Consider the following 57,238-nt stretch of genomic DNA (forward strand, 5'->3'; position numbering starts at 1 on the left):
GGGTTCTTCGCGGCATTGATCTCGTTTATCGTATTGGTTGCAATCGCACAAGTGATTTCAAAACGTGGCAAAGTACCTGCTGAACTTCGCGCAGAGCGTGAGGCTTAATAGATGAAAATGACTTCCATCGGTTGATGGAAGTCATTTTTTATGTGCGGTCGTCACTGTATAAGTGAGACGGTCGAGCAGTCTACCGAGAATAAACCAGAAGGAAACTGTCATGATATACAGTGAGAACTGTGGCAAAGAAGTTGGGTGGATGATGTGTGAGGAAAACCAGGGTGTCTCGAGCAGCCAGAACGGAGGCGAGCTCAAGAATAATAGGATGTTCTTGTCATCAAATCCAACAATATTAAGGGTGCAGATTGCAATAGCAAATAGGGTGAGTCAAAGTGTCCAACTCTTCATAAGTTGAAGCCCCTTTCATGACAGAAAAACATCCTTGAACCGTATCGGTATCAAGGATGTTTTATTATTATTTGACGTCAAGCCACTTGAAGCTTGCATCGGCACCGAACGGGTGACGGTACATGTTCTCGATGTTTGAACGCTCTAAGTATGCTTCACCTTTTTGGTAAATTGGAGCGATTGCGAAGTCTTCTTCAAGAAGGATACGTTCAGCTTCTTGCATTGTTTCCCAACGCTTCATCTGATCGGCTTCTTTCTTCGCAGATTGAATCAACTGATCATACTCGTCGTTTGAATACTCCATACGGTTGAATGGTCCGTCTGTAACCCACATATCAAGGTATGTCATTGGATCTTGATAGTCAGGGCCCCAACCAGCGGCAGAAACGTCATATTCACCTTTTCCTTCGAGATCAAGGAAGTTTTTGAACGGTTGCTGTTTGATGTTGAGCGTCAAACCAGGCAAGTTCTTCTCGAGTTCACCTTTGATGAACTCATTGACTTTCTTGAAGGCTTCTTCGTCACGCGAGAGGAACTCGAGCTCGATTGTTTCGACGCCTAGCTCTTCAAGTCCTTTTTCCCAAGCAGCTTTCGCTTCATCGACATTGTAGCTGAGAAGGTCTGGGTGTTTCTCACGGAAATCAGCGCCGTCTTCCGTGAACGTGAAGTCTTTCGCCACGATATAGTTTGCTGGTTGTGAACCGTCTGTCAAGATGACATCAGTCACACTTTGCTTATCAAAACCTTTTGCGAGTGCTTCACGGATGTTGACGTTTTGAAGCGCTTCGTTCTTTTGGTTGAAGCGGAGGAAGTTGATTCGTGCATCGGCACGTGTCTTGAACTCATCGCTATCTTCAAATTGTGGAACGAACTCAGAAGAGAGGAGTGTATAGTCTGCTTCACCAGACTCGAACAAGTTGACACCTGTCGACACGTCTTTTACGACTTTTACGTTGATCGTATCCATCTTCACGTTTTCGGCATCCCAATACTCTGGGTTTTTCTTATAAACCCAACCTGCATTGTCTTGCCATTCGCTTAACACATAAGGACCGTTATAGAGCGTCTTGTCGACCGAAGTTGCGAATTCTTCGCCCTGTTCTTCAACGTACTCTTGCTTTTGTGGCATGTATGTTGGGAAACCAGTCAATCCTAAGAAATATGGTGCTGGTGCTTCCAACTGAACTTCAAGTGTCTTCTCGTCGATTGCTTTCGCACCGAGATCGTCAAGAGACGCTTCGCCTGCAAGGATTTTGTTTGCATTTTTTAAGTCTTGAAGGATATACGCATACTCTGCACCTGTTTCTGGATTGAGTGCGCGTTTCCAAGAGTAGACAAAGTCTTCAGCTGTGATAGGTGAGCCGTCTGACCAGTTCGCGTCACGTAGCTTGAACGTGTATGTAAGTCCATCCTCGGATACTTCGACATCTTCAGCGATTCCTGGTGTCGGTTGGTTGTTCTCGTCTAGACGATATAACCCTTCGAACACGTTGTTCGTCACGATGATCGATGTCGAGTCTGTCGTAAGAGTCGGATCGAGCTGTGGCAAATCTGTCGCCGATACCATTGTAATTTCTTTTTTAGCATCGCCAGAAGATGAATCCTCCGAACTCGATGAGTCGTCCCCTGTACTACAAGCTGCCGTCGCCAATAATGCGACCCCCGATAAAGCTAGCCATTTCTTGTTACGCATGTTTCAACCTCCCGAAAATTCTGATAATTTAGAATATGTTGTAATTAAACTACATCTCGGATGAATATGCAATGGAATTTTTCAAATTATTCGAAAATATAAACTTATTTAGAATACCTATCCATCAATCCTTTTAGGAAGTAGAATAGAAAAATCAACGAATGATTATACAGTATCTTTGTATAGTTATTCGGAAAGGTTATAGAGTAGTGGAGGCGTTAATTTGAAACAACATTCAGCCGGAATCGGCTTTTTCGGTCTCGCGGCCATGGTCGTCGGGACAATGATTGGCGGAGGTGCCTTTAATCTTCCAGGTGCCATGGCGCAAGGCGCAGGAGTAGGACCTGTTTTAATTGGGTGGGGGATTACGGGCATCGGCATGATCATGCTTGCCTTCGTCTTTCAGTTTTTAGCGGACACGCGTCCGGAATTAGAAGGCGGTATTTACGCCTATGCGCGTGAGGGGTTCGGCAAATTTGTCGGGTTCAACAGTGGATGGGGTTACTGGATGTCGGCTTGGATTGGCACGGTGGCAAACATCACGTTGATTTTTAGCACGTTGGCGTATTTTTTTCCAATATTCTCGGCAGAACACCGATTGTTCCGATTGTTCGTCAGTGCCATCTTGGTATGGGGATTATTTTGGCTTATTTCCCGCGGAATGAGAGAAGCGGCCTTGTTGAATATCGTCACGACGATTGCGAAGCTCGTTCCGATTTTTTTGTTCATCGTTCTCATCCTCTTTGCGTTTCAGATTGACACGTTCCGAGTCGACTTTTGGGGCGAGTCGGGATTTGTCTGGGCAGATGTTTTTCCACAAGTGAAATCCACGATGCTCGTAACACTTTGGGCATTCGTGGGAATCGAAGGCGCAGTCGTCTTATCCTCGCGCGCACGAGAGAAAAAAGATGTGGGTCGAGCGACAGTGATTGGTTTAATCGGTACGTTGTTGATTTATATGATGATTTCGATTTTCTCGTTCGGTGTCCTAACGCAAGAACAGCTTGCGGCGTTACCAGAACCGTCGATGGCATACGTGTTAGAAGCAGTCGTCGGACCGTTCGGTGCCACGTTGATCAATATCGGCTTACTCGTCTCATTGACAGGTGCATTGCTAGGATGGACAATCTTGGCGACAGAAATCTCTTATGTCGCTAGCCGTGATGGTGTCTTTCCAAAAATGTTCAATCGGCTGAATGCCAACGACACCCCAGTGAACGCGCTATTCATCACACAAGTGTTTACGCAAGTCGTCACAGCTGTTGCCTTGTTCTCGGAGCAGACGTATCTCGTCTTGTCGAGTATCGCAGGGATCGCGGCACTCGTTCCTTATCTATTCTCGGCGCTATATGGATGGATGGAGGCAAAACGGACGGCATCGTTGCGAATGATGGTTGTCTCCGCGATTGCTTCGCTATATGCGACATGGCTGTTGTATGCATCGGGAATCGAATATGTTTTGATTGCGATGATTCTTTACGCACCTGGTGTGTTCGTCTTCCTTCTAGCCGAAAGAGAACAGGGACGACCGTTCTTGACGCGCACACAGTCGATGATTGCCGTCATCATTTTGTTATGTGCCACGTATGGCATATATGGTCTTTGGACATCATCGATTGCATTATGAGAAAAACTCACCGACGCGTTATGCGTTCGGTGAGTTTTTTGATGATCGCAGTAATTGTTCAATCGTCTCTGGAGAACCCGGTCTTGCGTATAGGTAACCTTGGAATGAATCACATTCGGTGGACTTTAAATGATGGAGCATTTCTTCGTCCTCGACGCCTTCGGCCACGACGTGAAGGTTCAAACTCTTCCCAAGATGAACGATGACGTCGAGTAAGTGAGATTTGGATGCCATCCAGTCATCGAGAAATACTTTATCAATCTTGAGTTCATCGACTGGGAACGATTTTAAATACTGTAAGGACGAGAATCCTGTTCCAAAATCGTCAATCGACAGTCGATAGTTCAGGCGCTTAATTTGCTCCATCCGTTCAATGATTTCATCGGTCTGTTGCATGACCAAGCTTTCCGTAATTTCTAGAATGACATCTGATGTGTCGAGTTGGAGTTGTTGCTTAATATTTCGGAGTGTATTCAAAAAGCTGTCGCTCCGGAACTGATTTGGTGAAATATTGATTGCCATCGATAGGGGCTGGTCAAATTCAGCTTTCCACGCCTTCAATTGTTTCGTCGCCTCTAAAATGACCCAGTTGTTGATGGGGACGATGAGCGCCATCTCTTCTGCGAGCGGAATGAATTCAGAAGGTGGGATTTGTCCCAATTCTTCGTGATGCCAGCGAAGGAGTGCTTCGAAGCCGATGAGGCGATCTGTCGCAAGTTCGTACTTTGGCTGATACTCGAGATAAAAATGCTTTTCTTCGAGTGCGCGGTATAAAGCTTTCTCAATATGAATTTGTCTTGAGAAGGCAGCATCCATATCTTTTGTCACGAATTGTATCGTGCCGACCCCAATCTGTTTCCCTTTGAAGAGTGCACTTTCAGCACGTGTATACAGTTCCTCGAGTGAACTTGCCGAAGACGGGTAAAACACACAGCCGACTGAAATCGAGACCATGATCGAGTGATGGTAGATTCGGAATGGTCGTTGCAACTCATGTTGAAGATGGCGAAGTGATTGAAACACTTCTTCTTTTGACTCTTCAAAGAACATGACGCCGAACAGTCCGCCCGTCGGGTGGAACAATAAAGCGGATTCCGGGATGAGGTGAAGTGCGCGCTCTTTGATTTGAATGAGGAGCTCATTCCCGACGCGAGACCCGAATGATTCGTTAATGATTTTGAAGCGGTCGATATCGAATAAGGCGATGTGAAGGAGTCCTTCCCGCTCATCAATTTGTTGAAGAATCGAACCGTATTGACGTAAAAACCCTTTCTTATTGAAGAGGCCTGTCAACTCATTTTGATAAGCAAGGAATCGGACTTCTCTTTCAAGACGCTTCTTCTCTGAGACATCAAACCCGAATGCCGTATACTGAATCACATCGCAATTGTCACTGATAATCGGAACAACGGTCAAATTGAGCCAGCACGGTTCCTGGTCATGCTCTTTACAAGAGATTGCCATTTCCCCGTTCCAGATATGATTCGTCGCCAAGGACTTTAAGACATCACGTGAAATATTGTATTGGTCGTTTGAGTCATGAATGAGCTCGAACCAGTTTCGTCCGATTAGTTGCTGCTCCGTTGCATCGAGTAAACGACACAATGATGGATTAATATCGACGATTTCTCCTTTTGCGTTCGTCGCTAAGTAATGGGTCGATTGCTTGATCATTTCTTGAAAATGATGAAGCAAGTTGAACTGCTCTGTGCTGATGAGCGGTCCAAACCCTTTTGGAAGGAAGGCGAGGAAATAACCATTAATCCCTTCGAGTGAAAAAGATTGCAAGTATGCGGTCGCATAGATTACGGATCCATCTTTATGTTGAAACGGCGTCATCGCCGTCGTTGAAAATGGATATTGAAGGAGGAGCGGTGTCCATGTCTCTAGAGCATGTTCCAACTGCCGAACGACAGGAAGCGGTTGATGGAGGACTTCTTCACGTTCCCAGCCGAACAATACTTCGGCATGTGTATTCCACAACAGCACCGTACCATCTTGGGAAATATAACAACACGGTACAGACAATGCATCGATGAATTGGTCTACCTTTAAATCACGCAATGAAGCCACATCATTTCCTCCAATCTGTCATGCTAAATGAATATTCTAATGTCAGTGTACCTGATTTTGCCAATTCAAGGAATGCTTAAGTTCGCCATTGTCAAAAGAAAGAGGGACATCATATACTGAAAGGGTAAGATAGTTTTGAATAAGGGGGAAGCAATATGTCAAAAACACATGATGTGATTGAGCTGACAGAAAAGTTCGGGGCGCACAACTATCATCCACTACCGATTGTTATTTCGGAGGCGAAGGGGATTTGGGTAACCGATCCTGAGGGGAATCGCTATATGGATATGTTAAGTGCATACTCTGCAGTCAACCAGGGACACTGTCATCCGAAAATCATTCAAGCGCTCAAGGATCAGGCGGATAAGATTACGTTGACGTCACGTGCCTTTTACAACGATCAACTCGGACATTTTTACGACAAAGTGGTAACGCTTACAAAGAAACAAATGGTGTTACCGATGAATACGGGAGCAGAAGCCGTCGAGACAGCTGTTAAAACGGCTCGTCGTTGGGCATATGAAGTGAAAGGGATTCCAGGGCAGGCTGAAATTATCGTCTGCACAGGAAACTTCCATGGACGGACAATGGCTGCTGTGTCGATGTCGACCGAAGCAGAATATCAGCGAGGATTCGGACCGCTCTTGCCAGGATTCAAAGTCGTCCCATATGGCGATATCGATGCATTCGAAGCGGCAATCACAGAGAATACTGCAGCGTTTATCGTAGAACCGATTCAAGGGGAGGCAGGAATCATCATTCCGCCAGAAGGTTACTTGAAACGTGCATCGGAACTTTGTAAACAACATAACGTCCTGTTCGTAGCGGATGAGATTCAGTCAGGGCTTGGACGCTCCGGAAAATGGTTTGCGATCGAGTGGGAAGATGTCACACCGGATATGTACATTCTCGGAAAAGCGCTTGGAGGCGGTGTCTTCCCGATTTCATGCGTTGCCGCGGATCAAGAGATTCTTTCCGTATTCAACCCAGGATCGCACGGCTCAACGTTTGGTGGAAACCCGCTCGCTTCCGCGGTCTCGGTCGCGGCGCTCGAAGTGTTAGAAGAAGAGAAACTTGTTGAGCGTTCGTTAGAGTTAGGGACGTATTTCATGGAACGTTTGAAATCAATCGACAATCCGATGATTCGTGATGTCCGTGGTCGTGGATTATTCATCGGCATCGAATTGACAGAAGCGGCTCGTCCTTATTGTGAGGCATTGAAAGAGCGTGGACTTCTATGCAAAGAAACGCATGAGACGGTGATTCGATTGGCACCACCACTCGTGATCACGAAAGAAGAACTTGACCAAGCGTTTGAAGCAATCGAAGCGGTTCTTGCTCCGGCAGCTATTTCGTAAACAGCGTCAGCTTGGTATAATAGCCTCAGTTGAATCGACACCTGCATGTTGCAGGTGTCTTTTTCGTGGAGGAGGAATTTGGATGCTGTACGTATACGTTGGATTAGCAGGTGCAGTTGGAGCATTGGCACGTTACGGACTTGGATTACTCGTCGATTCATTCGGGACGAGCCCGTTTCCCGTCGCGACACTGCTCATCAATTTAATTGGAAGCTTTCTATTAGGGTGGATGACGCATCGATTTCTTCAAACGGGAAAATTTTCTCCCCAACTCGTCACGATTGTCGGAACCGGAATGATCGGGTCATTTACCACGTTTTCCACGTTTAGTGTAGAGACGATTCAATTAGTTGAAAATGGTTATGTACTGCTCGCTATTTCATACGTGTTCCTCAGCATCACATTTGGTTTATCAAGTTCATGGCTTGGCTATCGGATCGGAACAAAAGCAACAAGAGGTGAAGTGGAATGACGTTCGTTTGGATTGCGACCGGCGCCTTCATTGGTGCAATTCTCCGCTTCACAATTGGTCAGGTCATGAAAACGTGGTCTGATTCCACTTTTCCATGGGCAACGTTGTTTGTGAATGTGACAGGATCTTTTGGTTTAGGCTATTTATATGCGCACACCGATCAGCAATCACTCATCCTTTTCTTAGGAGTCGGATTTTTCGGATCGTTTACGACCTTCTCAACCTTAAAACTTGAATTGATGCGGTTTGCAACAAAAGATTGGATCCGATTCGGTCTCTATTTACTAACGACTTATCTGTTCGGCCTAATTGCAGCCTACATCGGTTTGACGATGTAAACAAAACACCCCTTCAGCCGAAGGGGTGTTGTCTTATTCTGCGAGTTGAAGCTTTTCTGTACATGAAGCACAAGTCGTTTCGTATGACTCGCACTGTTCGTCCATATGTTTCCCGCACTCCTGACATGTCTTATCCGGTAATTTTTGATAAAACTCGACAGATGATTCGAGTCGACTTGCCCATTCATTCATATGAAAATGCCTCCTTCGGTAAATTGTCTGACAGTTTTGGTTGTTGTATTGATTGTATTATAACAGAGGTGATTTAGTCAACTATAATATATAACAGATATCTTTATGAATTTTTGCTACACTATACACATAAAAAGACGAGGTGAAGAATATGAAAGTACCCCAATGTGAGACGATTGGGATTCAATCAGAAGATGTACCGACACTGCAAACCGCATTGGCGCAATTAGACGCTCCACGTGTCAGTCGTCTGTTTAAAGCGTTCGCTGACCCGACTCGTTTGAAAGTACTGTATGTCTTGACGCTTGAACATGAACTTTGTGTTTGTGATGTTGCCGCCGTCATCGGTCATTCGAATGCGACCGCATCCCACCATCTTCGGACGTTACTCGAACAAGGGCTAGTGAAGTATCGTAAAGATGGGAAGGTTGTCTATTATTCTTTAGATGATGAACACGTCAGACAGCTTGTTGAAATTGCGCTGGCACATAGTGAAGAACAGAAAGACGTTTGAATCTCATGACCGATCCTATAAGGGGTCGGTCATTTTTACCTATTGTCATGTATTTCATTTCGCGTTACTATATATTCAAATGAACATTTGAATGTTAGGGGTGACAAGATGAAAAACCGAGATGTATTACCTGTATCTGGAATCACCTGCACGAACTGTGCAGCTAAAATCGAAAGGGATGTCACGAAGCGTGAAGAAGTGGCCTCTTGTCAAATTGATTTTGCGACGAGTCGAATGGTGATTGAATGGATCGATGTTTCTGAGCGTGAAACGATGCTCGAGTCAATCGAACAGACGATGAAACGAATCGAGCCGGGTGCGAAGTTTATCAAAGCAGAAGATGACCCAGCTGAAAAACGGGACTTTATCCTTTGGCGATTCCTTGCGGCGGCCTTTATCTTTTCGATTGCTCTTTGGGTGGATTCCATCCCGGGTTATATTGTGGCGTACGGGTTGGCCGGATACGATGTCGTTTATGGGGCCATACGAAATGTATGGAACCGAGAGTGGTTTGATGAAAAATTCTTAATGACGATTGCGACCATCGGGGCATTTGCGATTGCCGAATATCCGGAAGCCGTAGCGGTCATGTTGTTTTATCAACTTGGAGAATACGTGCAAGGACGGGCGGTACGTGCCTCTCGAAAATCGATTCAATCTTTGTTGAATATGAGACCGACGCTCGCTCGGGTACTAGATGGTGAGGAAGAAGTAGAGCGATTGCCGGAAGACGTGTCGGTCGGGTCACATTTAATCGTCCGCGCCGGAGAATTGGTTCCGATGGATGGTGTCGTGTTAAGTGGTGCGAGTTCGCTCGATACCGCTTCGTTGACGGGAGAGGCAGTTCCTCGTCAAGTGAGAGCGGGTGAAGAAGTATTGGCGGGGATGGTCAACTTAGAGGGACGACTCGTCATCCAAACGACGAAGCTCGCCGCCGAGTCGAGCCTACAAAAGATGATTACCCTCGTAGAAGAAGCGAATGGGAAAAAGGCAAAGACAGAACAGATGATCACTCGATTGGCGAAAGTCTATACGCCTTTCGTTGTCGTCATGGCGGCACTCGTAGCATTTGTTCCTCCGTTGTTTGTCGGTGACTTGTCAGAATGGGTATATCGTGCCCTCATTTTCCTCGTCATTAGTTGCCCGTGTGCGCTCGTGATCTCGATTCCATTGGGCTATTTCGGTGGGATTGGAGCGGGTTCCAAACAAGGGATTCTTGTAAAAGGTGGAGAATACTTAGACACGTTAACTGAAGTGGACACTGTTGTCTTCGATAAGACAGGAACATTGACGACAGGACGCTTTGAAGTGACGAACGTCGTGACGACAGAAGGGGTACATGCCGAAGAACTGTTGCACCTTGCGGCCCGTGTGGAACGGGCATCCAATCATCCGCTCGCACAAGCTATTGTCAATCGAGTCGGAGACGTTCAGGCGTTCGAATCGATTCAAGAAGAGCCGGGGTATGGTCTCCATGCTTGTGACGGGAATGATCATATTTATGTCGGAAGCGCCCGTTATATGAAGCAGTTAGGTCAAGCGATTGATGATTCGTCGATTGGTACGAGTGTTCATGTGATGAAGAACAATCGTTGGCTAGGGCGAATCGAATTGATGGATACGGTGAAGTCAGATGCGTATGATGCGATTCAAGCATTGAAAGAAGCTGGATATCGGACGGTAATGTTATCGGGAGACAGACGAGCGGTCGCTACAACAATCGGTGAACGACTTGGACTAGATGAAGTGCGAGGCGAATTGCTTCCGCACGAAAAAGTAGAAGCGATTGAACAGATGACCGCTTCCCGTAAAGTTGCATTTGTCGGAGATGGGATGAACGATGCGGCAGCGTTAGCGAGGGCTGATGTCGGTCTTGTCATGGGCGGAGTCGGAAGCGATACGGCGGTCACGGCAGCGGATGTGGTGTTGATGCATGATGACCCGAACGATGTTGTCCGAGCAATCAAGCTCGGACAACAGACGAAACGTGTCGTCTGGCAAAATATCTTCTTTGCGTTTGGGACGAAGGCGCTTGTCTTGGTTTTAGGGTTATTCGGGATCGCCACGATGTGGGAAGCTGTCTTCGCTGACGTCGGTGTGGCATTACTTGCCATTGCGAATGCGACAAGGTTACTACGATTGAATTCATGATGAAAAAGGAGTGTTTCAGCATAATCTGAGACACTCCTTTTTCCTATTCGATCGTTTCCTGTTGGGGTTTGATACGTGCCAACAAAAAAGTCAGGATGACGATGATCGCAATCAATAAAAACGTGATGGTAAACAGTACTTGAGTTAAGAAAGAAACTTGATTTTCTGCTGCAATCAGCTCTTTCTGGATATCTTTATATTGCATCTGCTTGAGCGATCGTAAATCTTCTAAAATGGTTTGACGTTGCTGTGTCATCGTCTCAGCCACCGCAGTTGCTTGGATGAGATCTCCTTCTTCATAGATGACGAGTACGCGATCGGCTTCTTTTTCCCATATGGCATCTCTCTCGAGTAAATCGATAACGGAACTCGGTGTGTCGGGGTCATCGATGACCGATTGTTTGAGCGCCTTGGCCTGCCGAGACATGCTATAGTACATCTCTAAAAAGTGTCGATCTTCATAGGCTAGTAAACCACGGATAGCGTTTGCTCGTTCGACATTATAATACATGATATCCTCAATTGCCTCGTAAGAGCCGAATTGTTCATCTTGTATGGTTGCTAGACGTTCATTCGTCTCTTTCAATTGAAAAATAAAAATACCAATAATCGAGATGGACAGAATGGATAGACTGATCCATAGTAGAATCCACTTTCGTTGTGACATCGTGACCCTCCTTTCTATTCCATCGTACATGATTTCAGAAAAATCGACAGAAAATATTTTTTTGAAAAAGGAAAAAACGGGTAAATGTATAATCAATTAGTGTAAGAACTTTATCCACCAGAAGACCATTAGATGCATAAGGAGAGTCAATATGTCAGAGAATTCATCGTTACACAAGTTATACCAGGTGTTACAAGATCAACGCACACACCTTACCTACGAGATTCCAAGTTTATGGAATCGCATGCGTTTTTCTTCCGAACCGATTCGTGACGGGGTCGAGCGTGTGAATCCGTACGATTTTTTAATCGAAACGATTGAAAAAGCCATTCTTCCATATGCAGTGGAAAATCGAGAATATCGTACTTCCATCGCCAGTGCCGATGGTCATTTACAGACAGGTGGCGATTGGATTAAGCGTGCCTCTGTCTATTCGATGCAGGTTCGTACATCTACTTCCTGGGATCATGACGGATCAGGTTATGTGGAGATGGAGAACTCATTTGGAATGAAAGACACGGGCACATTTGTGAAAACGCTTGCACTCATTCCACATCTTCTTTATATGGGAATTGATACATTATTCCTATTACCAATTTCGCAACATAGTCATAAAAATAAGAAAGGTGAATTCGGATCTCCTTATGCCGTTCAAGATTTCTTCGCCATTGATGAAGAATTAAAGGAAACGTTAACCGGTGATGCGATGACTGTCGAAGAAGAATTTTCAGCATTTGTGGAAGCTTGTCACATGGTAGGGATTCGTGTCGTCATCGATGTCATCCCTCGGACGTGTGCGCGAGACAATCGACTCATCCTTGAAAATCCAGAGTGGTTCTATTGGATTCCGTTAACCGAAGTCGATTATTACCATCCACCATCTGTGCCGGGTATTGGAGAGAATGTGAAGCCTGAATTTGCTTTCTTGCCAATGGTGTACAACTCGGAAGATGTATGGCAACACTTACGGAGATTCTCGATGGCTCCGAACTTGCTGGATGCTGAAAAATGGGAGCGAGTACGTGCTTACTTGATTGAACATCCAGAAGAGAACGTATTGGCAACGATTGAACGAGAGTTTGGATTGACGACAGCTCCTGCCTTTTCGGACTGTATCAACGATCCACAACCGCCTTGGTCGGACGTGACTTATTTCCGTCTCTTTTTAGACCATCCACTTGCGGCGGCACCTTACGTGAACGATGCGAACATCGCGCCTTATATTCTGTTTGATTCAATCAAGTCCAATCAATTCCGAGGAAATATCATCAATGAGCCGCTCTGGGAAATGCTCGCCGATATCATTCCACATTATCAACGTGAATATGGCATCGATGGGGCCCGTATCGATATGGGGCATGCTCTTCCTGTCGATTTGGCACAGCGAATTTTAGCGAAACCACGCTCCCTTGATTCGAACTTCAGCTTCATCGCGGAAGAATTGATTGAAGCAGGAGCTTGGGCGGCGAAAGATGCCGGTTATAACATGATCATCGGATACGGGTTTTATAAAGAACCTCGATTCCAAACACATGAGACGCATCAATTTTTATACGACTCTCGCTTTTTACCACTTCCGGTATTTGCGGCAGGCGAAACAGCAGATACGCGTCGCCTAGCTACGCGAGAAGGCGGACGACAAGCAAGTCGGTTATTGACAGTCTTAAACGGCTTTATGCCAAATGGCGTCCCGATGACAAACTCTGGACTCGAACTATACGAGACACAGCCGATGAATACCGGGCTCGATTGCCGTCCGGAAGAAGCGTACCAACTCTTCCCGACAGACCCATACTTCGGCAAACTCGCATTTTTTGATGCGTATCAGTTCCATTGGGACCACCCGGAGCGAGATGAAATGATTGAAGTGATGCATCAAGTGGCGGAAATTCGTCGTCGTTGGCTCGATGTACTCGTCGACCCGAACCATTTTGAACCACTCATCTTAAATGAACCGTTCGCACCGTTTATCGGATTCGCCTGGTTACGTCCGGAGACGAACGATACGTTGCTCGTTGTAGCGAATACGAATGTGTGGGAACCGTTGCGAGGAGTCATTTCTCTCGATGGGGTACGTCGTCGAAATTGGAACGCGAGTCGTTTCGCAGAGATGGTGTATTCACCGAATTCGTGGCCGTATGCGGAGCACTCGTTCGATGAACAATGGAATCTTCACATCGACCTGAAACCAGGAGAAGTCAAAGTATATGAGATGAAATAAAAAAACGCCTTGGACCGAAATATCATTCGGTCCAGGGCGTTGTGTGTTTCATGTAATAAATGATGAACTCATCAAGTGGCATCGGTTTTGCATAACGATACCCTTGCATGGAGTCACATCCGATTTTACGGAGGAACGTCTCTTGGTATTCGGTTTCCACACCTTCAGCGACGAGCGCCATGCCAAGTTGTCTTGCCATCGCGACGATGGTCGTCGTGACCATTTGATATTCACGGTTCTCTTCGAGTTGCATCGTGAATTCACGAGGGATTTTCAGTTCGTCGATTGGATAGCGGACGAGATAAGCGAGTGAACTATATCCTGTCCCAAAGTCGTCAATCGAGAGTTTGATGCCGAGTGATTTTAATTCTAAGATCCGATTCAAAACACGGTCTGAATGATGGGCAGCGACCGTTTCGGTCAATTCAAAATTGAGTCGTGACGGATCGATCGGGAATCGTTCGAACAACGTATTCAAGTAATCGATTAAATGTTCATCGAATAACTGACGAACGGACAAGTTGACCGAGAGCTTCGGTAAATGAATGTCTCCTTGCTCAAACACATGAAGCAACTGGAATGTCTCATGAATCATCCAACGACCTAAATCATGAATATGACCAGTTTCTTCAGCAATCGGAATGAATTGACTTGGCGGGATGAACGTCCCGTTATGTTGCCAACGCATGAGGGCCTCTGCTCCGATGACTGCCTTCGTAGACGCATCGACTTGAGGTTGAAGGAAAAGTGAGATTTCTCCTTTTTCAAGTGCGGTATCGAGCCCTTCCATCAACACTTTTCGTTCCTCCTTGTCTTCCCGTAACTCCGGTTCGAACATGACGGTCTCGTCCCGACCATTATCTTTCGCGCGATACATCGCCAAGTCGGCATTCGAGAGCAAGTGTTTTAATTTTTTTCCATGCTCCGGGAAACGGACGATTCCAATCGAGGCATGCACTTCAACGAGCGTTCCGGCCATGTAATAAGGCGGGCGATAGACGAGACGTCGCAAGCGTTCTGTCAGCATTTCATCGTCACCATGTTCAGCGACGACGATGAATTCATCACCACCTAGACGTCCGGCATACTCGTTTGGAAGGAGTGCGGTCCGTAGGCGCTTTCCGATATGTTGCAAAAGCTCGTCTCCCATGTGGTGACCGAACTGGTCGTTGATTTCTTTAAACCCGTCCAAGTCAGAGAACATGAGCGTGAACGTGCGACCTTCCTCAATCAATCGTTCGATTTGTTCTTGTAGCGCATAGCGGTTGTGAAGTCCTGTCAAACTATCGAATTTTGCCTGATACAAGATTTGTTCTTGTTGTTCAATCATCTGCGTGATGTCTTTCGCGATGGCGTAGATCCCTTCGACTTCTCCATCGATAATCATTGGGACGTTGACGAGTTGCCAGACACGTGTCTCGCCTTCTTCGGTCATGATGCGCACATCGATTGTTCTCGGTCGACCGTTCGTTAATTCTTGAAGAATGATTGTATACGGTGCACGGTCTTTTGATTCGATGATATCGAGGATATTTGATCCGAGTAACTTGTCCGTTGTCAATCCGAGAATCGAACTGCCGGCCTCGTTGACCGATAATACTTCGCCATGTAAGTCGAATAAAAAGATTGGTTCTGAGTGGTAGGCGAAGAGTGAACGATATTGCTGCTCACGAATTTCAAGTTCGTGTGCTTTCGTCGATACGGCGACTTCTAAATCTGTGTTGACCGTATGGAGGCGATGACTGATGAGTGCGTTCTGTTTTGAAACGACAAACTGGCGAATGAGCAATAGAAGTACGGCATTCGCAATCATCGAGTCGAATACAGACGTACCAAGAAGACGATCTGAAGCGAGCAAGAATAGCATCACGACCACGCTATACAAAACGTAATCCAAAATGGAATCATAGGCGAGGGCGTCTTCGGAAACATCGTCGACCCAATAACTGATTGAAATCATGAGAATACTACTCACTTGAATGAGATGGATCAGTTCATGTGTGATGCCCGAAAACACGAAGAGCGTGTTCGCGATCGAGGCAATCGTGAAGGCTAAAATTCCGACGAGTACAAGAATTCGGAATTGTTGACCGGCCGAGACGACCCGATTCAAGTATAAGAATGAAAGCATCATGTAGAGACTAATCAGTAGCATTTGTTCTTCAAAACCACTCAACTGAGACACGAGTGATACATCTTGTGTGGCGTAGAACCAAATATGTAGTGCACCGATTGCAAGGAAACTAAATAAAGCAAACAGGTCGAACGTGCGTAGTTTCAACGTTCGAATCTCAATCGATTGGGTGATGACAATTAAAGCCATGATTAAGTAAAAGAAATTTTGCAGGAACAACAGCGATTGTGTATTGGCACCTGTCGAATCGTAATGCATCAGTAAATACAGGGCGAAGCATACATTTCCCGCACTGATCAAAACGTGGATAAACCGTCGCATCCCTTTATGTTTAAAAATCGCCACTCCGCTCAGTAGGATTGCAGCTCCTGAAATGACGAGGTGATAGATGAGTAACGTGATGTTTCGCAGATCATGAGGGGTCAAAAATAAAAATAAAAGTCCGGTAGAAAAAGTTCCGATGAGAATCGCCGGAACGTATTGGCGCAACGAGTAAACAGACAACTCATGCACCTCCTTCTTTATATATATGGGTCTCTTATTTATTATCGGAACAGGTGACCGAAGATTACACAAAAAATCGACAACAATACGAGATTGTTGTCGAATATGTTGAAATTATAGTGTATACGAGTGCTCTTTGAAGTTCCCGACGATGGAATCAATTTCTGACACGGTGACAAATGCCTCAGAATCAATTTCAGAAACGATTTGACGAAGGCGTGGAATTTCATTATTTTGGACGACGACGTATAGCATTTTTTTCGAGTCGTTCGAGTACCCGCCTGTCGCATCCATAATCGTGACCCCACGTTTTAAATTCTGTTTAATGACCAAGTTGATTTCATCCGCTTTTTGACAAATGATAAAACATTGTTTTTGAGCGGAGAAGAACTTGTGAATCGTGAGTAACGTTCGTGAACGGACAAAACTTAATACAAGTGCATACATAACAGCTTTAATGTCGAAGACGATGAAGACTAATACATAAACAATGATATCTTGTGTTAAAAAGATTTTCGGTAGTGATAAATTTCGATTATTCATATAGATGACTTTTCCTAAAATATCGAGTCCCCCGGTAGAAGCGCCTGCGAACAGGAGAAGTGCGAGTCCGAGCCCCGAGACGATTCCGCTGAATACCGAAGCGACGAGCGGATCATCAAGTGGAGTCGGTGGAATGAGAACCGGTAAACTATCAATCAAAATGGAAGAGAGCACGACGACGATTCCTGTCATCAAAATAAAACGTCTCCCTAAATATTTCAACCCCAATATAAAGAGTGGGATATTGAGCACGAGTTGCGTCATCCCAATTGGCGTTCCGAATAGCTCGTTCGTAATCAACGTGATTCCGACGATTCCCCCGGAACCAATCTCATTCGGTTTGAGCAGTAAACTGACAAAGACAGACTGAAGGATTGTCCCGGCAATGATGAACAGTACCGTTTCAAGGGCAACCCGTTTTCGAGATTTAGCATACATAGATAATGGCTAGGCCTTACGCCTCCTTTTGGTAAGTCTTCTGCTAGCGTACTGCTACTCGTGTATCATTTCAAGTCACAATTCGTTATGGAATCGGTCGATGTCACTCGCTAATTGTTCATGCACGTAGTCGATGACTTGAGCGTCATCAAAAAGTCCGAGCGGCACGTCATCTGGAATCGCATCGAACGGTGAAACGAAGTACAGAATGGCTGCAACGAGCTCTTCTTGTTTGTCAGGTTGCATTTCAAATTGATCGTTATACAGGGCACGCAACATATTCAACATTTGTTTCATCTGGAAGTAGAGTGTCAGTTCTTCTTCGCGTTCGATGTTGCTGATTTCATTTGATGCCACGTCCACGGTTACTTTTGCGAGCGCGCGCTCACCTTGGACGAGTAAGTCACCGAGTTGTTCTCGATCATGAATGTCTTCTTTCGCTTGTTTTAAAAAGTGTGTGTACGTTGATTTCCAATCTGCCATAGTAAATTCCTCCTTCATTCTTCATCTACTAATATGCCCGTTTTTGCGCATCGGTTGCAACTTTTCCTGAAATTTAAGAAAATAAAGATAACTGAAAAGGAGGAACGATACATATGTCTATGATTTCTATGCCGACAGAGGCAGATTTCGCACGCTATGCAGAGCTAGCTGTGAAAAAGGGTGTCAATATTCAACCGGGGCAACAGCTAGAAGTACGTGCCGATATTAGCCAGGCACCACTTGTCCGTCATGTGGTGAAAGCTGCGTATGCGGCTGGTGCGAAGCAGGTGTTTGTCAATTGGAGCGATGAGGAGACATCGAAAATTCGATATTTTGATGCACCAGCAGACTCATTCAAAGAATTTCCGGATTGGTTGAAAGCTCGTTTTGAGCAATTGGCTGAAGAAAAAACAGCTTTCTTGTCAATCGTCAGTGATGATCCGGATGCCTTGAACGGTGTTGAATCGTCGCGCATCTCGGATGCGAACCGTGCAGCCGGACAAGCGCTAGCGAAGTGGCGTCAATATGTGATGAGTGACAACGTGAGTTGGTCAATCGTCGCAGGTGCGTCAGAGGCGTGGGCTGAAAAAGTATTCCCGGGGCGTGAAGATGCGGTCGCCGCGTTGTGGCAAGCGATTTTCGCAGCTACACGTATGGACCAAGAAGATGTGGTCGCGGCGTGGGATACACATGATCAATCACTTCGTAGCCGTGCGAAGCTGTTGACTGAGAAAAAGTATGCGAAGTTGCACTACAGCGCACCAGGCACTGAACTGACAATCGGACTTCCGAAGAAGCACGTCTTCCTTGGCGGTGGCGGTCCAAACGTCGATGGCATCGACTTTATCGCCAACATGCCGACAGAAGAAGTATTCACGCTCGCAGATAAAGATTCTGTGGAAGGTCACGTGTCGAGCACGAAGCCGCTCAGCTACAGCGGAAACTTGATTGACGAGTTCACGCTTTGGTTTGAAGGTGGGAAAGTCGTCAAAGCGGAAGCGAAAAAAGGACAAGCGGCTCTGGATGAATTGTTGAACATGGATGAGGGGGCTCGCCGTATCGGTGAAGTCGCACTTGTTCCAGATGATTCTCCAATCTCGAACTCAGGTCTTCTCTTCTATAACACGTTATTTGATGAGAATGCATCGTGTCACTTGGCATTAGGTCGTGCATACTCGACATGTCTCGAAGGTGGCCCTTCGATGTCACAAGAGGAACTCGCGGCGAACGGTGCGAATGACTCGATGACACACGTTGACTTCATGATCGGGTCAGCAGAAATGAATATCGATGGCGAACGAGAAGACGGCACGCGTGAAGCAATCATGCGTGACGGGAACTGGGTCATCTAAGTAAAAGAACAAAAGAGCGAATTCCGAAACCGGAATTCGCTCTTTTTCATGTGACGTCGTATAAATAACGAAGGACGTGGGGCAAACGGCGGCGCCAAGCTAACTCGTTATGAACTGCATCCGGCTCGACTTCGTAACGGAAGGCAATGCCTTTTTGCGCAATCACTTCGACGAGTTTGGCATTCGTAAACAAATAATCTTTCGATGTGATCGGTCCGCTCTCTTCATTCGTCCCGATATCCATATACAGTTTCCCTGTGAAGTCCACTTGTTGTAACGCCTGGATTAAAGGATCGAGGTTCGCCCAAGCCGCGGTGGAGAGAGAGCCGACTCTTTTGATGGAAGGGTAGGTCGCCATCATATATAAAGAGATGACCCCTCCCATCGAACTCCCCATGACACCGACATCGTCTGGGTCTGTCGCATACTCCTTGTCGATTCGTGGTTTTAACTCCTTCATGAGCCAATCTGTATACATACGACCTTGGCCACCAAGTGTCGGTCGTGTTTTCGCAAGTTCGGGTCCGATACGGCGATATAACATCTCATCTTCCTCGTACGAATACTCGTCATAGCGGTCCAACCAGTTCGGAACGCTCGCAATGGCAACGACCATAAGGGGGAGTCGGAGTGTATCGATGCAACGGTCAATCTCCCAGCCTTCTCCATATGTAGCAGTGCTTCCGGAGAATACGTTTTGCCCGTCATGCATATAAAGGACGGGCAGTGGGGTGTCGGTATCGACCCAGTCTGGCCGAAACACGCGGACAATCCGTTTTTGACCACGCATCTTCTCTGTTGGGATGGACACGTTCAATTGTTCAATCATCTTTTTTCACCTCTTTCATCTTGTATTGTGGAGAATCAAGAAAGAAATGACAATCACCAACATTGACTACCTACCGTTCGTTAGGTAAAGTGGTCGGGAGGAGAGTGAGACTGGTGAATACAAAAGATAAGATTATGCAATCTGCGCGAACGCGGTTTGCCCGTGAAGGATATGAAGGATTGTCACTCGCGGCAGTAGCTGAAGATGTAGGGATTCGTAAAGCTTCTTTATACGCCCATATCGATGGGAAAGAGCAATTGTTTAAACAAGTCGTGACCGATATGGCGAATCGTTACGAAGAGGCTTGGCGACAAACGTGCGAGGATACCGTAAATCGATCCCCTTTAGAACGGATTGATTCGATTGTGCGTACACTCACGTCATTCTTTAGCGATCATGAGACGTGGATGTTGACGAAACGAATGCTACTCGTACCACCTCCAGAATTTCGGGATTATATCGAAGAAGTCATTGGGAAAGTGGAGACGGAGCTAAAAGGATTTGAAAAAGAACAGTTCCGTCTTGCGATGGAGCGTGGAGATTTACCGTCGCAGCCACTCGATGAACTTTATGCTGCATACTATTGTTTTTTAGACGGCGCTTTGCTGTCTTTGTTTACGTTTGAAGATGACAGGGAGATGCGACAACGAGCCGCCTTCCGCATCTTTAAGAAAGGGGTGGGATGGAATGAATAAGGAAAGAGTCGCTTGGATTTCTCTCTTGTTCGCAGGATTGCTAGAAATCATATGGGCTACGACGATGAAGCTATCGGAAGGATTTACGGTGCTTGTTCCGACGCTATGGACGATTGTTCTGTTGATTGTCAGTTTCGGTTTGTTAGCCAAAGCATTCCGGGTTCTCCCAGCAGGTACCGGCTATGCCGTCTTTACGGGAATCGGAGCGGTCGGTACGGTGATTGTCGGTGCTCTTCTTTTTGATGAGGCGCTCAGTGGTTGGAAGCTCTTGCTTGTGACGACGTTGATCATCGGCATCATCGGATTGAAGCAAGTGACAGGAGGGGAAGAAGCATGAGTTGGGTATTTTTGATTGGTGCAGGCATTGCTGAGATGACGGCCGTCTTCTTTATGGGAAAATCAAAAGGATATCAAATTTTAAAATGGTCGGTATTGTCGATTTTTTCGTTCGCGCTTAGTTTCTATTGGTTATCGAAGTCACTTGAAGATATTCCGTTAAGTCTGGCTTATTCCATTTGGGTCGGGATTGGCGCGGCAGGTGGCGTCATTCTAGGTATGCTCTATTTAAATGAATCAAGAAGTCGTTGGCGCATTTTTTATTTGATGATGATTATTGGCAGTGTGATCGGATTAAAAGTTGTATCGTAAAGGATTGAAACAAGCTGAAAACGGGAATTGAATAATTCAGATTATGAGATGGAAGAAAGGGGCGGAAAACGATGCATCTTGTTGAGTTGCAATCCGAACGTTTGCGGTTTGAACCGTACACAATCTCTGATTTCTATTTTGTTAAGTCGCTTCTCCAAGATCCTCGGGTGATGCGCTTCATCAGTCCGGACGGGAGACCGTATACAGACGAACAAACAATCGAATGGTTCGAACGTCAATTGGCCCGGTATGAAACAGGACGCCAGACGGGGCTATTGAAGTTGATGACGTTCGAAAGTGATGAACCGATTGGTCATGCCGGTACACTGCTCCATGATTTAGATGGCAAACTTGAGTTAGAAGTCGGCTATTGGTTGTCACCAAAGCATTGGCACATGGGTTACGGGCGTGAAGCAGCTGCGCGGTTGATGCAGTATGCCTTTACCGAAGGGGAAAAGGAAATCATTTCGCTCATTCATCCAGATAACGTTCCGTCTCAGCGCGTGGCGAAAGCGAACGGTCTTCATTGGGACCGCGACACGTTATACCAGAACATGCTCGTATCTGTTTATGCAGGTGATTTGGAACGCCTCTGCCGGCATATCGACCGCCAACAAATGACGCGTTAAAAAAAGTACAAAAAACTTTTAAAAAGTTGTTGCCAACTTAATAGTTTCTTGATATATTAATAGTGTCCTTAAGAGAGGACACGACCTGATTCTGTAGCTCAGCTGGGAGAGCGCTACCTTGACAGGGTAGAGGTCGCTGGTTCGAGCCCAGTCAGAATCACTTGGGTGCCAAACCCTCGAGAAACCCACCGGAACATGGGTTTCCGCGAAGCCACTTCTTGCGAGAAGTGGCTCTTTTTTTGTATATTGACATGGCGCGAAAGCAATTGGTATATTCCTCTCAATACATAATGAAACGGGGAATGCAAAATGGTGTTAACAGGAACCCTCGTCAATGCCGGACTAATCGTCATCGGGTCATTGTTAGGTCTCTTATTCCACCGCATTCCAGAGCGTATGAAAGAGACGGTGACGGCAGCGATCGGACTTGCGGTCATCTTGCTTGGCATTCAAATGGGGATGAAGAGTGAAAACTTCTTGATTGTCATCGGAAGTCTTGTCGTCGGGTCTGCGCTCGGGGAATGGTGGAAGCTAGATGAAGTATTGAATGAAATCGGCTACCGACTTGAGCGGCGTCTCGGGAGTCAATCGAGTGTAGCGGAAGGATTCGTCACAGCAACGCTCATCTTCGTGATTGGTGCAATGGCCATCATTGGTGCGCTCGATAGTGGGTTACGTGGCGATCATGACGTGTTGTATACGAAAGGGTTGATTGATGGATTTACAGCCCTCGTGTTAAGTTCGACGCTCGGAATCGGGGTCATGTTCTCGGCCGTTCCGGTGTTATTGTATCAAGGTGGAATCGCATTACTCGCCATTCAAATCATGAAATTCATTCCAGAGTCGCTCATGGATAGCTTTATTTTAGAGATGACCGCTACCGGTGGTGTCATGATTGTGGCGATTGGCTTGAATTTGGTCGGAATCACAAAAATTCGTGTGGCGAACTTATTGCCAGGGATTTTAGTAGTGGCACTCATTGTGTCGGTTATACATATGATGACATAAAAAATGGACGGAAGCGTGGCTTCCGTCCATTTTTATGGTTTCTCCATGATTTCATGGTCTTCTTTGGCACTTTCACGTAAGGCTGAAGCCATCACGTCGGCAAGGTTGCGGTCTCGTAACACGCCGACACCACGGTCGGTCGGTCCACCTGGAGCAGCGACGTCAGCAATGAGTTCATTCGTCTCACGTGTTTCATGTGACAGTAACTCTGCAGAGCCTTTCATCGCCTGAGCCACAATTTGACGAGCCGTCGCTTCGTCGTATCCGACATCGGTCAAGACCGGAGTCATCGCCCCAACGATCTCATAAAAGAAGGCCGGGCTACAACCCGCGGCTGCCATGAAGGCAGACATCGTCTTCGCATCCGTGATGGCCGTTCGACCGACACGCTCAAAGAGGGCAGTTGCTTTCGCGCGATCGGCTTCATCTGTTTCAGGACCGAACCATAAGCCTGTCATCCCGCTCCGATATGCGACCGGCGTGTTTGGCATCGCGCATACGGCAGGAAGTCCTGAAGCTTCTTCTAATTGGCTCGGTTCGATATGTGCCGCAACCGATACAAGTAGTGGGGTCTTCCACTCTTTTGATTCCACGTATGGAATGACGCCGTCCGGTTGCATCGCTAGTACGACGATGTCATAGTCGTTCACGTTTTCTTCTTCGACGGTGTGTACGCCGAGTTCATCTTGCAATGCGAGCAATCGCTCACGGTCACTTCGGTTCGTCATGGTAATTTGTGTCGGTTCGATTCCTGAGTCAATCCACCCTCGAACGAGCGCTTCACTCATTGATCCTGCACCGACCATTAGTAATTGTTTCATCATTCGTCACCTCTTCTATTCGATTCGGTCAATAGTTATGTTGACTATCATAACAAACCTGCTGTCGAATATCGCCCATCTTGCTCATTTGTTAAGAGATGGAAAACGATTTAACATATGGAGCGGTGAACATGACAAACGTTTCAAATCGCGCTATGATGGCACTAATTCAACAGAGTGAGGCGAAATCGCGTGAAACGTGTATTAGTAAAAGGGATTCAAGGTTATCAACGTTTTATTTCACCATTAAAGCCGCCGACATGCCGGTTTTATCCGAGTTGTTCACACTACGGAATCGAAGCGATTGAGAAACATGGAGCCGTCAAAGGCAGTTATTTAACCGCTCGCCGGCTCATCCGTTGTCAACCGTTTCATCCGGGCGGGCTCGATTACGTCCCGGATACATTTGATTGGAAAGCGCCCTTACAACGAGAGAAGCCTGAATCACAGCGAGACGATTAAGTTCGTCTCGCTGTTTGTATACAGATGAAAAGATCCGGAGTTGTTTTAGCACAATACTTTTGCATTGTTCTAAGTATTCTGAAAAAATAGAGGTGTACACTATTTTCGGGGAAAGGGGATACTTTGTATGGGGCAATCATTTAGTGAATGGGTGAGTACGGCATCCAATTTTGTATGGGGACCACCGCTTTTAATTTTGCTTGTGGGGACAGGCATTTACTTGACGGTGCGTCTAGGTGGTATTCAAATTACCAAATTACCGTATGCGTTGAAATTGGCATTTTCGAAAAATCAGGATCAATCCTCAAAAGGGGATATCAGTCACTTCCAGGCGCTCATGACAGCTCTGGCGGCGACCGTCGGTACGGGGAATATCGTCGGGGTGTCGACAGCGGTTGTATTAGGAGGACCGGGGGCCATCGTCTGGATGTGGGTATCGGGATTCTTTGGGATGGCAACGAAATATGCGGAAGCTGTTCTGGCTGTTAAATATCGGGTGACCGATGAGCGCGGTCAAATGGCTGGTGGACCGATGTACTATCTAGAACGAGGATTGAATCAACGTTGGTTAGCGGTGGCGTTTGCTGCATTCGCCTCGATTGCGGCGTTTGGGATTGGGAACGGGGTTCAGACGAACTCTGTCGCGCTCGCGCTCAAAACGACATTCGATGTACCACTCTACATATCAGGAATTCTCATCATGATTTTTACAGGCGCGGTCATCCTTGGGGGCGTACGTTCTATCGGGAAAGTAGTCAGCTACTTCGTCCCGGTCATGATTGCCTTCTACTTAGGTAGCGGTCTCTTGATCATGATCATGAATTACACGCTTATTCCAGATGCGTTCGCACTCATCTTTAGCAGTACGTTCAGTGCGGAAGCCATCGGTGGGGGAGCCATCGGAGCGGCCATTCGATATGGTGTCGCGCGTGGTGTCTTCTCGAACGAGGCAGGTCTCGGTTCTGCTCCGATTGCAGCGGCTGCTGCGAAGACGGATATGCCGGGTCGTCAAGCACTCGTCTCGATGACGCAAGTCTTCTTAGACACGCTTGTCGTCTGTTCGGTGACCGGTTTGACACTCGTCATGGGTGGCCAAATCGGGACCGGGTTAGAAGGGGTTGAATTGACTTCGGCCACATTTGAATTATTCCTCGGTCCGGCGGGTGGTTACATTGTGACAATCGGACTTGTTTTATTCGCCTATTCGACCGTTCTCGGTTGGTCGTATTATGGAGAACGTTCCATCCATTACTTGTTTGGGCAAAAGTCGATTCTGCCATATCGAATTGCCTTCGTGCTTGTCGCTGGACTAGGTGCCATGACGACCAACTTGAACTTAGTATGGGCGTTATCCGACGTCTTCAACGGTTTAATGGCCATCCCGAACTTGATTGGTCTCTTGTTCTTGTCGGGCGTTGTCATTGCAGAGACGAAGCGATTCAATCAACAACTTGAGATTGAAAATCGAAAAGTGTCCTAAACGGATTGACGCCATCCTCATGAATCAGAGGGTGGCGTCTTTTGTTTTGCTTCTAGTTCATCTAGCCGTGCCTTTTGAAGGTGGTCGAACACTTTAGTAACGAATCCGACCACAATGCCGACACCCGTGATCACATAGCCAATCGTGAAAATTTTCCCGATATCGGTCTGAGGGGCAAAATCGCCATAGCCGATGGTCGTTAATGTGATGACACTGAAGTAGAGCGCGTCGAGCCATCGCATCGCCTCAAATTGAGCATAAAAAAGTGTTCCAGATAGGATGGTGAGAAAGGCAAGGCTGAATAAGACTTGGAACTCAGGGTCCCGTAGACCGCGCCAAATTCCACGTACAATCCGGCGTAATGTCAGTAAGAACGGTAACATGTCACTCGCTCCTTTCGATATTAGGTTTGTTCGCCAATAACACGGGAACATCCTTTGTAGTTCGAAAAAAAGAGAAAGGGTGAGTTGGATGGGGAAAGTCATTCCGAAGCAAGAAGGGCTCGACCACAGTGTCGATTTTTTACGGGAAGGTTATTTATTCGTCGCCAATCGACGTAAAAGTTTTCAGTCAGATCTTTTTGAGACTCGTTTGCTTGGGGAACGCGTGATTTGTCTTGGAGGAGAGGACGCCGCTTCGTTGTTTTATGAGGCGGACAAATTTACACGTCAGGATGCTGCACCGAAGCGTCTTCTCAAAACACTATTCGGAGAAGATGGAGTGCAAACATTAGATGGGACGGCGCATACGCACCGGAAACGTATGTTCATGTCATTGATGACGAAAGAAAACATCGATCGTCTGCTCCGGCTGACGGGTCGCGAGTGGAGACGAATCAAACAGACGGAAGAACTTGTTTTATATGATGTGGCCCAACAGGTGTTGATGAAGGCCGTATGTGAATGGGCGGGAGTCCCGCTTGCACGAGAAGAAGTAGAGAAGCGGACCGATGAAATGAGATTGCTATTTGAATCAGGTACGTCTCTTGGTCCAACGTATTTGCAAGGTCGGAAGGCAAGAAGTTCGGCTGAAGCTTGGATTCGACAGATGGTGAAGGAAGTACGGTCGAATCAATTATTGCCGAATGAACAGACGGCGCTTTATGAATTCTCATGGCATCGAGATGAATCAGGTGAGTTGTTGCCTGAAGAAGTGGTGGCTGTCGAAGTGTTAAATATTCTACGCCCGACTGTCGCGATCTCGGTTTATGTTCTGTTCACGGTCCTAGCATTGCATCAATTCCCTGAAGAAGCAGAACAAGTGAAGCAAGGACAGGTCACGAAAACAGCATTTGTCCAAGAAGTGAGACGTTATTATCCATTCTTCCCCGTAGCGGCAGCTCGAGTCAAAACCGATTTTGAATGGGACGGGTATACGTTTACGGAAGGGACACTGACGCTCCTTGACCTCTATGGAACGAATCACGACTCCTCAATTTGGGCAGCACCTGATCAGTTTGAACCTTCTCGATTTATGGACTGGAAGGAGAGTCCGTTCAATTTCATCCCACAAGGAGGTGGGAATGTGGACTTTGGACATCGTTGCGCAGGGGAACATGTGACGATTGCGATTCTCGAGCAAGTGATTGAGTTGTTTACCAAAGAGTTCTCGTATACCGTCCCTCCTCAAGACTTGAGCTATAGCTTTGTCGATATGCCGAGTCTGCCAAAAAGTAAACTGCGATTGACTGATGTGAAATGAGTCTCATAAGAAAACGCCTACTCTTGATTGAGTAGGCGTTTTGTATGGAATGCGGTTCATTTCGCTTGTAGATTAAGACGTTTTGAAATCGGACGGATTGGGACGGACGGATCAATCATCCGATTATCCCGTTTTGGTTCATCCGTGCATTCAATCTGCCAATCGGCGTCATGAAGCTCTTTTAGTCCGACCGCAATGTCGTATAAGGAATAGTTCGCATTTCCGTTTAGCTGATAAATACCAGGTCCGCGTTTTGTCAAAATCTCGAATAAAGCTTCCGCCGTATCTGGTAAAAACGAGCAAGATGGATACCAATGCTCACTCGCTTGAATGACACCTCGTTGTTTCATCTCGTTCGTAAAATAGTCCATCATATTGTTCGATCCGGCTTCATCCCCAATCTGCCATCCAAGACGAACAATCTGAGCTCCCGGGTTGACGCGAACGATGGCTCTTTCGCAGTCACGTTTATACTTTCCGTAGTCATCTTCAGCATCCGGTGCCGTGTCCGGTGAGATGGGTCCAGTCACGTCATCTGAAAAAATCGACACTGTACTCGTAAACAAGAACGGAATTTTCATTTCCCCACATAAACGAGCGAGTGTCTCGGCCCATTCAACCGGCCCCATGCCGATATGTAAAAAATAGTCCGGTCGGATGCTTTCGATAAATTGTCGCATCTCCTGTTCATCCGTCGTGGACACTTGCTCACGATTCCACGCAATCCCCTCAATGCCATGACGTTGTAACGTTTCGGCAACAACCGGTGCTACCGTACCATTCATTCCAGTAATGATTGCTTTCATTTCATTTCGCCCCTTTCTCTCTATATGATGCCACAAAACGGGCGTAAACAAACAATCGATGTGTTGTCCTATGCTAGAGTAGGTGATGGAGGGATCAATGATGAATATTCGACAAGCAACGAAGCAGGATTGTACAAAAATCGCGCCACTCATGTATCAGGCCATACATGAAATCGCATATACGTTGACGGGGTCAACAAATACGGATGAAGTGTTGGAACGATTGGCGATGTGGGTGGAAAAGCCGAAAAATCGATTAAGCCACGAAAACATATGGGTGGCCGAGATTGAAGGGGAAGTAGCAGGAATGATCATTTCGTATCGAGGAGACGAGGCGGAAGAATTGGATCGACCGATTCGGGAATGGTTGACGGCACATGGGAGTAAAGAAGAATTAGATGTTGAGACAGAAGGATTCGTCCAATACATCGACTCGCTCGCTGTATTAGAGGCATATGGTGGCCGTGGCATCGGGACGAAGTTAATCGAACATATCTGTACCGTCGCGACAGAGCGTGGTATCCCAGCGGTCACCTTGAACGTAGACCAAGCGAATCCAGCAGCCCATCGCTTGTATACGCGACTCGGATTTCAAAAAGAAAAAGAAATCAATATTTCAGGAGCTCGATTTGACTATATGAAAAAAGAGACATCTTTGACTCCTTTCTCAGTCTAAAAGCGGATGCACAAACGTCCTTTCTCGACTATACTAAGTGCTTGAGGAAAGATATATGCAAAGGAGATACGTTATGGAGTGGAAGAATATTTGGCGAGGGATGGCCATGGGGACGAGTGACTTGATTCCTGGTGTAAGTGGCGGTACCATCGCAGTTATTTTAGGCATCTATGATCAATTGATTGAAGCAATTAGCGGTGTATTCAGCCGATATTGGAAAAAGTATATTGGTTTTTTAATTCCACTAGCAATCGGGATGGGCACAGCCATCATCGCCTTAAGTCGAATAATCGAGTACTTGTTACTTGAGTATTATGCGCCGACACAGTTTTTCTTTATCGGATTGATTTTAGGAATCATTCCTTTACTCTTTGTAGAGTTTAAATCGCGCGCATCGATTCGACCAATCCATGTCATCGCGATGATTGTAGCAACGATTCTCGTGGCGAGTATGGCGTTTCTTAATCCGGTCGATTCATCCATCATCACGGATGTGACCTTTGGGACGGCGCTTCTCTTGTTCTTTTCTGGATGGTTAGGAAGTATGGCGATGCTACTCCCGGGAATCAGCGGATCATTCGTGTTATTGCTGATTGGGGTTTATCCGACGGTTATCAGCGCCATCTCAAATTTCAATTTGCTCATTATTGGAATCGTCGGGGCAGGAGTGGCGGTCGGCTTTATTGTCAGCAGTAAGGTAATTCGCTATTTGCTATCAAATTTCCCAGGAATGACGTTTTCGATCATTATCGGATTGGTAGTTGGTTCACTCGCCGTCGTATTTCCGGGAGTGCCGGCCACTGGTCTCATGTGGGCACTTAGTATCATCGCATTTATCGCGGGGATTGTTGTCGTCCGATTACTTAGTCGTTACTCTGTATAAAACAGCAAGGAGTCCGGGATCCCCGGACTCCTTTTTTAATAGATAAACGGAAATAATCGTTTGCGAGACTTTGCCCATGATACATACGATTGACCGAAGTGGCGGGTCAGCATCCCTTCCTCGATCCGAATCCGATATAGTAACGCAAGAGACGTAAGAACGGTGCCAATCAAAGCGACTGCCCAATGAAGAAAATACAAGGAGAAGCCTAACGTAATCAATAATAATCCTGTGTATAAAGGATGGCGTAAGAAACGATAAGGCCCGGAGCTGACGAGCTCATCTTGCGGACGAACGACGACGTGTCGAGTAAATTGATGACGGAGATGAAAAATCCCCCAGTACCGTAACGACACACCCGCTATGTAAAACGAAAGGGCAAGCAATCGTTGAGTGATTGATGGGCGCGTCTCGACAAAGATTGAATAAATGATCGACAAAGTGAAAATGACGATCATCGTCGTCGCTACGAAATAAAAGCTTTTCCGCTCGACAGAACCATCCGTTGCCTCTTTACGATTACGAAATTTCCAAGTCTCCACAAGCCAAAAACCGGACACGATGATCAGTAAAAGATCCATCCACTCCATAGCACACATCCTTCCTTTTGATTCATCTTTCCTTACCCGACCTTCGATGAAGAAAAACCAAGGGAGGATGGTGTTGGGAAAAAGTTTGTCAAAGGCGAAGAAACAGGTTATCATCTAATGAGAATGATTATCATTTTTAAAATGTAGACATCACGTACATAGAAGGGAAGGATACGACGATGGGTGAGGAACAATTCGACGTGACGATTATCGGTGGAGGTCCGGCAGGGTTATATGCTGCTTTTTATAGCGGGTTGCGAGGCATGAAAACGAAAATAATCGAATTTCAGCCTCACCTGGGTGGAAAACTTCACGTTTATCCAGAAAAAATGGTGTGGGATGTGGGCGGACTCCTTCCGACGACAGGAGCAAACCTGATTGATCAACTCGTACAACAAGGTCTCACTTTTTCGCCGACGGTCATCCTAGGGGAGAAAGTGGAGTCGATTTTAAAACGTCAGGATGGATTATTTGGTATCGACACGTCGAATGGTCATCACGTATCCAAAACCGTCATCGTCGCGACCGGGAGCGGTATTTTGAAACCTCACAAAATCGAAGTGAGTGGGGCCGAACGCTTTGAATTGTCAAACCTTCACTATACGGTCAAATCACTTGAACGGTTCAAAGGGAAGCGGATCTTGATTTCGGGTGGCGGAAATAGCGCTGTCGATTGGGCCAATGCACTCGAACCGATTGCAGAGAACGTTCTATTGGTTTACCGAAAAGAAGAGCTCGGAGGCCATGAGGCACAAGTCGAAAAAATTAAACAAAGCCGAGTCGATTGTTGTCCGCAGTCGAAAGTCACGGACTTGATTTCTCACGATGGACAATCGATTCAGCAAGTGCTGTTAACGCAGATCGACACGGGAGAAACAAGTGTGGTCGATATCGATGAGGTCGTGATCAATCATGGGTACGAACAAGATGCAGAACTTCTTCGAAACAGTGAATTAAACGTAGAGATGGTTAATGGATTTTACGTGAAAGGAAATGCAGGTAGCGAGTCATCCGTTCCTGGCTTATATGCTGCTGGTGATATTCTGACGCATGAAGGGAAGGTCCATTTGATTGCGGGGGCATTCCAAGATGCGGCGAACGCGGTGAATCGGGCCAAAACGTATATTGACCCGAACGCGACCGCTACAGCGATGGTGTCTTCTCATAACGAGCGATTAAAAGAGAAGAACCGTCAAATCATAGAAGAAACTTTGTTGAAGCAGTAAGGGGACCTCTCTCACTGCTTTTGCATAGGATAATCACAGAGCTCAGTGATGACACCACCTGAATGACGTGGATCCATATAAATCAATCGTCGACCTTTTGCGGTAGTACGCAAGGTATCTTCTAAAAATGTAATGCCATTCTGTTTGTGAGCGGCAATGGCTTGGTCTAAATCGTCGACACGGTATGCAATGTGATGGACGCCTTTCCCTCGAGCTTTCATGAAACGAGCGATTGGACTCGTGTTACTCGTCGGTCGTAATAATTCAATGACATCCTCCCCGATATGAATGACGGCCAGCTCGGTTTCAACCCCGATGGCCGTATTTGTGTAACGGTCAATCAGTTTTCCGCCAAGCACCGTTGTATAAAATGTGATCGCTTCGTCTAAATCGCGGACGGCGATTCCAGTATGATCGATTTGCATGAACATTCCTCCTCAACCTTCAGTTTGCCTAAAGTTGAACAAAATGTCACTTCACAACGTTTCAACCACATCCGATATAATAAGAGAGGGAGGGACAGCGAAATGAACGGAAAAATCACGATGGGATTGGTGGGCACGTTCGCCCTAGTATCATTTGTGTTTGGACTCTCGCTTGCGACGTTTGTCGATTATCGCATCAATGAAGAGCAAGTTGTGCTCGAACGGTTAACCACCCATAAACAGATTGGTCCGACGGAGTTGCTGTCTACTGAGGTCGATTTTCATTTGAATGGATCGAATTATGCGATTCGTTTCAAGGATGAGCCGAACATCACGTATTGGTTCAATGTCGTCGATCGTCAAATCAAATTTGATCGGATTGAATCGCTCGATTTGAGAGACACGGGACTGCGGACAGAACTGTTTAAGGAAATGCCGCCTTTGGCGATGGAATCGACAACTGCTGCAGAATAAAAGACGTCGAATGAACAACTTTTTCCTGCGAGAATGAGTTGATGCAATCGACGTCTTTTTCATTTATGAGTAGAGTGGGGTTGGTAGTACTTGTTGCGTAAGTGTACACGTACCACCGGACGATACTTGAGCCCCTTGCTTTCGAAGTGCAAAATTCAAGTCAGATTGCAGATTAGTCGTAGAAATATGAGCCTCGTCGATATATCTGAACGTATCGAAAAACTTTTGTTGCAGGAAGGAAAGAGCTTCTCGTATCAGCGACTCGTCACAATCCAACTGAATTTCTTGGACGCAAACGTGATACATATGTAATCGAACTTTCATGATTCCAATTGGTCGGTGACACCAGCTTATCGTGTAAAACAATGTTTGATGACGGATTTCTTGCGCAAATTGTTCATCTGTCATCGGAATGGCTCCAGGTAAGACATGACAGTGTGCATTACGAAATGTAAGCCAATCCGTTCTTCTTGAATAATCCAGCAATTTGAGTGTCCAATACGTATGCGATGCTTTCTCGCACGGAATGAATGGCAGGTGATACGTATTTGTCTGATGGAACACTTGAAACCCAGATGCCTCATATATTCGAAGCTTATCTTGATTATGGAAGTCCTCTTCGTGAAGATAGTACGTAATCGGATATGTGGTTTCTCGACTTCGTTCGTACATGATCCGATCGAGTAATCCTCTAAACACATGACGATCGTGATATGTCGCCTTTGAGAGTTGAATGATTTGAAACGCTTCTAAATGCTCGTCATTCGCCACGAAAGCAGCTAACGGATTATTTTTGTTTAAAGCGATGTACACGTGCTGATGAGGAGGTAAGGAAAGGAGCGGGGGTGTCTTTGATAAGGGGTATAACGACTGAATGGAGATGCGTTCCTGCATAGCTAATTGCCTACATTCTACAAAGCGTAGCGCTCGTTTCAAGGAGAATCCTTCTTTCTGAATGAGATAATAAGTACATTTAAATTGTAAGCGCTATCTTACTTAAAGTTGTATGGCATTCTCATGAAACCTGATTGATGAAAATAATCAACAACTTTTATAAAAACATGAAATAAAATAGATTGTAAGCATGCGATTCAGAAAAACTGATTAGTTACGCTGATGGATCTGTGAGTTTCGTCAAATGTCAGACGTGACGTGCGTCGAAGACATGATATACTTAATCACAATGAAACCAATCAATTAGGAGTTTATGATGAAATATATTTATCAACTGATTCTCGTATCTATGTTGTTCATGATCGGTGCGCCCACGACGGTTATGGCCGAAACAGAACCAGTAGTTATTCATGAGAACATCATTGTCGAAGAAGAGGTAGAGATTCACGAAGGATTTCAATCACCCAATGAGATGGTGTATGTCTTCGTATTAATCGTATTATTATCAGTCGTCGGTTTAGGAATTATGAATACGATCGAATAACGTGAAAACGTTCACAAAAATGCAATAAGTCGTTTGGTAACGGTTACAATCGTTACTTTATACTTATATGTGTAGGAAGAAAGTTCTGCACCAACTTTCTGTCCTCCTTTTCAAATGAACACCCCTCGTTCATATCATGTATTGGAGTCAACCGATGTCATCGATTGACTCCCTTTTTTTTGTCTAAAATCGAATTCGTTTTTCTTTTGCTAATCGTTTTAATCGCTTTGTCTCATCCGTATGTCCATGACTTTCCAAGAAATCAACATAGACACGAAATGGTTCGGAACGATGTGAAAAGAACGGGATATACTCCGAAAACAGTTTCTGTTCAGCTTCTTGTAAATTCCCTTCTGCGACAAGGAGGCGAAGTTCTAACATTTTAAGGGCTTGATAGTTTTCGAGTGCGGTATCTTCTGTCTGGGATTTCTCTAACATGCGCTCGCAAAGTTTGAAGATGCGTGCGTGAAGAATTTTTCTCGTGTTGGTTTGACTGTGTTCAATCGGCAAGGTAGACAGCAAGTCGATTCGCGTAGAATCAACATCTTTTGGCACGTGAAGGGCAGTGTATAGGGCGCGGTCAATCCAGACGGTATCAATCGGTGCGTCTAGTTGATAGTAGTGGATGAGTTTTTGAAGCATGGTGACTTGTGAGATTTTTAAAAGACGAAACGGGTCGCTCGTTGAAAAAAGTGGTTCTTCTCCAGCCGACGTCGACAGAAGATAAAACATTTCTTCATACATCGTACGCGCTTCTGTGTATTCTTCGGCATAGTGGGCTAAATCACGAATGATTTTTTTGGCGTGGATATACCAATTTTTCTGATCACGATCTGACATAACTTGATTGGGCCGGATATATAGATGTTCATATGCCGAATCGACAAAGCGTTCAGCTAACGTAATCGTTTGCGAGAGCGAATGACGCTCTTCTGAATGCTTTTTTTCTTTATAACGCGTGAACTGGCTGATCATAAAATCAAAGTCTTGATCGTCAATCACATCTTTAGGAGTATGACGGTACATTTCGACCAATAAATCACGTAGCGTCGCCTCACCATACTGCTCCAACAACATGCGTAATTTTCCGATGCGCATCAGCTCTCCTCCTTTCATTCATACTTATTGCATGCTTCCTTGATTTGGGCAGACACCAATTATTATTCCTTTCCCGGATTTCATCTGAAACAATCATACGGTCTCATGCTTAAGACGGATTTTCAGTAGAAACGTTGTCAGATCAATGTGGGTTCGGGATAATAGAGAAAAATTGAAAAGTTGAGGATTGAAAATATGAAAGATGATCAACGTTTATCGCGTGTAGAACGTAGAAAGCGCGAACTCGAACAACAAGAGCTTGAAGCGTCTCGCTTGAATGATGAGCAATCGTCAAACGAGCGAACAGATATAAATGAAGCATCACGACTGGAAGAGCCGGATGAAGGGGCAGAGCATCCTTTCTTAAACGAGAGATCGCCAGAGACCTCGAAACCAACTCAAGGAACGTCAAAAAAACGGAGAAAACGGATGCTTCGAATGCCGTCATTCTCAAAACCGAAACGCAAGACCTCTCGACCGAAGTCAAATCATGCGACGCAACAACCGAAACCGTCAAAGCCGGCAAGACGAGAAGTCGACCAATCGCCAAAACCAACAAGTAAACGAAAGCGTAAGTGGAAAGGAAAAGTTGCCCTTTTTCTCATTTTTATGTTGCTTGTCGCGGGGTATGTGGCGACCTCGCCGTTCACGTTCCTCATCATGGGGAGTGACGCAAGGGTTGGAGAATCATTATCAGGTTCTCGTACAGACTCTCTACAATTGATGGAGTTTGTCCCTCGCTCGCGCACGGTGCAAAACGTGTCGATTCCGCGCGATACGTACACGGCGATTCCGTGTGAGCCAGACCGCGAGGGTGATAAAATCACCCATGCCTTCGCTTATGGAGGGGCAGACTGTACGGTCGGTGCCGTGGAAGGGTTGACCGATGCGTCGGTCGATGGACAAGTCGTGATTACGTTCGAGTCGTTTATGGAGTTGATTGATTTGATTGGTGGTGTCAATGTGACGGCAACGCATTCGTTTAGTGAGAAAGGGTTCAACCAAACGTATGAGTACACGGAAGGTGTTTCTTACGCGATGGATGGAGACATGGCGCTTGCCTATGCGCGACACCGTAAGACGGATACGGACGGTGCCCGTTCGAATCGTCAAACCGAAGTCATGACGGCTGTTGCGGAGAAGTTGGCTAGTCCAACGGGATGGACGAAAATTCCGGCAACGTATCGTTTCATGAAAGAAGAAATGGGTCTTGAGATGAACATCTTACAAATGGCCTCTGTCGGGCTCACGATGATTTCTAACCCGGACGTGAATAAGATGCAAGTCGAGGGACAAGATGCCTATATTAACAATGTGTACTACTACGAACCGTTAGAAGAAAGTGTGCAATCCATTCGGGAGGCTCTTGATTTGTCGATGTGGGGCACGGTGAGATAATTTTAAGAAAAGGGTTTGATTCTGACTTGAAAGAGGAATTTTAAACAAATGAACTACTCTTTTGAGGAGGGAAATTTGAATGAAAGTATTAGTCATTGGAGCAACAGGAAAGATCGGGAAACGTGTATTGAAAAGTTTAGCGAAGACCCATCAAGTGACCGCTTTAATTCGTTATCCTGAACTACAAGCAGAGTACGAAAAAATGGGTGCGCATGTATTGACGGTTGATGTCGAGAAAGAACTCGAGAAAAAAGTTCATGAGGCGACAAGTGGACAAGATGCAGTCATCATTGCGGCGACTGCCGGTGCAGACGGATCAAGTACTGAAATCGAACTGCTCGACCGAAACGTCGCGATGAACGCGATCGACGCTGCTAAAAAAGAACGTGTCCGTCATGTCGTCTTGCTCAGTGCATATGGAGCGGATCAACCGAATGCCGCACCGAAGGAACTCTTTAATTTTCTGTCAGCCAACAATGCCGCCGACGAATATATCGAACATAGCGGTTTGAACTATACGATCATTTGCCCAGTGACCATTGTCGATGAACCGAGTAAAGGCTCCATCGAAGCATCTGAAGATTTGAACGATGCGGATGGTGCGACGATTTCTGAGACGGATGTCGCGACTGTCATCTCTGCATCTCTTGATAACCGTGGGTTATACGGTCGCCGAATCGAAATCAAGTCGGGTAGTACGCCGATTAATGAAGCGCTTGATTTTGAAGGCCGTGGAGAAGTCGCGAACGGCGGAAGAACGACGTTACGCCGACCACAACGATCATAATGAGTTGAGGAGAAGATGACATGGAACGCAAGTTGTATAAAGATGAAAATAATAAAATGATTGCCGGAGTCTGTTCAGGGCTCGGCAACTATTTAGGAGTGGACGTCACGATCATGCGTGTTCTATTTGTGGCGATGGCACTCTTAGGTGGTCCAGGGCTTCTTATTTATATCGTCTTGGCAATCATTATGAAAAAACCGCCATCAGAATATGAGGCAGAACAAGAAGATCGTTTCTAACGAACAAAAACAATCCGACGATGATCGTCGGATTGTTTTTTAGTGTTCGATATATAGAGTATAGCTCGCTTCGAACGTCTCGTTTGGGGAAAGGAGTTGAATTCCTTCTTTGTGCATAAAATCTTTCCGATGCCCTTTATAATCTGCGTGTCCGAACCACGGCTCAAGGCAAACGAATGGAGCGTCTTTTTGGGGTGGAGACCAAATTCCAAAATGAGTAAACGAGGGGCTCTCCATCACAATCGCCGTGCCTGAAGGCTGATGACGTAGTGCAGCGTACTCGACATTTTCGAAAATCAATGCATCGTCGTCAAATAGCGATCGGGTGAGCGGAATATATTGGCGTTCACCTAATGGTTGATAGGCTCCTGTCAGGTAAGGACCCTCTAATAAATAGCGGTCAAGTGTACGCACCTCTCCGAAGTCGAGTGTATAGTCCTCGAACGCGCCACCCATGAAAGGGATGTTAAAAGCGGGGTGCCCACCGATACTGAATGGTAAAACGGTTTCACCTGGATTATGGACACGATATGTGACAATCACTTCTTCGCCTACGAGTTGATACGATACGTTCAGCACGAACGGGAAGGGATAATGTTGACGTGATTCTGGCGTATCTTTTAAGGTGAAACGGACGGAAGAAGTGGTCGATGATTCAATGTCGAAAATTGCGTCACGAGCAAAGCCGTGTTGACTCATCGTATACGTATTGCCTTCATATATATACTGGTCATCTAATAAGCGTCCGACAATTGGGAAAAGGATTGGGGCTTGTCGTCCCCAATATGTCGGGTCACCTTGCCATAAATATTCCTTGTCGGATACTTTCCAACTGGTCATTTCCGCACCCTGTGCTTTTAATGTAATCTGAATTTTTTCGTTTTGAAGTTGCACGATACATACGCTCCTTTACGGTTTGTGATAAGTTAAGTGTAGAAATCTTAAGTAAAACAAACAAGGGGTAAATGATGCGCTTACAAAGAATCGTAATCGGAACGCTCATCCTTCTATTGATTGCTGGGCTCGCCTATAAAGGATACGAAGAATATATGATGTCGCAAAAGCAAGAAGAAGCGGTTCCTATCGTCCAAAATGAATCAGCCTTAGGAGGACTCGAAGTGGGGCAGCAAGCTCCGGACTTCGCCTTGAATACGTTGGGTGGTGAGGGTCTCACCCTTTCACAGTTCCAAGGAACGCCGGTAGTCATTAATTTTTGGGCTTCATGGTGCCCGCCTTGTCGAGACGAGTTTCCTGAACTTGTGTCATTTGAAAAAGCGACAGGGATCCCTGTCCTTGGGGTGAACGTCACGAAAAATGAACGACGTGGAAAAGCTGATGTCGAGGCTTTTTTAAAGGAGTACCCGGTTGATTTTCCAATTTTGTTAGATGAAGAGGCAGTCGTGGAGCAACAATATCGCGTCGTCGCGTTACCGACGACGTATGTGTTAGATGAACAGGGGATCATTGTGGCGAAGCAGACCGGTCCCGTCGATGAAACGTGGATTCAGCAACAAATCGAAAAGGCATTAGATTAATGTGTCAAAAAAGCTGAACGATTTGCCCTGTTTGGTAGGGCAAATCGTTCAGCTTTTATAGTGTTGTTTGATCAACGCATCAAAGTTCGGGGTCATATCTTCTTCAAGATAATAATGATGATTGTCTCGAATGATTGTATCACCAACACGTGCTTCGGAAGGTAGGAATCGTCTAGGGATGAAACTTGAGCCGTTATTCCATCTCAATACGGCATATTTTCCCTCGATTCGCACCAATGTACCGTACTTAATCATACCTCTTCCTCCTCGACGAGCAGCTTCTGTCTCTTTTTTATCCTTACATCATGTATTCCCACATTCCACAAAAGCTACACATCTTTACACGTGTCTGTCCAAATGGAAGAGACAAGTTGTTTCAAAAAACACAAGATGCTGAATTTAACATATGTGAAGAAAGTTTGAAGAAAACGCTTTCTTTTTTTGAAATGCTCTTCTATAATGAAAGCACGGGGTGATTATGACGAAACTGTGAACAATGGGGGGATGGTCATGTTTTCTTCTGCAATGATTGGGTTACTCGCTCTGACGGGAGTAACGATCTATGGGGTTGACCGTATGTTCACGGTCCGCTCAGAACGCGTCACAAAGAAATAGGTCTACATAGGGGGAAATCGCAACGTCTTGGGGAGACGTTGCGATTTTTTTAGTAATCTTGTTGACGGGACCGGCGATCGGTCTCTTTTTGTTCCACCATTTTTCGATTGCGTTCATGAACACGGTCGAAAAAGGAATGCTCTGGCCACATAGGAGACCAATGACGGTTTTCGGGAAGTGCCAAAATGTATTCTTCACCTGCGCTCAATCGTTCAATCATCTTACTACGATTGTCGCACAGGTCACCATGTCCCGGCACGAACCATTGAATTTCATGTTCATAAATGAGAGTTTGTAACGTTTGGAGTGTCTCGAGATAAGCGCTCGGGTCATGCTCGATAAAGGGTGGCTCGATATTCGAACCGTAATCTCCACAAACAAGTAGATTCATCGATTCAATCAGAATGGACAAGTGTGTCGCATCATGACCGGGTGTCGAAATAAATGTAACAGGAACAGCACCGAGTAGAAGTGTCTGGTTCGGTTGAACCACGATATCAATTTCGGGTTTTTGAATCGGGCGATCGATATAGTGCTGCTCATAGAACTCTCGAATCTCATCTAACTGATCAGATGAATCGGCATCAACAAACGCCTGTGAGGCAATCGTCGTCGCATCTTTAAAGCCGTAAGCCCCGATAATGTGATCAAAATGATGGTGAGTGAAGATGACGTAAAGTGGACGATCATTACGGTTTAGCTCGATATCCCGACGAATCGTGGCGATCTCTTCAGGAAGCCACGTCGGGTCAATCAAGAGAATGGCGTCTGGTGTATCAATCAAGGTCGATGTGGTTCGCATTAATGCACTTTCGTAAATCGTGAATGATTGCAGTTTCGCTTGAATCAAAAGAGTTCCTCCTCATCTGATTAGGTTCATTCACTCTTTTCCCCAAAACAATCGAAGGAACAACAAAAAAGCAGAAAGTCAGATGACTTTCTGCTTTTGCAAGGTCTCAACCGTGCATTGTATGTGTGCGAGAGGCTCTCGCGTATATGTCGATATTGGAGCGGGTGAAGAGAATCGAACTCTCGTCATCAGCTTGGAAGGCTGAGGTTTTACCATTAAACTACACCCGCATGAAGAAAAGAATATGGAGCGGGTGAAGGGAATCGAACCCTCGTCATCAGCTTGGAAGGCTGAGGTTTTACCATTAAACTACACCCGCGAAACGTCTTAACGTTACTTTGATATAATAGCATATCAGATTCTATTTGCAAACCCTTTTTTAAAAAACTTTTTAGGTTGCAGAATCCTATCCACAACGAAGATAATAGAAAAAAGGGGAGAAATCAAATATGAGTGAACGAAAATCATATTTACGACTGATGGGCGAAGGATTTCGAATGTTGAAGCAGTCCAAACAAACAGACACGACAGTGTCTCTCCGAAACTGGACGTTTTCCATTCACCGCGATGAAGAATGGTATGTCGTATTACGCTCGAATCGGGTTAAGTGGATCGGATTGCCGAGTCGTACATTTTCCATTTCACCTGATACGATTCAAATTGGAGATCTTCGAATAATACGACACCCTGAATCGAACGAAGTACGTTTGACAATCGATGAAGAATGGGGATTGGAAAATAAGGTTGTTTGTGACAACCTAGAATGGGAGACATTCGTCGATGCGCTCAAACAAGTGAAGGGGGAGTAAGCGTGAGTGGAGAGAGGTTGTATCGAATGGAAGCGGAAGCACGAGGGAGTGCTTGGCGTGCACGAGTTCTGACAGGGATTCAGCGATTTCGATTTTACAAAGGGGAATTGCTTGCACCATCGAACCGACCGTACGTCGTATTGAGTATCTCGCAAGATGAGGGAGCCTTACCCGATCTAATTGAAACAGATATGGGCATCCTCTTGATCCATGAGCGGGTAAGTCCAATCTTTATGAATGTCTGTCCGTATGACGTTCAGCTCGTCCGTGTCGAGCTTCATACAAGTACAGGGAAGACCGATCGGTATTGCGCGCTTAATGTACTTCGACGCTTTGAAATCGAATACCTCGAACACTCGAACGAGTATCGCCCGTTAAGTACGGATCGATTCTATTTCCTATCCAATCAAACGGTTCGAATGAATTTATTCGGACATATGATTGCCCAAGATGTAAATAGCCAACGTCTTTACGTGACCGAACGACTAAAATACGCACTACAAGCAAAAATGGTCACGGGACTGGCATTTAAGCAAGTAAAGGAGAAAACAGCATGAAAGAGTATGAAATTGATGGGTGGTTCCGCCTGACGTATCCGGAACATTATGAATACAATGAAGAAGAAGACTACGTGAGCTTCTATTCAACAGAAGAGGATGCGCAAGGAACGCTTCAAATTTCCATCTACGAATCTGAAGATTCACAAGAACCTAAAGAAGCCGTCTTACGCGAACTCAATACGTTCTTAGGAGAGTTTCCGATCGATGTAAAAGTGGCGCCGAGCGTGACGGATGAGACGGGTAACATGACGACAGCTTACGCAAGCGGGATCGAAGACGGGATGCATCTAGATGTATGGTCGTTGACGGACGGAAAACGTCTTTTGTTCATGACGTATGTCGCCGATCAAGTGACGAATGAAAAGATGGAGATCGAATCTATCATCGACTCAGTCGAATGGACATAAAATGAGACACGACGCCAAGTCATAGGCGCGTGTCTCATTTTTTTATTGATATTTTGGAACATCGAAATTGAGTGTATAGGCATCAAGCGATTGATAGACGTCATAGATCTGTCTCGTTTGAATATCTGCCCAAGCAATATTCGTTGCGTATTGATGCGTACCTGGAGAATCAGGGTTATAACGCATCTTATAAAGTGTGTTTTGTTTGTAAGTTGGGTGATTAATGTAGCTAGAACCAATCCAGTAGGCTCCGCCAATCACGGCTGCTTCAGGCGTGAACCATTTCTGTTCAAACGCATATTTGGCTCCACTTCCGAGTGGATTGCTGTCGAAGGCCTGAATGCCATACATATTGTATACAGTAGCAGCTACAGGCCGCTCCGGATAAATGCGGTCACCATTTGAGTTAATCAAGGCGTTTCCATCTTTATCAACGGGTACACCAGACGCTAGTTTTGAGGTACCGTTACCCGTTTCGTGAAGTGCATGCGAAAGCAAATAAACTTCGTTGATATTATACTGACTACCGGCAGTTACGAACGCTTGACCTAAGCCACTAAGTGTACCTTTCGACAGGAGTAGCTTATTGAGTGTTGTCGCTGTCGTTCCGGCACTCTTCGATAAATCTAAGAATTGGTAGAACGAGCGTGAATTCGGATCGATGCCAGTCGGGTCAACATATGTCAACACTTCGTCGACTGATGCACGACGCCAAATGTTGTCAAACACTCGAAGGTTGTGCCCCGATGGCCGTTTGTAAGAAACAGTGTAGTAAGTGCCTGTCTGTCCAGTGATGGTTACTTTTTCGCCTGGGTTGATTTGACCGTATGGATGAGATGTAAGGCTTGGTTGGCTTAAAATGTTGGCCTTACCGACGACGGAACTCAATGTGATATAACCCGTGGCTGTACCGTATTTGACTTTATACCAAGAAGAAGAAGCGCGTTCTACATATTGAACTGTTGCACCTTTCGGAACTGTTGACACTGTCATAGAAGTTGATGAAGCAGACGATTTTAAAGCAGCACCTACGTTTGAGATGACGGTCATATCCTGATTGACGATTGTACCCACGTTATCAGTGACACTGACCCAAGCTCTTGGCAAATAAGCTTTTTCGTAGCGATGGAAATCTGTCAAGGCGATTTGATTATATTGACGCTCTGCCATGTCGCGAACAGACATCGGATAGTTCGTATAGAAAACGTTCTTGATGACACCGCTTCCTGGTGGCGTTGTCGTGACAGGGATTGCGTAATCCATGTGAATATAGTTTCCGCTATACGTACCGTTCGTCAATAATCCCCAATCTGAACCGATGATCGGTTTCACACTGACAATCGTCCCGGTGTTCAACGTTCCAGCAAGGTTGTCTGACTGGACGGCAGGGGTAGAGCGTACGTTTAACGTACTGCCACCTTCTACATAGATCCGGTACTCGGCTTCTGGACCGTATTGTTCTGTTGGCGTCGTTGTTGGCGGCGTTAATGCAAAGTCACGCGCTGCAACATAACCAGTCGTGTTGTTGTAACGGACTTGATACCATGAACCGGTCGCTCCAAATTTCGCAAATTGATCAACTTTAGCTCCTTTTGGAATAGTCTGTAGCACCGTTTTTGAACTAGACATCGAAGAATATAACTTCGTATCTTGTTGAGCGTAATAAGGTGTCACCACTTGTGTGAATTTCTCAGAGAGATCACGCGTCGGGACATATCCTGTCGTAGACTGATAGGTCACTTTAGACCATGATCCAGTCGCGCCATGAGTAGAAAGTTGAGACACCGCTGTACCAGGTGTTAACGTACGAATGGCTTTCTTACTTGACGACATAGAGTTGTAAAGTGTCGTTTGATTGCTAATGTACATCGGTTTAGGTGCAGTCAGCGATTGTAGGTCGCGCATAGCTACATAGCCAGTGATTCCGTTATAAGAAATCTTACCCCACGAATTTGTCGCGCCATATGTGGATTGAAGACTGACTTTCGCTCCTTTAGGGAGAGTCGTCAATACACGAGAAGTCGTTGTGATTGATGCATATACTTTTGTTGAATCAGTTGTCATATGTGTCGGGTTCACTTGAGGCGTCACACTACCACCCTCGTATGCAGAAAAGTATTTTTGAGCGACGTAACCAATTTTCCCGTTATAAGAAACTTTGTACCAAGATCCTGTCGCGCCATGTGTCGAAATATAGTCCACGACTGCATCTTTAGGAACTACCGTTAAAATAGCAGAAGAAGTCGTCATTTCTGCTCTCAAGTTGACGTTCATTTCTGCGACATATTGTTTTGCAGATGCCTGCTCAACAAAATATTTTTGAGCAACATAACCTGTTTTTCCGTTATAAGAAACTTTGTACCACGAACCCGTCGCCCCATGCGTCGATATGTAAGTGATGGTCGCACCTTTCGGAATGGCGCTCACGACCGAGGAAGAAGTCGTCATCGAGGAATACATATTTGTCGCTTCCTTAGCAGTGTAAAGGGCAGTAGTAGTGGAAGTTGAAGATTTAGAAATGGACGTATTGACGGTCAAATATTCAGAAGAGACATATCGTTTTTGACCTTCAAATTCGATTTGTGCCCAATCATTATTCGATGAATAAACGTTTACTGTTGTTCCTTCAGTTAGCTTTCCAACAATCGAAGAAGTCGTAGACGAGTCAGAACGGACATTTAAAATCTCTGTGTTGACGGTTCCTTCATATGTTGCTGCGTATGATGGAGCGGGAGCCAATCCACTAAATAATGAAGTGGAAATAAGAACAGCTGCACTCAATCGTGTAAAGTTTGATTTCAAAGTCTATTTACTCCTTTCACCAAACGATTGGTCATCGATTGATGTAGATAATTTTCACTATGCGGTCTAAGTATAACGTACTTAAATTTTGATAAGAAGGTTATCTTTTAAAAAAGAGGTGAATCATTGAAGTTATTTGTATGAAATTTGGAAAAAATAAAAACTCCTTCAAAAAGGAGTTTGAACCATTTACTGGATTTTGTTTTGCTTCATCCACATCAGTATGTCCGACCATACTTGTTCCCGGTCCGCTTCACGCAAAATTTCATGTCTGGCATCGTCATATGTCGCAATGGAAAGTTCGACGTCCGCCTTACGATATTTTTCGATGATCCCGTTCAATCCTTCCCCATCATGTATGACAGGGTCGTCCATCCCAGCGACAAACAACACCGGGAGAGACTTCGGATGTTCATGAATGCGCGCAGAGGTTGTGACATCAAGGGAGGCCCGGGTTACTTCGTGTAAAAAGCCGAGTGAGGGGAGGCCTCCGCAATTCGAATCATCTAAATACGAGTCGACTTCTTCGGGAACGCTTGAAAGCCAGTCACTATCCGTTCGAGCAGGTAAAAATTTAAGATTGTAGCGCCCGAACAAAAGGCGTTCAAATAAACGGGATTGATGTGTAGCGCCTTTTCGTTTCATAGCAGTAGCGATCAAACGATGTCCGACTTCACCCGCAACCCCGGGATGTGGGGGAGGGGCGACGACAATCACACCAGCCAAGGCGTGTCCCATAGTTTGACCGAGTCGACGAACAAGAAGAGAACCGAAACTATGACCTAACACATACGTAGGGCGATCATCCTCATAACGGTTGATCAAGTACTGAGCATCATCGACGAGTTGCTGAAACCCATCGCCAGGAGCGAGGTGCCCGTATGTCTGTTGGTCGTGGGCGCTTGATCCCGCTCCTCGTAAGTCACATATGAATACATCATATCCATTTTCTGTTAGAAAGTGAGCGAATTCAATATATCTTTCATGGTGTTCAAGCATCCCGTGAAAGATGAATATTTTTCCAATGGACTGCTCTGATCGAATTTCCATCACTTCTGTTTGATATCCGTCTGGATACGTCAACTCCGAAAGAACCATGTGTCATCCTCCTATTAGAAAAGTCCGATTGCTTTTCCAGATTCATCAATGCCCATATTGAGAGCGGCTGGATGTTTCGGTAAGCCTGGCATCGTTAAAACGTTTCCTGTGAGAGCAACGAGGAAACCTGCTCCTACTGATGGTTTTAATTCGCGGACCGTGATGGTGAATCCTTGTTGATAACCGAACTTGGAAGGATCGTCTGATAGAGAAAACGGTGTCTTCGCCATACAGATTGGTAAGTCTGCCCAGCCTTTCTGTTGAATCTCAAGCATTTGTTTTTTGGCTTTTGCGGTGAACGTGACATCAGCCGCTCCATATACTTCCCGGGCAATCGTTTTAATTTTTTGTTCGATCGAATCGGTTAACTCGTAAAGTGGCGATAACTTACTTTCGTTTGATTCAACCGCATCAATGACGGCTTCAGCGAGCTGTTGGCCGCCCATTCCACCATTTGCCCACACTTCACTTAACGAAGCGCGAATATCGTGCGCTTTGCACCAGTCAAGTACTGTCGCAATCTCTTCTTCAGTATCTGAATTGAATCGATTTAAGGCCACGACGGTTGGGAGACCTAGCTTTTTCATCGTATCGATATGTTTCGCGAGCAATTTCATTCCCTTACCAACTGCACCGACATTCTCGATGTGAAGTTGATCTTTTGATACGCCGCCATGCATCTTCAGAGCACGAACGGTCGCAACAAGCACAACCGCATCTGGATTTAACTCTCCCACTCGAGACTTGATGTGACAGAACTTTTCAGCTCCGAGGTCGGCGCCGAAGCCTGCTTCCGTCACGACATATTCACCAAGTTTCAAAGCTGTTTTTGTTGCAATGAGCGAGTTACAGCCGTGGGCGATATTCGCAAACGGTCCACCATGGACGAGGGCAGGAGTTTGTTCGATTGTCTGGACTAAGTTCGGCTTGAACGCTTCTTTCAAAAGCAATGTTGCCGCTCCGGCCGCACCGATTTGCTCAGCAGTAATTGGTTCCTGTTGGTGGTCGTAGGCAACGACAATTCTTTTAATCCGATCTTCAAGATCCTTTAAGGAGTCAGCGAGGCAAAGAATTGCCATAATTTCAGATGCAACGGTAATGTCGAAACCTTCTTCGCGCGGTACGCCGTGAGCAGCACCTCCGAGACCGACGGTGACGTGGCGGAGAGCACGGTCGTTCAAATCAAGGACGCGCTTCCAGACGATACGGCGGACATCGATGCCAAGGTCATTTCCTTGGTGAAGATGATTGTCGATCATAGCACTGATTGTATTATGGGCTGACGTAATAGCATGCATGTCTCCCGTGAAATGGAGGTTGATGTCTTCCATCGGGAGGACTTGGCTGAAACCACCGCCAGCAGCTCCACCTTTCAAGCCCATCGTCGGTCCGAGTGACGGTTCGCGAAGACAGACGATTGCCTGCTTATTCAACTGGTTCAAGGCTTGGCCGAGTCCGACCGTAACCGTTGATTTGCCTTCTCCAGCTGGCGTCGGATTGATGGCTGTGACGAGTACAAGTTTTCCATCTTGTTTTGTCTTCACACGATCAAGGACATCGTAAGAAAGTTTGGCTTTGTATTTTCCGTAAAGGTCAAGATCGTCTTCTTGTAGTCCGATTTTTGCTGCGATCTCTTTGATGGGCAATGTTTTAGCTTGTTGCGCGATCGTTAGATCAGATAATGGTTTCGTTGTTGTCATGAGAAAGTACCTCCATTTTCGAACGATGTGTTTTATATATCAATTAATATTCGGATTTGACGTTTTAAAGGACGGAACGAATCAATTGACGTACAGTCCGTTCGTATTGTCATTGATTTTATCATAACTCATCAGAGCGTGAAATTCATTCATTCCGTTCAATATTTTCCACCCTTTCCGTCAAATGTATCCGTTTTCATAAAAGGTTCTTCACGATACATTGATAGTGGAGGCGATACACATGAAAGAAACTTCGAAACGGATGAAACGAAGACGAAATTGGAAGAAGCCAGCGAGTTTCATAGCATTTGTCGGACCAGCTTTTCTAGCGTTCGTCGCTATCGTTCTCATCCCGTTTTTTAACGGAATCTACTATAGCTTCACGGATTGGAACGGTGTGACAGGAGAATTGAATTTTGTCGGATTTGACAACTATCAACGTTTATTCCTTGAAGATGAGCAGTTCCGAGCTTCATTTTGGATTACGACCAAATACACGATTGTATCGGTCTTACTGACAAACATCGTCGGATTCTCATTGGCCTTGTTATTAACGATGAATATTAAGACACGAAATTTCTTACGGACGATATTCTTCATGCCAAACTTGATTGGTGGATTAATCCTCGGGTTTATTTGGCAGTTCATTTATGTGAAAGGTTTCGCCTCAATCGGGGCGTTGACGGGTTGGAGTCTGTTTGAATTACCATGGCTCGGAGATGCGCAAACAGCATTCTGGGGAATCGTCATTGTCGCGATCTGGCAAGGTGGCGGGTATGTCATGGTCATCTACATCGCAGCGTTACAAAATGTGCCGACCGACTTGATGGAGGCGGCGCGGATTGACGGGGCAAATCGCTTCAAAATGCTACGTCACATCACGTTGCCAATGATCATGCCATCGATCACGATTTGTTTGTTCTTGACGATTTCCTGGTCATTCAAAGTGTTCGATACGAACTTGTCACTCACGAACGGCGGACCGTTCAAATCAACGGAAATGTTGGCGTTAAATATTTACACGGAATCCTTCGTCAATAACAACTATGGTCTCGGGTCAGCGAAAGCGGTCATCTTCTTCTTGGTCGTAGCTGCGATTACGGTGACGCAAGTGTATGTGACGAAGAAACGGGAGGTGGAAGCATGACCACTGAGAAATTGGAACATGTCGAGAGAGGCTTAGAGAAGACACCGAAGCGCGCCCCGCAGCGTCCACTGCGCTCAGGAATGTATTCTTGGAATCTTGGAGTCATTGAACTTGTCGCCATCTTACTCGGACTTCTCTATTTGGTCCCGTTCTATTACGTCGTCGCCAACTCGTTCAAATCGATGGCTGAAATCTTTACGAATACATCGGCGTTACCGAATGAATGGTTGACGTCGAACTATACAGAAGCGTGGGAAGCGATGAATTATGGGCGTGTGTTTCTAAACTCACTTCTCATTACGGTCGGTGCGAATGCCATCATCGTCATCTTCACATCGATGGCAGCATGGAAACTTGTTCGAACGAAGCACTGGATTTCCACCTTGATCTTCTTCTTATTCGTGGCAGCGATGGTCATTCCATTTCAATCCATCATGATTCCACTCGTGAAAGTCTCGAGCATTCTCGGGTTACTCAATAGTCACTGGGGACTGATGGTCATGTATCTCGGATTTGGTTCTGGAATCTCTGTGTTCCTGTATCACGGATTCATGAAATCGATCCCTGAAGAGATTGAAGAGGCGGCAATCATTGATGGCTGTTCGACATGGGGTGTATTTTGGCGCATCGTCTTCCCATTACTTAAGCCAATCACGGTGACGATTGTCATCTTGAATAGTCTATGGATTTGGAACGACTTCTTATTGCCATCGCTTGTTCTCCGTGACGTCGAATTACGGACGATTCCGCTCGCGACGTTCTATTTCTTTGGACAGTACACGAAGCAATGGGATCTTGCGTTAGCTGGTTTAGTGCTAGGAATCGTTCCGCTTCTGGTCTTTTTCTTTGGTATGCAAAAACATATCATCAAGGGGATCACAAGTGGCTCGATTAAATAACCCTCCCAAGGGAATCCTCCGTTCGCTACACGGAGGATTAATTTTTTTTTGAAAAAAGTCGTTGACATTAATCTGAATATTTATAATAATGAACTCAATTCAATTGTGAACGACGTCGAAAGGACGAGTACACGAAGGTAGTGAGTCAAGCGATCCGGGGGTGGTGTGAGCCCGGTCTTAACCCTTCGTCGAAAAACTTCCTGGAGTCGCTACCCGAACGCTTTGCCAGTAGACGTAGCCGGACCGCTCCCCGTTATCGGAGTTACGAGATGATTGTCTCGAAAAAGTGAGTAGATTCGTCTACTAATTTGGGTGGCACCGCGGAACCGAAGTCTTCCGTCCCATGTTCGATGGGAATGGAGGGCTTTTTTTCATGGCTTCATTTTCAAATATTCCACAATTGGAGGAAACGGAAAATGACAACAGCAACAAGCACGATGAAGGAAAGACAGCAGACAATCGCAGCAGTAAAGGCACTCTTCGAGGAGAAAGTCTCACGTGAACTCGGACTCACTCAAGTACAGGCACCGTTATTCGTTGAATCGGCAAGTGGGGTCAACGACCATCTAAACGGAGTAGAGCGAATCATTCAGTTCGATACGATGTATCCGGGCCATGAGCTCGAGATTGTACAATCGCTTGCGAAATGGAAACGTGAGGCACTCGGACGTTATGGATTCGGTGTCGGGGAAGGTTTGTATACTCAAATGCGGGCCATTCGCCGTGATGAAGAACTTGATGCGACACATTCGCTCTTCGTCGACCAGTGGGACTGGGAACGAGTCATCGCTCGGGAAGAGCGAACGATGGAGTATTTAAAAGCAACGGTCGAGTCGATTTATGCGGCACTCCGTGAAACAGAGTCGGCAGTGGAAAAAACGTATGGCATTGAAGCGATTCTTCCCGAAGCAATCCATTTCATCACGAGTCAAGAGTTGGAGGACACGTATCCGACGTTGACACCGAAAGAGCGTGAGAGTGCAATCTGTAAAGAATATGGCGCTGTCTTTATCTCGCAAATCGGAGATCTTCTCGCTTCTGGCATGAAACACGATGGCCGTGCAGCAGACTATGATGACTGGTCGCTCAACGGTGATATCCTCGTCTGGCATCCAATACTCGAATCGGCATTTGAATTATCGTCGATGGGAATCCGGGTAGATGAAACGGCTCTTGATGCGCAGTTGAAAAAAGCAGACGCTGATGAGAAGCGGGCATACCCGTTCCACCAAGGTGTTCTCGAAGGGACACTCCCGTTAACAATCGGTGGGGGCATCGGTCAATCCCGCGTGGCGATGTATCTCTTGCGTGCGCGTCATATCGGAGAGGTGCAAACGTCGGTCTGGCCGCAAGAAGTGATTCAGTCGTGCGAAGAAGCTGGCATCAGCTTGTTGTAATATAATAAGAAGAAACACGGAACAGGACTCAACAAGATGAGTCCTGTTTTTTCTGTGCAACATTTTCCACCCTATCCGTCAAATTTGACACCTACATAGTGGAAGCGTTTTCATTTAAAGTTGATTTTGTAAAGAATGGATGAGTTTAAGGGAGGAAATGAGATGAAACGGAAGTGGAAATTGTCAACAGCGGTCATGACGGCTGGAATGGTCCTAACACTTACGGCTTGTGGCGGAGGATCACTCACGGATGAAGGTTCTTCTGAAGGAAATGCGGACAGTGGCGACAAGAAAGACGTCACGTTGAACGTCTTCCAATTCAAAGCGGAGATTGCGAAAGATCTTGAAGCGATGGCAAAAGAGTACGAAGAAGAAACAGGTGTGAAAGTCACCGTTCAAACAGTTGGTGGCGGTGCGGACTATGGTGCGGCCCTCAAATCACAATTCGCTTCAGGCAACGAACCAGACATTTTCAACAACGGTGGCTTCACAGAAGCGCAGACGTGGAAAGACAAACTCGAAGACTTATCGAGCGAGAAGTGGGTCGGTGATTTGACGGAAGTTGCTAAAGAACCGATGACGATGGATGGTAAATTATACGGAATGCCGATGAACCTCGAAGGGTACGGATTCATCTATAATAAAGAACTATTTGAAAAAGCGGGTATCAAAGAGTTGCCGAAAACGCTCTCTGAACTGACAGATGCTGCTGAAAAACTTGAGAAGGCAGGCATCACACCATTCTCTGTCGGTTATGCAGAGTTCTGGATTTTAGGAATCCACTTGTTGAACATTCCGATGGCGCAACAAGACGATCCGGACGCGTTCATTCAAGCACTTAATGAAAATAAAGCGAAATTTGAAGACAACGAACAGTTCCAAGAGTTTTTGAAGCTATTTGATTTAACAATTAAATACGGGAATAAGAACCCGTTGACGACAGACTACAATACACAAGTCACACAGTTCGCCCAAGGAGAGACAGCGATGCTCCAACAAGGGAACTGGGCGCAACAGATGATTCTCGATGTGAATCCGGATATGGAGATGGGCTTCGTTCCAATCCCGATCAACGACGATGCGGAGAAGATGGACCGCCTTCCGGTCGGTGTCCCGAACAACTGGGTCGTCAACAAAAACTCGAAGTATAAGGAAGAAGCAAAAGATTTCTTAGAGTGGATGGCGACGTCTGATACTGGAAAAGACTATATGGTCAACAAGTTTAAATTTATCCCTGCATTCAAGTCGATTGAAGCGAACGACCTCGGACCGCTCGCAGATGATATCTTGGCGTATTCGAATGAAGGGAAGACCATCTCATGGAACTGGTTCAAGTATCCAGATGGTGCGGTGAATGAATACGGTGCGCTTATGCAGGCATACGTGGGTGGACAAAAAACAGGTGAAGAGATGCTTCAAGACTTCACGAAAGTATGGCAAGACAAAGTGAAATAAGCGAGACACAGACGGTGAAACGACCCCTTCGCCGTCTGTGTTTTTTTTATGAAGAAACTGTCACAAGAATCCCATATAAACCACACACATACCTATGGGGGTTTCAGTAAAATGGGGGATGTAAGCGGTTGAGAGAAGGAGGGGGCATGAAACGATTATTAGTCAGTATTCTGTTTATGTGTTGGATGCCTTATGTGAATGCGGAAGAAACACGGACTCCATTGACTGAACCAATCGTCATCGAATCAAACGAAGTGTTCGATGGGGATGGAGAAATGTATACGAGTTGTGGACATCCTGCGTTCATTCTTCGGGGGACGGGTGCTGTTCTTGAACATGTATCGGTTCAACAGTGTGAGGGCGACGATGTCCCAGCCGTTCAAGTATCAGGTCTCGGACATCAACTAATCGATGTATCCATTGAGTCCTCGGGAACTGGACTATTGATTGAGAATAGTTACGGCGTGCGGGTCATTCGAACATCGATTCAAGGGAACGGACAGGCGGATGGAATCGTACTTCTTAACAGCGAAGCATCAGAACTCAAAGGAGTCGTCGCGAAAGAAGTGCGAGATGGGATATACATAGAAAACGGGTCTAGGCACAAGATTGTTCGACCAATCGTTTCGCATTCCCGTTACGGCATTCACTTGATGTTTCCGACCGATGTTGTGATTTCGGTACCTGAACTACATCATAACCTGACAGGTGCGATGATTATGGGGACCGATCGAGTCACTTTTCAAAATGGGAATGTACACGACCAATTTGGCGGAACGGCGACGGGGCTGATGTTATATGAAGCTGTCGACACAATCATCGAGATGACGCATATTTACGGAAATCATATCGGTTTATATGCAGAACAGTCAGAAGGGACAATCCTTGAACGGAATGCAATCAACGGCAACGATATTGGCTTTCAATTGAAGCAAGCAAGCGGGATGATGATTCTTCAAAACAATCTATTGGGGAATCGAGAACCTGTGACGGTGTTCAAGTCATCGGAAAACGTGGTGCAAGGAAATGTTTGGGGTGGTACGACACTTGATCTGAATCGTGACGGCTATAGTGAGATTCCATTCCGGACCGATCCATATTTGTTCTTATTGACGGATTCATATGAAGCATTCGAGTTGTTGTACGGGTCACCGGGGCTTCTTCTATTAGAAAACATATTACGAAGCCCGGAAGACGTATCGTTGACGGACGGATCACCACAAACTGATTCGGCGATCTGGCATTGGAACGGGTCAATCTGGAGCGTAGGGAGTATCTTTTTACTCATCATCATTTGGATATTTGGGAGGAAACGACATGAAATCGTATAAACAAGTAGCAGGACTATTATCAGTAGCAGGATTATCTTTAGCGCTTGGTGCATGTTCAAGTGCATCGGCAGAACCGTTTGATATCAAATGGGGCGAAACTGAATGTGAAGTGTGTAAGATGAAGATCATGGATGAACAGTTTGCGGCGGAAGCGATTATGGAGAATGAAAAAGGATATGCGTTCGATGATATCGGATGTTTGATGCGTGATTGGTATCCTGAACAAAAAGAAGAAGATATTGCTGCCATGTATGTAAAAGACTTCAATACGAAAGATTGGGTCGAATTAGACGAGGCGATGTTCGTTTATGACAAAGAGTCGAAAACACCGATGGCTTACAATATTCTCTCATTCGCAAAAGAAGCAGACGCAGAAGCGTATATGGAAGAAAACGGCGGCGAGATAATGGACTTTGATCAATTGAAAGATCACACATGGGAACGCGGCGAGATGAACATGATGATGGACGGCGAAGGTTCGATGGACGGAATGGACCAAGATAGTGAGATGGACATGGAGATGGATACGGATTCGGAAGAAGAAGGGCAGTAACCGATGTCTTTATGGAGAATGGAATGGGCACGTAGCCTTCGAAAGCGAGAGAACTATGCCTTTCTCCTGACATGGGTCATCACGCTCGTTCTACTCGGGGGAATCGGACAAGCTCTGCCGGTTGCTGCGGACTATACGAATATCAGTGCGACGCTCATCACAGTGCTCGGTCTATTACTTCCGCTCTTTATCTTATTGACGACTGCGCTTCATTGGGGACAAGAGCGGGAGTCGAAGCGATTGAATTTGCTTTCGACATTCACGTATCCGAAGTGGAAGTTCATTTTCATTCGCTTCAGTTCGTTTTTGGTCACACAGGTGCTCGTTCTATTACTAGCATTCTTCATCGCGTCACTCGTAGTCGGTCAATCGTTTACAACATGGATCATTCTGTTCGCATACGCGACCGGATTAACAATTTATGCGACGGCACTCGGTACGTTGCTTGGATTGCTTGGGCGTAAGAGAATCCGAGCGATGTTGCTCGCCTTTTTGACGTGGGTCGTCCTCGTGTTATTGTGGCCGACGATTCTCGTGACAATCATTTCCTGGCTTCCTTACGGCATACAAGTGAATGGGATGATTGCCGCGCTGTTCGTGAATGGATTTGATTTGATGCGGATTTGGGCAAGTACATCAGTGTCGTCTCCCGATATTTTCGGAAGTGTCTACCTTCAGTTATTAACTTGGATGAATCAACCGGTTGGATCTGTCGTAGTCTGGGCTACCTTATTTGCGATGAGTGGTCTCTTGTTATGGCTTGCTTCGAAAATGGCTTGGAGGAAAACATCATGATTCATTGTATAGACGTAGGTAAAAAATATAGCGATACGTGGTCGCTTCATCCGATTCGTGAAGAGATTGCATCGGGGCGAATCGTTGCTTTATGCGGGAGTAACGGAGCTGGGAAGTCGACGCTTTTGAATCTGATGAACGGTACAATCGAACCAAGCACCGGGGTCATTCAGTTGAACGGCTACACGACAACAGAACGAAGGAAATACAATCAAAGCTTTGGGTATATGCCTGACGACTTTTCGTTTGATGACACATGGACGGTTGAAGAGACGTTCGCCTATTATGCGATCCTACAAGGGGCACGACCGACCCCTGAGACTCTAAAGCGGGTCGGGTTGTACGAGCATAAGCAGAAGCGCGTCACCGAACTATCCAAAGGAATGCGACAACGCCTCCTTTTGGCACAAGCACTCGTCAATGCGGCAGATATCCTACTATTAGATGAACCGACGAACGGATTGGACCCCATCTGGATGCGAATGCTTCAAGACTTACTACGCGAAGAGGCGAAACGAGGGGCGACGATTGTGTTTTCAACTCACCAATTAGATGTGGCGGCTATGTTGTCAGATGAAGTCTGGATGATGAGAGCGGGTACCATTTGTGGGAAGGTAAACGTTCATGAAGAACAAGCCGCTTACGAACGGCTAAGAGAATTCTTTTTCGAATCGCAAGATGACACTTGTCAAATGCACGTGGCTCGCACAAAATAATAGACAGTTGAAGTGGTGTTCGGAACCTTCCGACGCCACTATTTTTTTGGGGAGATGGAATGTATGAGAAAAAATGTGACGGTTGCCCTCTTGTTGGCGACCTTCTTAGCCGCGATTGAAGGGACCGTCGTATCGGTTGCGACTCCTGTAATCGCCAGTGAGTTGAACGGGGCAACGCTCGTCAGCTGGGTGTTTGCGGCCTTCTTACTATTTACGGCCGTATCGACTCCGATTTATGGGAAAGTTGCGGATTTATTCGGACGAAAACGTGTCCTCTTGTTTGGAATCGGGTTGTTCACGTTATCCTCACTCTTATGTGGGTTAGCCACGTCGATGGAACAGTTGATTGTCTTTCGGGCGTTGCAAGGTCTAGGGGCTGGTGCGGTGCTTCCGATTTCGATGACGATTATCGGTGATCTATACAAATATGAGGAACGCGGGAAGATTCAAGGGATTTTAAGTGCCGTATGGGGCGTATCGGGTGTACTCGGTCCGGTCATCGGCGGCTTTTTGGTCGAAACGTTGTCATGGCGCTACGTCTTCTTGTTGAACGTGCCATTCGCGTTACTCTCGTTCATCATGATCGTCATCTTCTATAAAGAGAAAGTCGCTGAGGCGACTGAACGGATTGACTTGAAAGGCGCTCTTTTGTTCGCGGGTGGGACGACCGCATTTCTATATGCGCTCATTACATTCAGTGAGACGAATGAATGGACGACGACCATTGTTGCCAGTGGGCTATTCAGTATCGTTTTATTAGTTGGTTTCTTCGTATCCGAACGAAAAGCGACATCTCCGTTGTTACCGTTTGAATTATTGAAGCAACCGACGATTGCTGCCATCAACGGGTCAGTCTTTTTTGCAGCATGGGTGCTCGTCTCGATGTCCGCATACATCCCGATTTGGGCACAAGCTGTGTTAGGGAAATCAGCGACAGAGGCTGGATTTATGTTGATGCCATTATCGGTCGCGTGGACGTTCACATCGATTATCGGTGGACGTACGCTTGGTGTGGCTTCTCCGAGACGGCGCGCCTTGATTGGAATGGGTTTACTGATCATCGGGACGCTCACGTTGACACTGTTATC

General features: G+C 45.9%; 59 protein-coding genes, 3 tRNA genes and 1 other annotated feature (2 of these 63 only partly in view). Of the genes, 39 read left to right on the forward strand and 23 right to left on the reverse strand.

The genetic code is table 11. From position 1 onward, the window contains the following. Window positions 1-108: the end of a Na+/H+ antiporter NhaC family protein gene (locus tag KNO75_RS12315; protein ID WP_214822086.1), read on the forward strand. It extends 1,485 nt beyond the left edge of the window; 108 of the gene's 1,593 nt are visible here — the last part of the coding sequence; its start codon lies off the left edge, out of view; it ends in the stop codon at window positions 106-108. 367 nt (window positions 109-475) lie between these two features. Here KNO75_RS12315 and KNO75_RS12320 read toward each other — a convergent pair whose 3' ends face one another. After that, on the reverse strand, window positions 476-2,101 hold the full coding sequence (locus KNO75_RS12320) for a peptide ABC transporter substrate-binding protein (protein WP_214796288.1): 1,626 nt from the start codon (window positions 2,099-2,101) through the stop codon (window positions 476-478). A 223-nt stretch (window positions 2,102-2,324) separates the two neighbouring features. Between KNO75_RS12320 and KNO75_RS12325 the strand changes: the two genes are divergently transcribed. Next, entirely contained in the window at window positions 2,325-3,728 is a 1,404-nt protein-coding gene (locus KNO75_RS12325; protein ID WP_214796290.1) for a basic amino acid/polyamine antiporter, read from the forward strand. Between the two features lie 18 nt (window positions 3,729-3,746). Here KNO75_RS12325 and KNO75_RS12330 read toward each other — a convergent pair whose 3' ends face one another. Then, complete coding sequence (locus KNO75_RS12330) at window positions 3,747-5,801, reverse strand: sensor domain-containing protein (protein WP_214822088.1); 2,055 nt, start codon at window positions 5,799-5,801, stop codon at window positions 3,747-3,749. A 155-nt stretch (window positions 5,802-5,956) separates the two neighbouring features. On the opposite strand from KNO75_RS12330, the gene KNO75_RS12335 reads away from it, so the two are divergent. The 3 genes from KNO75_RS12335 to KNO75_RS12345 all read left to right on the forward strand — a co-directional run bounded on the left by KNO75_RS12335 (window position 5,957) and on the right by KNO75_RS12345 (window position 7,969). Then, on the forward strand, window positions 5,957-7,159 hold the full coding sequence (locus tag KNO75_RS12335; RefSeq protein ID WP_214822091.1) for an ornithine--oxo-acid transaminase: 1,203 nt from the start codon (window positions 5,957-5,959) through the stop codon (window positions 7,157-7,159). An 82-nt stretch (window positions 7,160-7,241) separates the two neighbouring features. Then, entirely contained in the window at window positions 7,242-7,631 is a 390-nt protein-coding gene (gene crcB / locus KNO75_RS12340; RefSeq protein WP_214790713.1) for a fluoride efflux transporter CrcB, read from the forward strand. Then, window positions 7,628-7,969 carry a fluoride efflux transporter FluC gene (locus KNO75_RS12345; protein ID WP_214818292.1) on the forward strand — a complete coding sequence of 114 codons (342 nt, stop codon included), beginning with the start codon at window positions 7,628-7,630 and terminating at the stop codon, window positions 7,967-7,969. The genes crcB and KNO75_RS12345 overlap by 4 nt, the downstream gene beginning before the upstream one ends. Before the next feature lie 33 nt (window positions 7,970-8,002). Here KNO75_RS12345 and yhfH read toward each other — a convergent pair whose 3' ends face one another. Further along, complete coding sequence (gene yhfH, locus KNO75_RS12350; protein WP_015880761.1) at window positions 8,003-8,161, reverse strand: protein YhfH; 159 nt, start codon at window positions 8,159-8,161, stop codon at window positions 8,003-8,005. A gap of 151 nt (window positions 8,162-8,312) precedes the next feature. On the opposite strand from yhfH, the gene KNO75_RS12355 reads away from it, so the two are divergent. After that, a complete protein-coding gene (locus KNO75_RS12355; protein WP_214790709.1) occupies window positions 8,313-8,675 on the forward strand; it encodes an ArsR/SmtB family transcription factor in 363 nt (120 codons plus the stop codon). A gap of 108 nt (window positions 8,676-8,783) precedes the next feature. After that, on the forward strand, window positions 8,784-10,826 hold the full coding sequence (locus tag KNO75_RS12360) for a heavy metal translocating P-type ATPase (RefSeq protein WP_214822093.1): 2,043 nt from the start codon (window positions 8,784-8,786) through the stop codon (window positions 10,824-10,826). 43 nt (window positions 10,827-10,869) lie between these two features. Here KNO75_RS12360 and KNO75_RS12365 read toward each other — a convergent pair whose 3' ends face one another. After that, window positions 10,870-11,493, reverse strand: a complete 624-nt coding sequence (locus KNO75_RS12365; protein WP_214796300.1) for a hypothetical protein — start codon at window positions 11,491-11,493, stop codon at window positions 10,870-10,872. 151 nt (window positions 11,494-11,644) lie between these two features. On the opposite strand from KNO75_RS12365, the gene KNO75_RS12370 reads away from it, so the two are divergent. After that, on the forward strand, window positions 11,645-13,714 hold the full coding sequence (locus KNO75_RS12370) for an alpha-amylase family protein (protein WP_214822095.1): 2,070 nt from the start codon (window positions 11,645-11,647) through the stop codon (window positions 13,712-13,714). Window positions 13,715-13,736: 22 nt separating this feature from the next. On the opposite strand, the gene KNO75_RS12375 is transcribed toward KNO75_RS12370, so the two are convergent. From KNO75_RS12375 to KNO75_RS12385, 3 genes are all read right to left on the reverse strand, one after another. Continuing rightward, complete coding sequence (locus KNO75_RS12375; protein WP_214796305.1) at window positions 13,737-16,352, reverse strand: putative bifunctional diguanylate cyclase/phosphodiesterase; 2,616 nt, start codon at window positions 16,350-16,352, stop codon at window positions 13,737-13,739. Between the two features lie 114 nt (window positions 16,353-16,466). Beyond that, the gene (locus KNO75_RS12380; RefSeq protein WP_214796307.1) at window positions 16,467-17,333 is read right to left on the reverse strand and encodes a YitT family protein; all 867 of its coding nucleotides are present in this window, start codon (window positions 17,331-17,333) and stop codon (window positions 16,467-16,469) included. Window positions 17,334-17,408: 75 nt separating this feature from the next. Then, the gene (locus tag KNO75_RS12385) at window positions 17,409-17,816 is read right to left on the reverse strand and encodes a YkvA family protein (protein WP_074033005.1); all 408 of its coding nucleotides are present in this window, start codon (window positions 17,814-17,816) and stop codon (window positions 17,409-17,411) included. A gap of 113 nt (window positions 17,817-17,929) precedes the next feature. On the opposite strand from KNO75_RS12385, the gene KNO75_RS12390 reads away from it, so the two are divergent. Further along, the gene (locus KNO75_RS12390; protein ID WP_214796309.1) at window positions 17,930-19,168 is read left to right on the forward strand and encodes an aminopeptidase; all 1,239 of its coding nucleotides are present in this window, start codon (window positions 17,930-17,932) and stop codon (window positions 19,166-19,168) included. A gap of 46 nt (window positions 19,169-19,214) precedes the next feature. On the opposite strand, the gene KNO75_RS12395 is transcribed toward KNO75_RS12390, so the two are convergent. Then, window positions 19,215-19,997 (reverse strand): alpha/beta hydrolase, encoded by a 783-nt coding sequence (locus KNO75_RS12395; RefSeq protein WP_214822101.1) that lies wholly within the window; start codon window positions 19,995-19,997, stop codon window positions 19,215-19,217. A gap of 113 nt (window positions 19,998-20,110) precedes the next feature. Here KNO75_RS12395 and KNO75_RS12400 point away from each other — a divergent pair, with 113 nt between their 5' ends. The 6 genes from KNO75_RS12400 (at window position 20,111) to KNO75_RS12425 (ending at window position 22,977) form a co-directional block, all read left to right on the forward strand. Next, window positions 20,111-20,692, forward strand: coding sequence for a TetR/AcrR family transcriptional regulator (locus tag KNO75_RS12400; RefSeq protein ID WP_214818286.1), 582 nt, complete (start codon window positions 20,111-20,113; stop codon window positions 20,690-20,692). Beyond that, the gene (locus KNO75_RS12405; protein ID WP_214796320.1) at window positions 20,685-21,029 is read left to right on the forward strand and encodes a DMT family transporter; all 345 of its coding nucleotides are present in this window, start codon (window positions 20,685-20,687) and stop codon (window positions 21,027-21,029) included. Before KNO75_RS12400 ends, KNO75_RS12405 begins: the two co-directional genes overlap by 8 nt. Further along, window positions 21,026-21,340, forward strand: coding sequence for a DMT family transporter (locus KNO75_RS12410; protein WP_214790690.1), 315 nt, complete (start codon window positions 21,026-21,028; stop codon window positions 21,338-21,340). The genes KNO75_RS12405 and KNO75_RS12410 overlap by 4 nt, the downstream gene beginning before the upstream one ends. A gap of 71 nt (window positions 21,341-21,411) precedes the next feature. After that, complete coding sequence (locus KNO75_RS12415) at window positions 21,412-21,969, forward strand: GNAT family N-acetyltransferase (protein ID WP_214790688.1); 558 nt, start codon at window positions 21,412-21,414, stop codon at window positions 21,967-21,969. A gap of 87 nt (window positions 21,970-22,056) precedes the next feature. After that, window positions 22,057-22,129: transfer RNA gene (locus KNO75_RS12420), tRNA-Val, on the forward strand. Between the two features lie 149 nt (window positions 22,130-22,278). Continuing rightward, a complete protein-coding gene (locus KNO75_RS12425; protein ID WP_214696845.1) occupies window positions 22,279-22,977 on the forward strand; it encodes a DUF554 domain-containing protein in 699 nt (232 codons plus the stop codon). Between the two features lie 32 nt (window positions 22,978-23,009). Here KNO75_RS12425 and KNO75_RS12430 read toward each other — a convergent pair whose 3' ends face one another. Next, window positions 23,010-23,798 carry a pyrroline-5-carboxylate reductase family protein gene (locus KNO75_RS12430; RefSeq protein WP_251126192.1) on the reverse strand — a complete coding sequence of 263 codons (789 nt, stop codon included), beginning with the start codon at window positions 23,796-23,798 and terminating at the stop codon, window positions 23,010-23,012. A 192-nt stretch (window positions 23,799-23,990) separates the two neighbouring features. Between KNO75_RS12430 and yidD the strand changes: the two genes are divergently transcribed. Further along, entirely contained in the window at window positions 23,991-24,260 is a 270-nt protein-coding gene (gene yidD, locus KNO75_RS12435; RefSeq protein WP_015880777.1) for a membrane protein insertion efficiency factor YidD, read from the forward strand. A gap of 127 nt (window positions 24,261-24,387) precedes the next feature. Further along, window positions 24,388-25,740 (forward strand): alanine/glycine:cation symporter family protein, encoded by a 1,353-nt coding sequence (locus KNO75_RS12440; RefSeq protein WP_214796325.1) that lies wholly within the window; start codon window positions 24,388-24,390, stop codon window positions 25,738-25,740. A gap of 17 nt (window positions 25,741-25,757) precedes the next feature. On the opposite strand, the gene KNO75_RS12445 is transcribed toward KNO75_RS12440, so the two are convergent. Next, entirely contained in the window at window positions 25,758-26,123 is a 366-nt protein-coding gene (locus KNO75_RS12445) for a potassium channel family protein (protein WP_214790676.1), read from the reverse strand. Window positions 26,124-26,211: 88 nt separating this feature from the next. Between KNO75_RS12445 and KNO75_RS12450 the strand changes: the two genes are divergently transcribed. Further along, window positions 26,212-27,441 (forward strand): cytochrome P450, encoded by a 1,230-nt coding sequence (locus KNO75_RS12450; protein WP_214822109.1) that lies wholly within the window; start codon window positions 26,212-26,214, stop codon window positions 27,439-27,441. A gap of 56 nt (window positions 27,442-27,497) precedes the next feature. Here KNO75_RS12450 and KNO75_RS12455 read toward each other — a convergent pair whose 3' ends face one another. Continuing rightward, window positions 27,498-28,247 carry a sugar nucleotide-binding protein gene (locus KNO75_RS12455; RefSeq protein ID WP_214796329.1) on the reverse strand — a complete coding sequence of 250 codons (750 nt, stop codon included), beginning with the start codon at window positions 28,245-28,247 and terminating at the stop codon, window positions 27,498-27,500. A 100-nt stretch (window positions 28,248-28,347) separates the two neighbouring features. On the opposite strand from KNO75_RS12455, the gene KNO75_RS12460 reads away from it, so the two are divergent. After that, the gene (locus KNO75_RS12460) at window positions 28,348-28,923 is read left to right on the forward strand and encodes a GNAT family N-acetyltransferase (RefSeq protein WP_214822111.1); all 576 of its coding nucleotides are present in this window, start codon (window positions 28,348-28,350) and stop codon (window positions 28,921-28,923) included. A gap of 73 nt (window positions 28,924-28,996) precedes the next feature. After that, window positions 28,997-29,806: a DUF368 domain-containing protein gene (locus KNO75_RS12465; RefSeq protein WP_214796333.1), complete on the forward strand. Its 810-nt coding sequence runs from the start codon at window positions 28,997-28,999 to the stop codon at window positions 29,804-29,806. A gap of 35 nt (window positions 29,807-29,841) precedes the next feature. Here the strand turns inward: KNO75_RS12465 and KNO75_RS12470 are convergent, their stop codons facing one another. Beyond that, complete coding sequence (locus KNO75_RS12470; RefSeq protein WP_214796335.1) at window positions 29,842-30,396, reverse strand: methyltransferase family protein; 555 nt, start codon at window positions 30,394-30,396, stop codon at window positions 29,842-29,844. Between the two features lie 179 nt (window positions 30,397-30,575). Between KNO75_RS12470 and KNO75_RS12475 the strand changes: the two genes are divergently transcribed. Then, window positions 30,576-31,622: an NAD(P)/FAD-dependent oxidoreductase gene (locus tag KNO75_RS12475; protein WP_214796337.1), complete on the forward strand. Its 1,047-nt coding sequence runs from the start codon at window positions 30,576-30,578 to the stop codon at window positions 31,620-31,622. Between the two features lie 11 nt (window positions 31,623-31,633). Here KNO75_RS12475 and KNO75_RS12480 read toward each other — a convergent pair whose 3' ends face one another. Further along, a complete protein-coding gene (locus KNO75_RS12480) occupies window positions 31,634-32,047 on the reverse strand; it encodes a VOC family protein (protein ID WP_214818279.1) in 414 nt (137 codons plus the stop codon). Between the two features lie 102 nt (window positions 32,048-32,149). Here KNO75_RS12480 and KNO75_RS12485 point away from each other — a divergent pair, with 102 nt between their 5' ends. Continuing rightward, window positions 32,150-32,521, forward strand: a complete 372-nt coding sequence (locus KNO75_RS12485) for a hypothetical protein (protein ID WP_214790660.1) — start codon at window positions 32,150-32,152, stop codon at window positions 32,519-32,521. Window positions 32,522-32,584: 63 nt separating this feature from the next. Here the strand turns inward: KNO75_RS12485 and KNO75_RS12490 are convergent, their stop codons facing one another. Beyond that, window positions 32,585-33,457, reverse strand: a complete 873-nt coding sequence (locus KNO75_RS12490; protein WP_214822113.1) for a hypothetical protein — start codon at window positions 33,455-33,457, stop codon at window positions 32,585-32,587. Window positions 33,458-33,731: 274 nt separating this feature from the next. Between KNO75_RS12490 and KNO75_RS12495 the strand changes: the two genes are divergently transcribed. Continuing rightward, window positions 33,732-33,959: a hypothetical protein gene (locus KNO75_RS12495; RefSeq protein WP_214785729.1), complete on the forward strand. Its 228-nt coding sequence runs from the start codon at window positions 33,732-33,734 to the stop codon at window positions 33,957-33,959. Window positions 33,960-34,142: 183 nt separating this feature from the next. Here KNO75_RS12495 and KNO75_RS12500 read toward each other — a convergent pair whose 3' ends face one another. Further along, on the reverse strand, window positions 34,143-35,057 hold the full coding sequence (locus KNO75_RS12500) for a hypothetical protein (RefSeq protein WP_214796343.1): 915 nt from the start codon (window positions 35,055-35,057) through the stop codon (window positions 34,143-34,145). A gap of 195 nt (window positions 35,058-35,252) precedes the next feature. Between KNO75_RS12500 and KNO75_RS12505 the strand changes: the two genes are divergently transcribed. The 3 genes from KNO75_RS12505 (at window position 35,253) to KNO75_RS12515 (ending at window position 37,481) form a co-directional block, all read left to right on the forward strand. After that, complete coding sequence (locus KNO75_RS12505; protein ID WP_214822115.1) at window positions 35,253-36,455, forward strand: LCP family protein; 1,203 nt, start codon at window positions 35,253-35,255, stop codon at window positions 36,453-36,455. Window positions 36,456-36,534: 79 nt separating this feature from the next. Beyond that, the gene (locus KNO75_RS12510; protein ID WP_214696467.1) at window positions 36,535-37,242 is read left to right on the forward strand and encodes an SDR family oxidoreductase; all 708 of its coding nucleotides are present in this window, start codon (window positions 36,535-36,537) and stop codon (window positions 37,240-37,242) included. A 20-nt stretch (window positions 37,243-37,262) separates the two neighbouring features. Continuing rightward, window positions 37,263-37,481 (forward strand): PspC domain-containing protein, encoded by a 219-nt coding sequence (locus KNO75_RS12515; RefSeq protein ID WP_214790648.1) that lies wholly within the window; start codon window positions 37,263-37,265, stop codon window positions 37,479-37,481. 39 nt (window positions 37,482-37,520) lie between these two features. Here the strand turns inward: KNO75_RS12515 and KNO75_RS12520 are convergent, their stop codons facing one another. Beyond that, the gene (locus tag KNO75_RS12520; protein ID WP_214822117.1) at window positions 37,521-38,375 is read right to left on the reverse strand and encodes an aldose 1-epimerase family protein; all 855 of its coding nucleotides are present in this window, start codon (window positions 38,373-38,375) and stop codon (window positions 37,521-37,523) included. Between the two features lie 74 nt (window positions 38,376-38,449). Between KNO75_RS12520 and KNO75_RS12525 the strand changes: the two genes are divergently transcribed. After that, complete coding sequence (locus tag KNO75_RS12525; protein ID WP_251126194.1) at window positions 38,450-39,016, forward strand: TlpA family protein disulfide reductase; 567 nt, start codon at window positions 38,450-38,452, stop codon at window positions 39,014-39,016. A gap of 48 nt (window positions 39,017-39,064) precedes the next feature. Here KNO75_RS12525 and KNO75_RS12530 read toward each other — a convergent pair whose 3' ends face one another. The 4 genes from KNO75_RS12530 to KNO75_RS12545 form a co-directional block, all read right to left on the reverse strand. Then, complete coding sequence (locus KNO75_RS12530; protein WP_015880796.1) at window positions 39,065-39,271, reverse strand: DUF3006 domain-containing protein; 207 nt, start codon at window positions 39,269-39,271, stop codon at window positions 39,065-39,067. A 409-nt stretch (window positions 39,272-39,680) separates the two neighbouring features. Next, window positions 39,681-40,481 (reverse strand): MBL fold metallo-hydrolase, encoded by an 801-nt coding sequence (locus KNO75_RS12535; RefSeq protein WP_214822119.1) that lies wholly within the window; start codon window positions 40,479-40,481, stop codon window positions 39,681-39,683. Between the two features lie 156 nt (window positions 40,482-40,637). Continuing rightward, window positions 40,638-40,711, reverse strand: a tRNA-Gly gene (locus KNO75_RS12540). Window positions 40,712-40,726: 15 nt separating this feature from the next. After that, window positions 40,727-40,800, reverse strand: a tRNA-Gly gene (locus tag KNO75_RS12545). 130 nt (window positions 40,801-40,930) lie between these two features. Between KNO75_RS12545 and KNO75_RS12550 the strand changes: the two genes are divergently transcribed. The 3 genes from KNO75_RS12550 to KNO75_RS12560 are packed head-to-tail and all read left to right on the forward strand — an operon-like array spanning window position 40,931 to window position 42,257. Next, the gene (locus KNO75_RS12550; protein ID WP_214822121.1) at window positions 40,931-41,290 is read left to right on the forward strand and encodes a hypothetical protein; all 360 of its coding nucleotides are present in this window, start codon (window positions 40,931-40,933) and stop codon (window positions 41,288-41,290) included. 2 nt (window positions 41,291-41,292) lie between these two features. Continuing rightward, the gene (locus KNO75_RS12555; RefSeq protein ID WP_353047465.1) at window positions 41,293-41,847 is read left to right on the forward strand and encodes a hypothetical protein; all 555 of its coding nucleotides are present in this window, start codon (window positions 41,293-41,295) and stop codon (window positions 41,845-41,847) included. Then, complete coding sequence (locus KNO75_RS12560) at window positions 41,844-42,257, forward strand: DUF3805 domain-containing protein (protein ID WP_214796354.1); 414 nt, start codon at window positions 41,844-41,846, stop codon at window positions 42,255-42,257. Before KNO75_RS12555 ends, KNO75_RS12560 begins: the two co-directional genes overlap by 4 nt. A 42-nt stretch (window positions 42,258-42,299) precedes the next feature. Here KNO75_RS12560 and KNO75_RS12565 read toward each other — a convergent pair whose 3' ends face one another. The 3 genes from KNO75_RS12565 to KNO75_RS12575 form a co-directional block, all read right to left on the reverse strand. Continuing rightward, window positions 42,300-45,059: an SH3 domain-containing protein gene (locus tag KNO75_RS12565; RefSeq protein WP_214822123.1), complete on the reverse strand. Its 2,760-nt coding sequence runs from the start codon at window positions 45,057-45,059 to the stop codon at window positions 42,300-42,302. Window positions 45,060-45,248: 189 nt separating this feature from the next. Continuing rightward, a complete protein-coding gene (locus KNO75_RS12570) occupies window positions 45,249-46,157 on the reverse strand; it encodes an alpha/beta fold hydrolase (RefSeq protein WP_214822130.1) in 909 nt (302 codons plus the stop codon). Window positions 46,158-46,171: 14 nt separating this feature from the next. Then, window positions 46,172-47,857 carry a formate--tetrahydrofolate ligase gene (locus tag KNO75_RS12575; protein WP_214790634.1) on the reverse strand — a complete coding sequence of 562 codons (1,686 nt, stop codon included), beginning with the start codon at window positions 47,855-47,857 and terminating at the stop codon, window positions 46,172-46,174. A gap of 241 nt (window positions 47,858-48,098) precedes the next feature. On the opposite strand from KNO75_RS12575, the gene KNO75_RS12580 reads away from it, so the two are divergent. From KNO75_RS12580 to KNO75_RS12620, 9 genes are all read left to right on the forward strand, one after another. After that, a complete protein-coding gene (locus KNO75_RS12580) occupies window positions 48,099-49,004 on the forward strand; it encodes a carbohydrate ABC transporter permease (RefSeq protein ID WP_483298010.1) in 906 nt (301 codons plus the stop codon). Between the two features lie 80 nt (window positions 49,005-49,084). Next, the gene (locus KNO75_RS12585; protein WP_214796468.1) at window positions 49,085-49,903 is read left to right on the forward strand and encodes a carbohydrate ABC transporter permease; all 819 of its coding nucleotides are present in this window, start codon (window positions 49,085-49,087) and stop codon (window positions 49,901-49,903) included. 106 nt (window positions 49,904-50,009) lie between these two features. Then, window positions 50,010-50,250 (forward strand) — a binding site (T-box leader). 69 nt (window positions 50,251-50,319) lie between these two features. Then, window positions 50,320-51,300: an aspartate--ammonia ligase gene (asnA, locus tag KNO75_RS12590; RefSeq protein WP_214822131.1), complete on the forward strand. Its 981-nt coding sequence runs from the start codon at window positions 50,320-50,322 to the stop codon at window positions 51,298-51,300. A gap of 162 nt (window positions 51,301-51,462) precedes the next feature. Beyond that, window positions 51,463-52,755, forward strand: coding sequence for an ABC transporter substrate-binding protein (locus KNO75_RS12595; RefSeq protein ID WP_214822132.1), 1,293 nt, complete (start codon window positions 51,463-51,465; stop codon window positions 52,753-52,755). Between the two features lie 146 nt (window positions 52,756-52,901). Continuing rightward, window positions 52,902-54,086, forward strand: a complete 1,185-nt coding sequence (locus tag KNO75_RS12600; RefSeq protein WP_214822136.1) for a NosD domain-containing protein — start codon at window positions 52,902-52,904, stop codon at window positions 54,084-54,086. Next, window positions 54,073-54,639 carry a nitrous oxide reductase accessory protein NosL gene (locus tag KNO75_RS12605; RefSeq protein WP_214822137.1) on the forward strand — a complete coding sequence of 189 codons (567 nt, stop codon included), beginning with the start codon at window positions 54,073-54,075 and terminating at the stop codon, window positions 54,637-54,639. The genes KNO75_RS12600 and KNO75_RS12605 overlap by 14 nt, the downstream gene beginning before the upstream one ends. A 3-nt stretch (window positions 54,640-54,642) precedes the next feature. Beyond that, the gene (locus KNO75_RS12610; protein ID WP_214822139.1) at window positions 54,643-55,434 is read left to right on the forward strand and encodes a hypothetical protein; all 792 of its coding nucleotides are present in this window, start codon (window positions 54,643-54,645) and stop codon (window positions 55,432-55,434) included. Next, window positions 55,431-56,150, forward strand: coding sequence for an ABC transporter ATP-binding protein (locus KNO75_RS12615; RefSeq protein ID WP_214822141.1), 720 nt, complete (start codon window positions 55,431-55,433; stop codon window positions 56,148-56,150). Before KNO75_RS12610 ends, KNO75_RS12615 begins: the two co-directional genes overlap by 4 nt. 63 nt (window positions 56,151-56,213) lie before the next feature. Beyond that, window positions 56,214-57,238 carry the 5' portion of an MDR family MFS transporter gene (locus KNO75_RS12620; protein WP_214822143.1) on the forward strand. 436 nt of this gene lie beyond the right edge of the window, so only the first 1,025 of its 1,461 coding nucleotides appear in the window; its start codon is at window positions 56,214-56,216; its stop codon lies off the right edge, out of view.

Source organism: Exiguobacterium sp. s35 (assembly GCF_018617535.1).
Classification (GTDB): domain Bacteria; phylum Bacillota; class Bacilli; order Exiguobacteriales; family Exiguobacteriaceae; genus Exiguobacterium; species Exiguobacterium aestuarii.

Bases quoted from the DNA above. Each gene is read 5' to 3' on its own strand.
- KNO75_RS12365 (WP_214796300.1), bottom strand. From the start codon at position 11,493: ATGTCACAACGAAAGTGGATTCTACTATGGATCAGTCTATCCATTCTG.
- KNO75_RS12380 (WP_214796307.1), bottom strand. From the start codon at position 17,333: ATGTATGCTAAATCTCGAAAACGGGTTGCCCTTGAAACGGTACTGTTC.
- KNO75_RS12455 (WP_214796329.1), bottom strand. From the start codon at position 28,247: ATGAAAGCAATCATTACTGGAATGAATGGTACGGTAGCACCGGTTGTT.
- KNO75_RS12465 (WP_214796333.1), top strand. From the start codon at position 28,997: ATGGAGTGGAAGAATATTTGGCGAGGGATGGCCATGGGGACGAGTGAC.
- KNO75_RS12370 (WP_214822095.1), top strand. From the start codon at position 11,645: ATGTCAGAGAATTCATCGTTACACAAGTTATACCAGGTGTTACAAGAT.
- KNO75_RS12510 (WP_214696467.1), top strand. From the start codon at position 36,535: ATGAAAGTATTAGTCATTGGAGCAACAGGAAAGATCGGGAAACGTGTA.
- KNO75_RS12615 (WP_214822141.1), top strand. From the start codon at position 55,431: ATGATTCATTGTATAGACGTAGGTAAAAAATATAGCGATACGTGGTCG.
- KNO75_RS12480 (WP_214818279.1), bottom strand. From the start codon at position 32,047: ATGCAAATCGATCATACTGGAATCGCCGTCCGCGATTTAGACGAAGCG.
- KNO75_RS12440 (WP_214796325.1), top strand. From the start codon at position 24,388: ATGGGGCAATCATTTAGTGAATGGGTGAGTACGGCATCCAATTTTGTA.
- KNO75_RS12405 (WP_214796320.1), top strand. From the start codon at position 20,685: ATGAATAAGGAAAGAGTCGCTTGGATTTCTCTCTTGTTCGCAGGATTG.
- KNO75_RS12495 (WP_214785729.1), top strand. From the start codon at position 33,732: ATGAAATATATTTATCAACTGATTCTCGTATCTATGTTGTTCATGATC.
- KNO75_RS12450 (WP_214822109.1), top strand. From the start codon at position 26,212: ATGGGGAAAGTCATTCCGAAGCAAGAAGGGCTCGACCACAGTGTCGAT.
- KNO75_RS12595 (WP_214822132.1), top strand. From the start codon at position 51,463: ATGAAACGGAAGTGGAAATTGTCAACAGCGGTCATGACGGCTGGAATG.
- KNO75_RS12415 (WP_214790688.1), top strand. From the start codon at position 21,412: ATGCATCTTGTTGAGTTGCAATCCGAACGTTTGCGGTTTGAACCGTAC.
- KNO75_RS12390 (WP_214796309.1), top strand. From the start codon at position 17,930: ATGTCTATGATTTCTATGCCGACAGAGGCAGATTTCGCACGCTATGCA.
- KNO75_RS12500 (WP_214796343.1), bottom strand. From the start codon at position 35,057: ATGCGCATCGGAAAATTACGCATGTTGTTGGAGCAGTATGGTGAGGCG.
- KNO75_RS12485 (WP_214790660.1), top strand. From the start codon at position 32,150: ATGAACGGAAAAATCACGATGGGATTGGTGGGCACGTTCGCCCTAGTA.
- KNO75_RS12550 (WP_214822121.1), top strand. From the start codon at position 40,931: ATGAGTGAACGAAAATCATATTTACGACTGATGGGCGAAGGATTTCGA.
- KNO75_RS12525 (WP_251126194.1), top strand. From the start codon at position 38,450: ATGCGCTTACAAAGAATCGTAATCGGAACGCTCATCCTTCTATTGATT.
- KNO75_RS12470 (WP_214796335.1), bottom strand. From the start codon at position 30,396: ATGGAGTGGATGGATCTTTTACTGATCATCGTGTCCGGTTTTTGGCTT.
- KNO75_RS12320 (WP_214796288.1), bottom strand. From the start codon at position 2,101: ATGCGTAACAAGAAATGGCTAGCTTTATCGGGGGTCGCATTATTGGCG.
- KNO75_RS12355 (WP_214790709.1), top strand. From the start codon at position 8,313: ATGAAAGTACCCCAATGTGAGACGATTGGGATTCAATCAGAAGATGTA.
- KNO75_RS12560 (WP_214796354.1), top strand. From the start codon at position 41,844: ATGAAAGAGTATGAAATTGATGGGTGGTTCCGCCTGACGTATCCGGAA.
- KNO75_RS12610 (WP_214822139.1), top strand. From the start codon at position 54,643: ATGTCTTTATGGAGAATGGAATGGGCACGTAGCCTTCGAAAGCGAGAG.
- KNO75_RS12385 (WP_074033005.1), bottom strand. From the start codon at position 17,816: ATGGCAGATTGGAAATCAACGTACACACACTTTTTAAAACAAGCGAAA.
- KNO75_RS12345 (WP_214818292.1), top strand. From the start codon at position 7,628: ATGACGTTCGTTTGGATTGCGACCGGCGCCTTCATTGGTGCAATTCTC.
- KNO75_RS12430 (WP_251126192.1), bottom strand. From the start codon at position 23,798: ATGAAACAATTACTAATGGTCGGTGCAGGATCAATGAGTGAAGCGCTC.
- KNO75_RS12575 (WP_214790634.1), bottom strand. From the start codon at position 47,857: ATGACAACAACGAAACCATTATCTGATCTAACGATCGCGCAACAAGCT.
- KNO75_RS12335 (WP_214822091.1), top strand. From the start codon at position 5,957: ATGTCAAAAACACATGATGTGATTGAGCTGACAGAAAAGTTCGGGGCG.
- KNO75_RS12605 (WP_214822137.1), top strand. From the start codon at position 54,073: ATGAAATCGTATAAACAAGTAGCAGGACTATTATCAGTAGCAGGATTA.
- KNO75_RS12585 (WP_214796468.1), top strand. From the start codon at position 49,085: ATGTATTCTTGGAATCTTGGAGTCATTGAACTTGTCGCCATCTTACTC.
- KNO75_RS12600 (WP_214822136.1), top strand. From the start codon at position 52,902: ATGAAACGATTATTAGTCAGTATTCTGTTTATGTGTTGGATGCCTTAT.
- crcB (WP_214790713.1), top strand. From the start codon at position 7,242: ATGCTGTACGTATACGTTGGATTAGCAGGTGCAGTTGGAGCATTGGCA.
- KNO75_RS12425 (WP_214696845.1), top strand. From the start codon at position 22,279: ATGGTGTTAACAGGAACCCTCGTCAATGCCGGACTAATCGTCATCGGG.
- KNO75_RS12360 (WP_214822093.1), top strand. From the start codon at position 8,784: ATGAAAAACCGAGATGTATTACCTGTATCTGGAATCACCTGCACGAAC.
- KNO75_RS12410 (WP_214790690.1), top strand. From the start codon at position 21,026: ATGAGTTGGGTATTTTTGATTGGTGCAGGCATTGCTGAGATGACGGCC.
- KNO75_RS12475 (WP_214796337.1), top strand. From the start codon at position 30,576: ATGGGTGAGGAACAATTCGACGTGACGATTATCGGTGGAGGTCCGGCA.
- KNO75_RS12580 (WP_483298010.1), top strand. From the start codon at position 48,099: ATGAAAGAAACTTCGAAACGGATGAAACGAAGACGAAATTGGAAGAAG.
- KNO75_RS12445 (WP_214790676.1), bottom strand. From the start codon at position 26,123: ATGTTACCGTTCTTACTGACATTACGCCGGATTGTACGTGGAATTTGG.
- KNO75_RS12505 (WP_214822115.1), top strand. From the start codon at position 35,253: ATGAAAGATGATCAACGTTTATCGCGTGTAGAACGTAGAAAGCGCGAA.
- KNO75_RS12570 (WP_214822130.1), bottom strand. From the start codon at position 46,157: ATGGTTCTTTCGGAGTTGACGTATCCAGACGGATATCAAACAGAAGTG.
- KNO75_RS12530 (WP_015880796.1), bottom strand. From the start codon at position 39,271: ATGATTAAGTACGGTACATTGGTGCGAATCGAGGGAAAATATGCCGTA.
- asnA (WP_214822131.1), top strand. From the start codon at position 50,320: ATGACAACAGCAACAAGCACGATGAAGGAAAGACAGCAGACAATCGCA.
- yhfH (WP_015880761.1), bottom strand. From the start codon at position 8,161: ATGAATGAATGGGCAAGTCGACTCGAATCATCTGTCGAGTTTTATCAA.
- KNO75_RS12460 (WP_214822111.1), top strand. From the start codon at position 28,348: ATGAATATTCGACAAGCAACGAAGCAGGATTGTACAAAAATCGCGCCA.
- KNO75_RS12515 (WP_214790648.1), top strand. From the start codon at position 37,263: ATGGAACGCAAGTTGTATAAAGATGAAAATAATAAAATGATTGCCGGA.
- KNO75_RS12395 (WP_214822101.1), bottom strand. From the start codon at position 19,997: ATGATTGAACAATTGAACGTGTCCATCCCAACAGAGAAGATGCGTGGT.